The sequence below is a fragment of the Sphingomonas sp. 22176 genome (genome assembly GCF_052045505.1).
Classification (GTDB): Bacteria; Pseudomonadota; Alphaproteobacteria; order Sphingomonadales; family Sphingomonadaceae; genus Sphingomonas.
The window spans coordinates 1279809-1332563 of the sequence record NZ_JBQEPL010000001.1 but is presented as its reverse complement, the minus strand read 5'-3'; the positions used below and the strand labels follow the sequence as shown (position 1 = coordinate 1332563).

Here is a 52755-nt window from a genome sequence, read left to right as displayed (position 1 = left end):
ACGCCAGCGCCGACGAGTCGACGTCGTGGTACGCACCGTCATACAGCAGCACTTCGAAGTCGATGATCGGGAAGCCGACCAGCGAGCCCGTAGCTGCCGTCTCGCGGAAGCCCTTTTCGATCGCGGGGATATATTCCTTCGGAATGTTACCGCCCTTGATCTCGTCCTTGAAGACGAAGCCCGAACCACGCTCGCCCGGCGTCAGCTTGACCTTGACGCGACCGAACTGGCCGGTGCCGCCCGACTGCTTCTTGTGCGTGTAGTCGATGTCGACCGGCTTCGCGAGATATTCGCGATACGCCACCTGCGGCGCGCCGACATTGGCCTCGACCTTGAACTCGCGCTTCATGCGGTCGACCAGGATCTCGAGATGGAGCTCGCCCATGCCCTTGATGATGGTCTGGCCGCTCTCCGAGTCGGACGAGACGCGGAACGACGGGTCCTCGCGGGCAAGACGATTGAGCGCGACGCCCATCTTTTCCTGGTCCGCCTTGGTCTTCGGCTCCACCGACAGCTCGATCACGGGCTCGGGGAATTCCATCCGCTCAAGGATGATCGGGGCGTTCTGCGCGCAGAGCGTGTCACCGGTCGTGGTATCCTTGAGGCCGGCGAGTGCGACGATGTCGCCTGCATAGGCTTCCTGGATGTCCTCACGGCTGTTCGCATGCATCAGCAGCATGCGACCGACCTTTTCCTTCTTGTCCTTCACCGAGTTCATCACGGTGGTGGCCGCTTCGAGCTTGCCCGAATAGATGCGCGCGAAGGTCAGGGTGCCGACGAACGGGTCGTTCATGATCTTGAACGCCAGCGCCGCGAACGGCTCCGTGTCCGAGGACGGACGCTCGTCCGGCGTCTCGCCGTCGAGCTTCACGCCCTTGATCGCCGGAACGTCGAGCGGGCTCGGCAGATAGTCGATCACCGAGTCGAGCAGGGGCTGCACGCCCTTGTTCTTGAACGCCGAACCGCACACGACCGGAACGAACGCCATCTCGAGCGTGCCCTTGCGGATCAGGCGCTTGAGGTCGGCGACGCTGGGCTCGTTGCCTTCGAGATACGCTTCCATCAGCGTGTCGTCGAGTTCGACGGCCATTTCGATCAGCTCGCTGCGATACTTCGCGGCCTTCTCGGCGAGATCCGCCGGGATTTCCTGATATTCGAACTTCGCACCCAGGCTCTCTTCGAGCCAGATGATCGCGCGATTCTCGACCAGGTCGACGAGACCCTTGAAGCCGCCCTCGATGCCGATCGGAAGATACAGCACTGCCGGACGCGCGCCGAGGCGGTCGATGATCGAGTTCACGCAGAAATAGAAATCTGCACCGGTGCGGTCGAGCTTGTTGACGAAGCACATGCGCGGCACGCCGTACTTGTCGGCCTGACGCCACACGGTTTCCGACTGCGGCTCAACGCCGGCAACGCCGTCGAAGCATGCGACCGCACCGTCGAGCACGCGCAGCGAACGCTCGACTTCAATCGTGAAGTCGACGTGGCCGGGGGTGTCGATGATGTTGATGCGGTGCTCTTCGCCCTTGCCGTCTTCGCCGCGCCAGAAGCACGTGGTAGCAGCAGACGTGATCGTGATCCCGCGCTCCTGCTCCTGCTCCATCCAATCCATCGTCGCGGTGCCTTCGTGCACTTCGCCGATCTTGTAGGACTTGCCGGTGTAATAAAGGATGCGCTCGGTCGTCGTCGTCTTACCGGCGTCGATATGGGCCATGATGCCGATGTTGCGGTAACGCTCGAGCGGATGGCTGCGGGCCATGATCGTGGTTTCCTTGAAAATTTGGGGAGCCGGACCGTCCAGCTCCCCAATATGTAGGTACGAAAGTTACCAGCGGTAGTGGCTGAAGGCGCGGTTCGCTTCCGCCATGCGGTGCGTGTCTTCGCGCTTCTTCACCGCGTTGCCGCGGTTGTTCGCCGCATCCATCAGCTCACCCGAGAGACGGGCGGCCATGGTGTGCTCGCTACGGTTGCGGGCCGAGGTGATCAGCCAACGGATCGCGAGCGCCTGCGCACGCTCCGGACGAACTTCGACCGGAACCTGGTAGGTCGCACCGCCGACGCGGCGGCTGCGGACTTCGATGCCGGGCTTCACGTTGTTCAGCGCGTCATGGAAGACGCCGATCGGCTCGCGCTTGGCGCGCTGCTCGACGGTTTCCAGGGCACCATAGACGATCGCTTCTGCAACGGCCTTCTTGCCGTCCAGCATGACCGAATTCATGAACTTCGACAGAACCTGATCACCGTAGACGGGATCGGGCAGGATTTCCCGCTTTTCGGGACGACGACGACGTGCCATCTCACATAATTCCTTCTGATCTTCAGCCGATCCGGAACACGTCCGGGGCTTACTATGGCCTGATTACTTCGGACGCTTCGCGCCGTACTTCGAACGGCTCTGCTTACGATCCTTGACGCCCTGCGTATCGAGCACGCCGCGAAGGACGTGGTAGCGGACGCCGGGAAGATCGCGCACACGGCCACCGCGGATGAGCACGACCGAGTGCTCCTGCAGGTTGTGGCCTTCGCCCGGGATGTAGCTGATGACTTCGCGGCTGTTGGTCAGACGGACCTTGGCCACCTTACGAAGGGCCGAGTTCGGCTTCTTCGGGGTCGTCGTGTACACGCGGGTGCAGACACCGCGCTTCTGCGGGTTCTGTTCCATCGCAGGGACCTTGGACTTGGCCTTCTGCGGTTCGCGGCCCTTGCGGACCAGCTGGTTAATCGTCGGCATGAAGCCCTTCACCTTTCAGATGGTTACTTTGCTGGAGCCCTGTTGGACAGAATACGAAAAAGCCCCGAAGGCCTCAGCCCCCCGGGCGATTGCGTCTCCAGCAACGTTCAGCTCTTTGTACCCAAGGCAGGAATCGCCCTACCCGGAACCGGGCGGCCTATATCGATGCGGGGCCTTCCGGTCAACAGCGCGCCCCCTCGGGTCGCCACGCCCTGGGCGTTAACCCTTTCCAGGGGCTGCTCGCCGGCGGCGGCTGTGCTAGCCCGCTTGCCGAATAGGTTCAACATGGGGATGTGGCGCATGTTCAACGGCAACCGCAATCGGGAGGATCGCAACACCTCCTCGGCCAGCGCGGCACAGAGCAATGCCCGGCGCGGACAATTTTCGGTGCTTGGCGCCGACATCGTCGTCACCGGCAACCTCGTCGCCACCTCCGACCTGCATATCGACGGCCGAATCGAGGGCGATGTCCGCTGCGGCAGCCTGGTGCAGGGTGCCGAAAGCCAAATTTTCGGCCGAGTCGAAGCCGAGGACGCCCGCCTCGCCGGATCGGTCGAGGGATCGGTGCGCGCCCGCCAGCTCACCATCGAACGCACCGCGCGGATCACCGGCGACGTCGAGTACGAGACGATCATGGTCGAACAGGGCGGCCATATCGACGGCCGGCTCAAGCATATCGGCGGCGCGACCGCCACGGTCGCGCCGCCGGTGCTGATCAAGGCGAGCGAGGAAGCGGCCTGAGGCCCCTTCCCCCGCCGCTCACATGCCCTTGATCATGTCGTAGTGCTTGGAGATCACGGGCGCCGCATCCTTCGCAAAGTCGCGCAGCTGCGCCACGTCGCCGGCGTTGGCATAGGCCTGCACCGCGGCGAGCGCCTTCTGGTGCGCCGCGACCTGCTGGCTCTTGTACGCCGTGTCGAACTGGGAGCCGGTCGCCGATTCGAGCGTCTTCAGATTGGCCTGCTGCTCGTCGGTCATCGCTGGCGCAGGGGTAATCGCCGGGCTGGCCTTGCCTGCCGCCGCCTTCAGCATCGCGGTGGACTTGGTGTGATCCTCCACCATCTGCTTGCCGAAGCTCTTCAGGTCGCTGGCCGTCGCCTTCTGCTGCGCGAGCTTGCCGGCGGCGATCTCATAGGCGTCGCTCGCCGCGACCGTGTTGGCGAAGTCCTGGCCGGTCATCGGCGCCGCGGCCATGGCGTTGCCGTCCATGCCGTTCATTGCGCCCATATTGTCGCCCATCGTCTCGCCGGCGGGAACATTGGTAACGGTGTCGCCGCTGTTCATGGCGTCGGTGCCGCCATTGCTGTTGCCGCCGCAGGCAGCGAGCGCGAAAATCGGAGCGGCGCTAAGGATCAACAGGTGCTTCTTCATCATACAGACCTCCTGGGTTTCCGGGACCGAACGCCCCGCCCCCGGCCGCGTTCCGAAACTAGCGCCTTATGTATTTGAGTTGGCATCATAAGTTAGAAATCTCCGCCCCAGTGGCTCTGCAGCTTCGGCAATTCGTCGATGAATTGGTGCAGCGCAGCGCGATTGGTGCGGTGCGCAAACTTACGTTACCTTTGATCCATTTGCCGGTTAAATTCGCACCTTAGGTGGGGAACCTCACTGCAAGAGGACTTCCACGATGCACCAGGATGAACGAACCCGCCGCATGGAACGCCTGCGAAGCTCGATCGCGCTGCTGCTGTTCGGGCTCGGCACGCTGGCCTTCCTGATCGCGATCGACCGCCCCGAATGGTTCCACCTGCGCCCGGCGAGCGGCACCGCCGCGGCGATGTCGCACGCATCGAGCCCAGCGCCCGACCGGAACGACGGCTGACCGGACCTACAATCGTTTTCGCGCGTAGAGTCCGCCCATGATCGTCACCACCGCCCCGCGCGCCAAGCAGGTCCTTCGCGAAATCTGGGCGCCGCTGGCGCTGCTGTTCCTCTGGGACGTGATCGTCACCATCATCTATTACGTCCTGCCGTTCCGCGCGCCCTCGCTGCCGCTGACGCTGTTCGGATCGGTGCTGGCGCTGTTCCTCGGCTTCCGCTCCAACTCGGCCTATCAGCGCTGGTGGGAAGGCCGCGGGCTATGGGGGCTGATGATCAACGCCAGCCGCAACCTGGCGCGGATGGCGCGCAACTATCTGCCCGAAGGCGAGGCGGTCGACCTCAAGCGCACCATCGTGCTGCGCCAGATCGCCTATGTGAACGCGCTGCGCTGCCAGCTGCGCCGCCAGTCGGCGGACCAGGAAGTGCTGCGTTTCCTCTCCAGGGGCGAAGCGGATTTCGCGCTGGCCCGCACCAATATCCCCAACGGCATCGTCGACGGCACCGGCCGGCGGATCGAGATTGCGCGTTCGAAGGGCTGGATCACGTCGATGCAGCAGCATTCGATGGAAAGCGTGCTGATCGACATCGCCAATGCCCAGGGCGGCATGGAGCGGCTGAAGAACACGCCGCTGCCGATGCAATTCCGCTTCGTGCCGACCGCCTTCACCCACATCTTCTGCGTGCTGCTGCCGATCGGGCTGGTCGAGACGCTGGGGGTGGCGACGCCGCTGGGGTCGACCATCGCCGGGCTGATGTTCCTGGCGGTGCTCGCGATCGGCGACGATCTGGTCGATCCGTTCGCCAACACCGTGCACGATCTGCCGCTGAACGCGATGTGCCGCACGATCGAGATCGACCTGCTGCAATCGATCGGCGACCCTGCCCCCGAACCCGCCACGCCCGACAAGGCGGGCGTATTGTGGTGATTTCGCGACGGGTTGCCGCCCTGCCCCGCTTGCCGCTACAGGCAGCGGCGTAACGGGTGTCCTCCCGCCGATGGGGGGATGAAAAGGGAAGTCGGTGCAAAGTCCGGCGCTGCCCCCGCAACTGTAGCCGGTGAGCCGGCGCGCCAATCTGCCACTGGAGCCGCATTGCTTCCGGGAAGGCGGCGCGCCTGCGACGACCCGGAAGCCAGGAGACCTGCCCGTTACGGTCGATTCCTTCACGCGGGCGGGGTGCACCGGGTGATCGGGGCTGAAATCCCCGTGTGAGCGACACCAAACCATGCGGGAGCAGCCTGCTCCCCCATCCGGGTGTCTGATATGCAGTTCTTCAAGCTTTCCCTGTTCGCCACCGCCGCGCTCGCGCCGCTGGCCGCCCATGCCGATCCCGACGACGACCGCATCGTCGTCGTGGCGAGCGGCGTCGCCCAGCGCGCCGATACGGTCGGGCGCTCGATCACCACCATCGACCGCGAGGAGATCGAGCAGCGCCAGACCGTCGCGCTCTCCGACCTGCTCGCCACCACGCCCGGCGTCACCGTCGTCCGCAATGGCGGGCTCGGCACCGCGACCGCGCTCAGCATCCGCGGCGCGCAGAGCGACCAGACGCTGGTGCTGATCGACGGCATTCGCGTCGGCGATCCCTCCGCGACCGGTGGCGCCTACAATTTCGCCAGCCTGCTCGCCGGATCGGTCGAGCGCGTCGAGGTGCTGCGCGGGCCCAATTCGGTGATCTGGGGCAGCCAGGCGATCGGCGGGGTGGTCGACGTCACCACGCTGCAGGGCGAACAGGGCCTGCATGTCCGCGCCAATGCCGAGGGCGGGTCGTTCGGCACGTTCAACGGCAATGCCGCCATCGCCGGCGGCAACGACCGGGTGACCGCAGGGCTGACCGCGGGCTATCTCGCCACCGACGGCATTTCCGCCGCCGCCAACGGGAAGGAGGCCGACGGCTATCGCCAGCTCGGCGCGACCGGCAATGTCGAGGTGCAGCTGGCCCCCGGCCTCGCGCTCGACCTGCGCGGCTATTATGCCGACAGCAAGGTCGATCTCGACGGCTATGCCCCGCCGACCTACGAATTCGGCGATACGGGCGACTATGCCAAGACCCAGGAGATCTACGGCTATGCCGGGCTGAAGAACGACGCGTTCGGCGGCAGGCTGCACAACCGGCTGGGCTTCACCCTCTCCGACATCCACCGCGACGGCTATAACGAGGATTCCTCGATCGCGTACCGCTATCGCGGCCGCGCCGAGCGCTACACCTATCAGGGCGACGCGACGCTGGCCGAGCAGCTCCGCCTGGTGTTCGGCGCCGAGCATGAGCAGAGCCGCATCCGCTATGACGAGGGCTTCGGCAGCGCCGGACGCTACTCGGTGGGCATCACCAGCGTCTACGGCCAAGCGATCGTCACGCCGATCGAACCGGTGACGCTGACCGGCGGCGTCCGCCACGACAAGCACGACACGTTCGGCGGCCACTGGACGTGGAACGGCGATCTCGCCGTGCGCGCCACCGCGACCACGGTGCTGCACGCCAGCTTCGGCGAGGGCTTCAAGGCACCGACGCTCTACCAGCTCTACAGCGCCTATGGCGATCGCAACCTGCGGCCGGAGACGGCGCGGAGCTACGAGGCCGGGGTGCGCCAGACGCTGGCGGGCGGCAAGGTCGCGCTGGGTGCCACCTGGTTCCACCGCGATTCGGACAACCAGATCGACTACAATTTCGACACCTCGACCTATTACAACCTCAACAAGACGCGGGCGGAGGGCGTGGAGCTCGAGGCGCTGCTCCAGCCGGTGCAGGCGCTGACGGTGCGGGCGAATGTCACCCATGTCTTCTCGGAAAACCGCAGCACCGGGTACATCGGCAACGACCTGCCGCGCCGCCCGCGCGACACCGCCAATGTCTCGGCCGACTATCGCTTCCCCTTCGGGCTGGCGATCGGCGGCACGGTGACGATGGTGGGCGACAGCTTCAACGATGTCGGCAACCTGACCCCGATCGACGGCTATGCGCTGGCGAGCGTGCGCGCCGAGATGCCGGTGACGAAGCTGCTTTCGGTCTATGGCCGCGTCGATAATATCGGCGACGTGCGCTACCAGCAGATCACCGGCTACGGCACCTATGGCCGCGCTGCCTTTGGCGGCGTGCGGGTGCGCTTCCAGTGAGGTTCGGCGCCGCGCTGCTTGCCTGCCTGTGGCTCGCAGGCTGCGCGGCGCCGCCTTCCGTCGGCGGCGGGGGCATCGTCTCGATGAACCCGTGTGCCGACGCGACGCTGCTGGAACTGGTGCCGCCGTCGCGCATCGCTGCGATCAGCCACTACTCGCAGCGCGCGGACTCGACTTCGATCCCGCTCAACGTCGCCCGCCGCTTCCGCGGCAACAACGGCACGGCGGAGGAAGTGATCGGCCTGCGGCCCGATCTGGTGATCGCCAGCAGCTTCACCGCCCCCGCAACCCGCGAGGCCTTTTCCCGTGCGGGACTGAAGGTGCTGTACCTCGGCATCCCGCCTTCGATCGCCGAGAGCAAGGCGCAGGTGAGCGAACTCGCCGCCGCCGTGGGTGCACCCGCCAGGGGCGCCGCGCTCAACGCCCGGATCGACACCGCCGTCGCGGGTGCCCGCTGGACCGGGCCCAAGGCCCCCGCCCTGCTGTGGATCGGCGGCAACCTCGTCACCGGCGGCCAGACGCTGCTCGACGACCTGATGACCACCGCTGGTTTCTCGAACCAGGCCGCGCATTATGGCCTCACCCATACCGGCCATCTGCCGATGGAGCGGGTGATCGCCGATCCGCCGCGGGTGATGCTCGCCCCGGAGGAAGTCGGCCATGACAGCGATTCGCGCGCCGCGATGCTGCGCACGCGCGCCGTTGCCGAGACCGGGCTCAAGGTCACCCAGGCGCAGTTCTCGCGAAGCCTGGTCAATTGCGGTGGCCCGGTGATCCCCGCCGCGCTCGCCCGGCTCGCCGAGATCCGCAAGCAGGTCCGTTGAGCGGGCTCAGCGCCGCGAGATCACCTTCTCGATCGATTCGTGCCGTGCCGGATCAGCCTCGCCGAACTCGCGCTCCAGCCGGTCGCGGATGTCGAGCAATTGCCGTTCGCTGAGATGCTCGATGCCGATGAACTCGTTGCGCGCCTCGGCGATCGCGCGGATCACTTCGTCCAGCTTGGCCTGCAGCGCGGCGGCGTCGCGGTTCTGGGCGTTCTGGATCAGGAACACCATCAGGAAGGTGACGATGGTGGTGCCGGTGTTGATCACCAGCTGCCAGGTGTCCGACCAGTGGAACACCGGCCCGCTAAAGCCCCAGACCACGATGACCAGAAAGGCGAAGGCGAAGGCCGGCGGGCGGCCTGCCCATCCTGCGACGCTCTGCGCGAACCGTTCGAAAATGCGTCCCAAGCCGATGCTCCCATCCGTAGCTGCGTCGCTATGCGCGTGCCCCGGGCACTTGCCAATCGGGGCCATACGGCAGTGGGATAGGGCCAGGCGCTAAAGGGGGGCCGGCGTCGCCGCCAGCCCCCCATGTCGCCGGCCGGTCGGGTGGTGCGCCGAAGCGCATCGCCTGGCCCGTCGGCGGCCTGCGGCGAACGCCCCGGCAGGGGGACGATCACCGGATCGGCACGCGAACCGCCACCGGGAGGGGCGATCGTCGCGCACCTGCCGGGTCGGGCGGTTTCCTTGCGGCACCAGCACCGACACCAGCCTGCAAGATACTGACGTTGCTTCGGTTTCCCTCGGCGCCACCAGCCTTCCTACAGGTCGGAGGGTCTCACCCGCAGCGAGTCGGACCAAGCGGCAACGCCTGTTGATACTGTGGATAACGGGGATAACCCGCGCTCAGGCCCCTGGCAGCGCCCAGCCCGGCGCGGCGAGCTCGAACCCGGCAAAGTCGAAGCCCGGCACCACCACGCAGCTCACCAGACCCCAGCCGTGGGGCGCCTCGGTCGCCTGCCAGCGGCCGGCGGGCACCCGCGCCTGCGGCACTTGGCCCGCCAGCACGTCGCCGCCGAGCAGGACCCGTTCGATCGCCCCGTCCGGTCCCTCGATCCGCAGCTCGAGCGGCGATCCGGCGTGCCACAGCCACAGCTCATCGGCATCGACCCGGTGCCAGTGCGAACGCTGCCCCGCTTCCAGCAGGAACAGGATGCCCGTCCCGGGCGAGCGCGCTTCCCCCTCGCCGGCGGCCCGCCACGTCTCGCGGTACCAGCCGCCCTCGGGGTGCGCCGCCAGCCCCAGCTTCTCGATGATCGCCCGCGCCTCGTCCACCTGCCTGCCTCCTGCCTGAACGCCGCGTAGTATTGAGTTCATGCAACCGGGATTAAACCCGACACGTTCACTTCATCAACAACAACTCGGGGAGTAACCCATGCGTACCCTATTGCTTTCGCTCAGCGCCGCGGCGCTCGCCCTTCCTGCCGCAGTCGTGCTGCCCGCCACCCAAGCCGAGGCCAAGGCGTCGATCGGCCAGGACCGTTACTATCGCGACCATGACGATCGCCGCTATCGCGACGACCGCCGCTACCGCGACGACAACCGCCGCTACGCCTATCGCGAGTGGCGCGGCCGCGACGGCCGCCGCTATTGCCGCAAGCCTGACGGCACCACCGGAACCGTGGTCGGCGCGGTCGGCGGCGCGCTGCTTGGTCGCACCATCGACACCGATGGTGACCGCATGACGGGTACCCTGCTCGGCGGCGTCGCCGGCGCACTGGCCGGCCGCGCGATCGAAAAGGGCGGCAGCAACTGCCGCTGATGCGCTGAAGCATTAACCCCGGGGTGCTAGGCATCCCGGGGCATGCTTCGCGTCCTGATCCTCTCCACCCTCTTCCCGGACGCAGCGCGCCCGAATTTCGGCATCTTCGTGGAGCGCCAGAGCCGGGCGCTCGCGGCGCGCGACGGGGTGGAGATACGGGTCGTCTCCCCGCGCGGGCTGCCGCCCTTCCCGCTTGATCACCACCCGCGCTATGCCGCGCTCGCCGATCAGCCTACGCGCGAGGATTGGAACGGCCTCACCGTCCATCGCCCGCGCTTTCTGAACCTTCCCGGCACCGGCGGTCGCTTCCACGCCGCGATGCTTGCCCGCGCGCTCCGCCCGATGCTGGCCGAGTTGCACCGCGACTTTCCCTTCGACGTGATCAACGCCGAGTTCTTCTTCCCCGACGGCCCCGCTGCCGTCGCGCTGGGGAAGACCTTCGGCGTGCCGGTCTCAATCAAGGCGCGCGGCTCCGACATCCACCAATGGACCCGCCGTCCCGCCATCGCCCGGCAGATCGTGCGCGCGGGGCAGGCGGCGGACGGGCTGCTCTCCGTCTCGCTGGCGCTGCGCGACGACATGATCGCGCTCGGCATGCCGGCCGAGCGCACCGACTGCATCGTCACCGGCGTCGACCTCGCCCGCTTCGCCCCGCGCGACCGGGCCGCTGCCAAGCAGGCGCTCGGGATTACGGGACCGCTGGTCGCCTCGGTCGGCGCGCTGATCCCGCTCAAGGGTCATGATTTGCTGATCGAGGCGGTCGCCCGTTTGCCCGGCGTGCACCTCGCCATTGCCGGACAGGGGCCGGAGGCCGAGCGGCTCCAGGCGCAGATCGCCGCGCTGGGCTGCGCGGATCGCATCCGGCTGTGTGGCCCTCTCCCCCCGGACGAGATCGCCGCGCTGCTCGCCGCCGCCGATGTGATGGCGCTCGCCTCCGCCTCCGAAGGGCTCGCCAATGCCTGGCTGGAGGCGCTGGCGAGCGGCACGCCGATCGTGATCCCCGATGTGGGCGGCGCGCGCCAGGTGGTGACCGGGCCCAGCGCCGGCCGCATCGTCGATCGCACCCCTATCGCGCTTGCCGCCGGGATCGCCGAACTGCTCGCCGCGCCCCCGGCCCCCGAAGACGTTCGCCGCATCGCCGCGCCCTTCACCTGGGAGGCCAATAGCGAACGATTGCACCTGCACCTCGAACGGCTCGTCGCTCGGCATCGCGGAACCTGAACGTATCTGCAGGGGTTCGTAGCTGTCGGGGAAACGCAAGGAGCCCGTGATGCAGAAGCCCAAGCCCTATCGATCGCCGCGCCGCCGCCACTCCCATGCCGCACTGCCGCCGCGCCGCCTGCGTCGCGTCGCCTCCGCGCCGGTCGATACCGATTTCGACATCGTCTTCGAATGGGAAGGCGACGGCCCCACCCACCATTGAGCTCGCCCGCCGCCAAACGTTGACAGCGCGAATCGCTTGGCGGAAGCTGGGGGCTTCACCCAGAGAGGGAGGTGCGGCATGGCCGGCAAGAAAGAGAAGAAGGCAAAGAAGGACGACAAGAAGACCTCGTTCCTGCCCAAGGTGATCGACGGCATCAAGCTGCCCAAGGAAGCCCGCCGCCAGCTTACCGCGCTCGCCAAGCACCCGGTCATCGCCGATCTGCTCGCCTCCGGCCTGGTTGCGCTCGCCCAGCGGATCAAGGGCGACAGCGCCAAGGCCGAAGCCACGCCCGCGCCCGAACCCACGCCTGCACCGGCAGCCACCGAAGCCGCGGCGCCCCCCGCAAAGCCGACCGTAAAGCGGATCCGCAAGCCGGCCGCCACCACCGCCGCGCCCGCCGAGGCCGCGCCCGCCGCCAAGCCCGCGCCGGTACGCCGCGCCCGCAAGCCCGCCACCGCCAAGCCGGTCGCCGCCGCAGACACGACCGCAGCACCCGCCGCCACCGAAACCCCGGCCGCCAAGCCCGCCAAGGCACCGCCGCCGCGCCGCACCCGCAAGAAGGCCGATACCGCGACCAAGCCGCGCACCCGCCGCACGCCGCCCAAGACGGAGAGCTGATCGCCTGCTATCCTGCCCCTCGGGGTAACAGGGGAATAGGGCATGCCGACCACGCACGCGCCCGAGACGCATGGGCCCGGCCATGCGATCGAGCGCCTGATCTTCTTTTCGGACGCGGTGTTCGCCATCGCGATCACGCTGCTGATCATCGAGATCCATGTACCGCACGTGCATCCGCCCTATACGGATGCGGCGTTCCTGCGCGCGCTGGCACCGCTGGGCGTGGAGTTTCTCAGCTTCTTCGTGTCGTTCTTCGTGATCGGCGCCTTCTGGGCCGGGCATCACCGCGCCTTCGATTGCGCGCGCCACTGGTCGCCCAGGTTGATCCTGCCCAATCTCTGCATGCTGAGCACGGTGGCGGCGATGCCGTTCTTCACCGCCTTCTCGTCCGAATATTACGGGTACCGGGTACCTTCGGCGCTCTACGCCTTCTGGATGATGCTGATCGCGCTCGCCAATATCTGGGTGCAGCGGCTGGCGACCTCCCCGCCGGTGGTCGGCGAGCGCGTGTCCAAGGCGCATTGCCGGGTGATCCGCCAGCGCGGGATTGCGACGCTGCTCGGAACGATCTCCGCCTTCGCGATGGCGCTGATCTTTCCGTTCGCCGCGCAGATGACGCTGGCGACCATTCCCTTGTGGCGGCTGCTGCTCCAGCGGATCGCGCCACCCAAGGCATAAACGGCAGATACGGAAACGGGCCCCGCCTTGCGGCGGGGCCCGTGTCGTCCGTTCGTCGCGGCGATCAGCGACGATGGTTGTTGCGGTCGTGCTTCTCGTAGCGGATCTTCGCCGACAGCGCGTCGTAGCGGCGGTCGAGATCGCGGCGTTCCTGCATGGTCAGGCCGGGGCGCGAGGCGCGATAGCGGGCCTCCAGGCGCACCAGGCCGCGATATTCGTTGCGGATCTGGGTCGCCTCGCGGCGGCTGAGCGAACCCGAGCGGATGCCCTGGTTGATGCGCTGTTCGATGCGATCCTGACGCGCATTGATGTTCTGCCAGCCCGGCTGGGCCGATGCGGGAACGGCGGCGGTGGCGACACCAAGGCCGGCGATCAGCAGCATGAACTTCTTCATCGGATACTCCTCAATTCGACTGGACCGCCCCTGCGGTCGACAACCCTTGTGGAACGCCGATGTCACCCCTTTGTCCCATAAGACGCGGTTTTCCGTCACCAAGTGTCGCAAGCCGGAGAGCTTCGTTCAGGTTCAGGCGGCGAGAAGGCGTTCCGCCTGGGCGCGCGCCTCGGGCGTGATCTCCGCACCCGAGAGCATCCGCGCGATTTCCTCGCGCCGCTGCTCGGGGGTGAGCGGGGTCACCCCGGTGCGGGTGACGATGCCGTCGTGACTCTTGGCGATCAGCAGGTGCCGCGCGCCGCGCGCCGCGACCTGCGGGCTGTGGGTCACCACCAGCAGCTGCGAGCCGTGCGCCAGCCGCGCTAGCCGCTCGCCGATCGCATCGGCCACCGCGCCGCCGACGCCGCGATCGATCTCGTCGAAGATCAGCGTGCGGGCGCCGCCCTCTTCGGCCAGCGCCACCTTCATCGCGAGGATGAAGCGCGAAAGCTCGCCGCCGCTGGCGATCTTCATCAGCGGGGCGAAGGGCGCGCCGGGGTTGGTCGAGACCTCGAACTCCACCCGGTCCATGCCGGCGGCGCTCCACTGGTGCTCGTCGAGCGGCTCCACCACGGTGCGGAAGCGCGCAGCATCCAGCTTGAGCGGCTTGAGTTCGCTCGCCACCGCCGCATCCAGCCGCGCCGCCGCCATGGTGCGCATCGCCGAAAGCGTCTGCGCCGCCTCGCGATACGCGGCATGGGCTGTTGTCGCCGCCTTCTCCAGCTTGGCGATGCCCGCGCCGCCGCTGGTCAGCCGCTCCATCCGGCCGGAAAGCTCCGCCAGCAGCCCGGGAAGTTCATCCGGCTGCACGCGGTGCTTGCGGGCGACAGCGCGCAATTCGAACAGCCGCGCCTCGTCGGCCTCCAGCAAGGCGGGATCGAAGGCGAGCGCCTCGGCCGCCGCATCGACCTGCGCCTGCGCCTCGCTGCCTTCGGTGATCGCGCGGTCGATCGCCGCCAGCGCCTCGGCCAGTGCTTCATGATCGTCGGACACGCGCTCCAGGATCCGCGCCGCCTGCCGCAGCCGGGCGAGTCCACCGTCGGATCCTTCGAGCAGATCGGCGATGCCTTGCAGGTCGGTCGCGATCTTCTCGCCCCGCTGCATCGAGGCGCGGCGCTCGGCGAGCCGTTCCTCCTCGCCTTCCTCGGGGGCGAGCGCGGCGAGTTCGGTGACAGCATGTTCCAGCCATTCGCGATCGCGCTCGGCGCTATCCTGCTCGGCGCGCGCCACCGCCAGCGCATCTTCGGCCGCACGCCAGGCGCGGTGCGCGATCGCCACCGCCCCCGTGTCGCAGCGCCCGAAGGAATCGAGCAGCAGCCGGTGCCCGCGCGGATTGAGCAGCCCGCGATCATCATGCTGGCCGTGGATCTCGACGAGGTGCGGCGCCAGTTCGCGCAGGAACCCGGCGGACGCGGGCTGGTCGTTGACGAACGCCCGGCTGCCGCCATCGGCCTTGACCAGCCGGCGGACCAGCAGCGGCTCGCCCGGCTCCAGCTCCATGCCGTTCTGGGCGAAGAGATTGGCGATCTCGCCGTCGGCGGCAGGCGGCACGAAGCTCGCCACCACCACCGCCTGCGCCGCGCCGCTGCGGACCAGCCCGCTATCGGCGCGCGCGCCCAGCGCCAGCCCCAGCGCATCAAGCAGGATCGACTTGCCGGCCCCGGTCTCCCCGGTCAGCACGCCGAGCCCTTCGCCGAACTCCAGGTCCAGCGCCTCGATCAGCACCACGTCGCGAATGGATAGCGCGGTTAGCATCGGGGCCTCCTATCGCAGGAACAGGAGAAGAACGAAAGTGCTTTTAGCTCGCAGGCTTGGGCGGCGGACTGGCCTTGGCGGCAGCGGCCACCTTGTCTTGGTTTTCCTGCATCAGCTCATAGGCGTGCTTGTACCAGTCGGTACCCGGATAGTTGGCACCGAGCACCGCGGCGGCCTTGTTGGCCTCCTCCGGCACGCCCATCGCGAGATAGCTCTCGGTCAGGCGCATCAGCGCCTCGGGCACGTGGGTGGTCATCTGGTAGTTGTCGACCACGTTGCGGAAGCGCAGCGCGGCCGCCAGCCACTGGCCGCGCCCCTCGTAGAAGCGGCCGATTTCCATTTCCTTGCCGCCCAGGTGATCGCGGACGAGATCGAGCTTGAGGCGGGCGTCGGCGGCGTACTTGGAATTGGGGTAGCGGCGAATCAGCTCGCCGAGCGAATCGAGCGCCTGCTGGGTGATCTTCTGGTCGCGGGTGACGTCGCTGATCTGCTCGTAATAGGAAATGCCGACCAGATAATAGGCATAGGGTGCGTCGCGGTTGCCGGGGTGCACCGCCAGGAAGCGCTGCGCCGAGGCGATCGCTTCGGCATAGTCACGGTTCAGATAATAGCTGAACGCACCCATCAACTGCGCACGCCGTGCCCAGACGGAATAGGGATGCTGGCGCTCCACTTCATCGAACAGCGCCGCGGCAAGCTTATATTGGTGCTGGTCCAGCTTCTGCTTGGCCGTGCTGTACAAGGTGCCCACGTCGCGCGCGACATAGGGAAGATCCTTCACTCCGCCGCGCTTGGCGCAGCCGGCGACGGAAAGGGCGAACACCGGGAGAAGCGCGAACGCAAGCGCGCGAGGCAGAGGACTACGCATATGGCGGGGTTCTTAGACCGGGGCCGTGGCTGCAAACAATCCTTTTCGGGGCGGGATTGCGGCGGAACCCGCATCGCGCCACATGCGCTGGCGTTTCCGTGACCGTTACCGAAGGGAATATCCTGTGCCCGCCACGCTGCTCGCCACCCACCGCGTCGAAAAACCCTGGGGTCGCCACACCCTGTATCCGGGCTTCGCCGATCCCGCCAAGGATGGCGATCCGGTGGGCGAGGTCTGGTTCCAGACGCCGGGCGATTCCACCCCGGACCTGCTGATCAAGTATCTGTTCACCAGCGAGAAATTGTCGGTTCAGGTCCATCCGAACGACGAGCAGGCGCACGCCGCCGGGCTGCCGCGCGGCAAGGACGAATGCTGGGTGATCCTCGACGCCCAGCCCGACTCTACGATCGCGCTCGGCACCAAGCAGCCCTATTCCCGCGAGGAACTCCGTGCCGGCGCGCTCGACGGCTCGATCGAAGACATGCTCGACTGGAAGCCGGTCAAGGCCGGCGATTTCTTCTACTCGGCCTCGGGAACTGTCCACGCGATCGGCGCGGGAATCACCCTGATCGAGGTCCAGCAGAACAGCGAGACCACCTATCGCCTCTATGATTATGGCCGCCCGCGCGAGCTGCATCTGGAGGCGGGCATCGCCGTCGCCGATCCCGTGCCCTTCGTGCCGCACCCGATGCCGGGCGCCGTCGCGCCGAATCGCACCATCCTGGTCGAGGGACCGAAGTTCGTGCTCGAGCGGTGGGAAGGCGGCAAGCGCCGCTTCGACCTGCCGGAGGGCACCACCGGCTGGCTGATCCCGATCCAGGGCGAAGGCGTGGTCGACGGCGTCGCCTTCAAGGCCGGCGAGTGCGTGACCGTCCAGGGCCATGCCGAACTCCACGCCGACGTCGGCAGCGACCTGCTGTTCGCCTATCCGGGCGACGCCCGAATCCCGGCGATGGACGCGGCATGAACCCCGCGTAGTTTCATATTCACGCAACTTGCCGCGGCCCCTACACGTTCGGCACGCATCGATAACGATAATGACAAGGATATTCCCGATGCGCATGTTGTTCGTAGCCGCCGCGGCGGCGGCGCTGACCCTGCCGACGGTACCGGCGATGGCGCAGGGCTGGCAGAATCGCGACGCCCATTGGCAGGACCGCGGCCATGGCCGCGATCACGATGGACGCGATCATGACAACCGCTGGAATGATCGCGGGCGCGGCCATGGCGCGGATCGCGGCGATTGGCGCCGTTTCCGCAACTATGACTATAACCGCCCGGGTCCCGGCCAGCGCCGTTATTATGCCGACCAATATTATCGCGACGGCCGCTATTATCAGGAGCGCCGCCTGAGCCGGAACGACCGCATCTATCGCGGCCGCGACAATCGCTATTATTGCCGCCGCAACGACGGCACGACCGGCCTGATCGTCGGCGGCCTGGGCGGCGGCCTGCTGGGCAACGCGCTGTCTTCGGGCGGCAATGCGACGCTCGGCACGCTGCTCGGCGCGGTGGCGGGCGGCGCGCTCGGCCACTCGGTGGACCGCGGCAACGTCCGCTGCCGCTGAGGCCGCACGGCAAAACATGAAGAGGGGCCCGGTTTGCCGGGCCCCTTTTTTGTTGCCTAGATGAACCCGCCGGTGAGCATCAGCCGCACGCCGCTGACGATCAGGATCAGCAGGTTGAGGTTCCGCCCCGCCGTCCCGCGCGAGAGCATCCCCACCGCCGTGCCGGTGAGCGCGATCGGAAAGGCGATCCAGTTGACCAGCGGCACGAAGGGGAACGGGATGATCCCCACCAGCGCAAAGGGCAGCGCCACCAGCCCGATCAGCAGCGAGAGTATGTTGAACATGCGCGGCATGTGGGGCGGCAGAGGTGTGTTATCAAGATAGGGCAGCACGCCTTCCAGGTGTAAAAAGAATTTGACACCCGAGGGCTGCATGTCCAATTTGTTTTACACCTGATGCGATGGCGAGGGGGCCCGATGACAAGACAGCGAAAACTGGCAATGGCAGCCGTCACGATGGTGCTGGCCGCCATCGCCGCCGGGATTTTGATTGGCCTGCTCCCCCGGCATCTGCCCCTGGCAGCGGGCGGCCCGCTTGCCGCGCTGGTGCTCCTCGGCGCGTTCATGGCCATGCTCCCCTATTGGCGGCGCCTCGATCACATGCAGCAGGATAGCCGGTTGCTCAGCTGGTATTGGGGCGGGACCTTCGGCGGCGGCCTGGGATTATTGCTGGCGCTGATGGCGGCCGGTGCCCGCAGCCCGCTCTTCGCCGGGGCCGCCCTGGTCTGGGGTCTTCAGTTCGCCGGCTACACGGCGGTGCGCCTCCGCTGGTGGCTGGCGCACCGCGCGCCCTCCGCATGAAGAACCGCCTGCGCGAAGAACGCCTGGCGCGAGGGCTCAGCCAAGGCGAGTTGGCGGAGCGAATGGACGTTTCCCGCCAGACCATCAACGCCGTGGAAGCGGACAAATACGATCCGTCGCTTCCTCTGGCGTACAAGCTGGCCGCGTTCTTCGACATGCCGGTCGAAACGCTTTTCTCCAACCCGTTCAGATCCTGATCTCGTCGAGGAAGCGCCCGGATGACTCCGAAGCTTGTAATCGCAATCGCGTTGCTGATCGCACTGCTGGTCTACATGACGGCGCCTGCACTCGCCGCCCTTGTCACCCGGCACCCCGAACGACGGCTGATCTATCGGCTGGCCCCGCTTACCCTGTTCTCGTTCCTGCTCTGGGTGGCACTCCTTGCATGGGCCCTTACCGGCCAACGCGACGATGCCCGCGTCGCGCGATACGTGGCGAAGTTGCGCGGGAGCAATCGCCTGCCGATCGCGATCGCGCTGCTGGTTCTCGTCGGGCTGGCGGGCAGCCTCCTGCCCCTGTTGCGCTGACCCCGCGATGGAATGGCTCGTCGCCGCCGGCTTGATCCTGTGCTTCACGATCGCCCTGCCCCCCGCCCTCCGCGCAGCCAAGCGATCGCTCCGGGGCAACAAGCGCATGGCCGGGATCGCGATGTCGCTCGGCATGGCGTTCGCCTTCCTCCACGATCCCCGCGCGAACGAACGCATCGAGCAGGTGCGAAAGTCCGAGAAGGACGCCGAAGATGCGGGCTCTACAGCGGCAGGATCGCGCGAGCGGGGCCGCAAGTCTCCTGGATCAGATGCCCGATAAATCCATCGTGGCCGGGCGTTTGTATCTCGCGCCCTCGATCGCGCTGTACGCAAAATCGAAAAACTCCCCGGTCTGCGTGTAGGCGCGGACGGAAAACTGGCTCTTGTTGATGCGCACGATGGCCACTGGATCGGCTCTCGACCGGAGATAGAGCTGGACGGTCGCACCGCCATGCAGGCACTCGTCCACGCTATCGACGATTTCTCGTCCCGCAGAATGATCTTTCGCACTCATGCCAACGCTCCTTCCGCCAGGTCGGTCGCGGCGCAGGTCGTACGGTCCACGAACTTCCGACCAATGGAATCAATGCTGCTACCGACACCTGTCACCCCCCCGGGCCGGCCAAGGACACGTCTGGGGAAAGCGCGATGGTGGATGACCAGCAACGGATAGCGCGCGTTGCTTAACGATCGTTCGCGCAGACACTACGAATAGTACCGTAGCGTAACGATTGTGCTGCCGGCGGAGAGCGCGCATCCGGAGGCAACGCGCACGCGCCTAGATTTCCGCAACAGCACCTGTCCTGAATCGGCTTGATCCCGCCGTTCCCTCCGAAACTTCCCCTTTGCCGCGATTCACGCTAGGGGCGCGGCATGCCCAATCTTTTTCTCGTGATGCTCGGCGGGGCCTTCGGCTCCGCGGCCCGCTACGGCGTTGGCCGGCTGGGCGTCGCCCTGCTCGGTCCGGCCTTCCCCTGGGGGACCCTTGCCGTCAATATCGTCGGCGGCTTCCTGATGGGGCTGCTCGGTGCCGGCCTGATGCGCTTCGGCGAAGCGGCCGAACAGGCACGCCTGCTGCTCGGCGTCGGCGTGCTCGGCGGCTTCACCACCTTCTCCTCCTTCTCGCTCGAGACCTTTGCGATGCTCGAGCGCGGCGACGTTTTCCTGGCCAGCGGCTATGTCCTCGTCTCGGTCCTTGGCGCGATCGGCGCGGTCGCCATCGGCATGACGCTCGCCCGGGCGGTGACGGCATGAGCGGCAGCGAGGACGGCGTCCGCCAGTTCGTCGTCGGCTATGACGATGACGGCATCCGGCTCGATCGCTGGTTCAAGCGGCATCTGCCCGAGGTGAGCTTCAACCTCGTCTCGCGCTGGGCGCGCACCGGGCAGCTCCGTGTCGACGGGTCGCGCGCCACGCCGGGCGACCGCATCGCCGCCGGCCAGCAGATCCGCGTCCCGCCGGCCGAGCCGGCCAAGGCCGCCGCCGCCGCTGCCCCCCGCGCCAAGCGGGCCCCCAAGCCGCTCAGCGAGGAGCAGACGGCGTTCGCGCAGGCGCTGGTGATCCACCGCGACAACGCGGCACTGGTACTCAACAAGCCGCCGGGCCTGGCGACCCAGGGCGGCACCAAGACGTTCGAGCATGTCGACGAACTGCTCGACGGTCTGTGGTTCGAAGCGGAGGGCCGCCCCAAGCTGGTCCACCGGCTGGACAAGGATACCTCAGGCGCGCTGCTCGTCGCCCGCTCGGCGCGCGCCGCGGCGTTCTTCTCCAAGAGCTTCTCCAGCCGCACCGCGCGGAAAATCTACTGGGCGCTGGTGATGGGCGTGCCGGAGATCGAGGACGGCTTCATCGAGCTGCCGATCGGCAAGCAGCCGGGCACCGGCGGCGAAAAGATGCAGGTCGACATGGAAGAGGGCTCGCCCGCCCGCACCCGCTACCGGGTGATCGAGATGGCCGGCAATCGCTGCGCCTGGGTCGAGCTCCAGCCGTTCACCGGCCGCACCCACCAGCTGCGCGTCCACATGGCGGCGATCGGCCATCCGATCGTCGGCGACGGCAAGTACGGGCTGCAGGAAGCGTTCCTCACCGGGGGCATCAGTCGGAAGATGCACCTCCATGCCCGCCGTATTCGCATCGACCATCCCGATGGTGGCCGGATCGACGTGCGCGCCGAGTTGCCGCACCATTTCGCCGAGTCGATGCATACGCTCGGCTTCGACCTGTCGGTGGGCAACGGGCTGGAGATCGACGACGGGCCGCCGCCGATGAGCAAGGAACTGCTCAAGCAGAAGGCCAAGGCCCACGCCAAGAACTACCGCAAGGAACGCCGCGGCGAACGGCGGGGCCGCGGGGAGAAGAAGTGATGGCGGTCGGCAAACAGCCATGAACCGCCTCGCCTTGTTCGATTGCGACGGCACGCTGGTCAACAGCCAGGCGAGCATCTGCCTCGCCATGGAGCATTGCTTCGCCGGCCAGAAGCTGGAGCCGCCTGCCCGCGATGCGATTCGTCGCATCGTGGGGCTCAGCCTGGTCGAGGCGATCGCCCAGCTGCTGCCGGCGGCGGAGGACGACCTCCACCGCCACCTCGCCGAGGAATATAAGCGCGCCTATTTCGCGCTGCGCACCGCCGGCCATATCGAGGACGAGCCGCTCTATGACGGCATCCTCGAGGCGATCGAGACGCTGGACGCGAATGGCTGGCTGCTCGGCGTCGCCACCGGCAAGTCCGATCGCGGGCTGATCCGGGTGCTGGAGGCGCATGGCCTGCGCCAGCGCTTCGTCACGCTGCAGACCGCCGACCGCCACCCGTCCAAGCCGCACCCCTCGATGATCGAGACCGCAATGGCCGAAGCCGGGGCGGCGCCGGAAACGACGGTGATGATCGGCGACACCAGCTTCGACATGGCGATGGCCGTCGCCGCCGGTGCGCATCCCCTGGGTGTTGCATGGGGCTACCACACCCCCCATGATCTCCACGCGGCCGGCGCGGTGCGGGTCGTGGAGCATGCGTCGGCGATCCCGGCGCATCTGGAGGCCCTGTGACTGGAGGCGCTATGACCGACGCCGATCGCCTTGCGCGCAATCGCTATTTTCTGATGATGGGCGCGAACTGCGTCGGCGTGGCCGGCGCGGTGCTGGCGCTGCTGATCCTGGGCCGCGCCAAGACCAACGAGCTGACGATGCTGGGCATCGCGCTGATGCTCGCCTCGTTCTGGTTCATGGCGGCGGTCCCCCGGATGCTCGCCCGCCGCTGGAGGACCCCCCCCGAAGCATGAAACGTTTCTGGAAGACCGTGACGATCGTCGACGGCGCGATCGAACTCGATGGCCGCCCCGTCCGCACCCCTGCCCGCGCCGCACTGACGCTGCCGACGCCGCAGCTGGCCGAGGCGGTGGCGGAGGAATGGCGCAGCGTCGGCGAGGAACTCGATCCCCGCGCCATGCCGCTGACCGGGCTCGCCAACGCGGCGATCGACCAGATCGCGCCGAACCCCGCGCCGTTCGCGGCAGACCTCGCCCGCTACGGCGAGAGCGACCTGCTCTGCTACCGCGCCGAGCTGCCCGAGCCGCTGGTCGCGCGCCAGGCCGCGCAATGGGACCCGCTGCTCGACTGGGCGCGCACCCGCTACGACGTGCATTTTGAGACGACCGCTGGCATCATGCACCGCCCCCAGCCGTCCGCGACGATCGCGCGCCTGCAGGAAGTGGTGGCGGCGCTCGACCCGTTCCGGCTTGCGGCGCTCAGCCCGCTGGTGACGATCAGCGGCTCGCTGGTCGCGGCGCTGGCGCTGCTCGAAGGCGCGTCGGATTGCGAGACGGTGTGGCGCGCTGCCATGCTCGACGAGGACTGGCAGGCGGAGCAATGGGGCGAAGACGACCTCGCCACCCGCGCCCGCAACGTCCGCCGCGCGGATTTCGACGCGGCGGTGCGGTTCCTCAGCCTGCTCTGAAACGCCTCAGAGGACGTCCGATTCCCCGGTGGGATCGCCGCGCTTCATCAGGCCGCGGATGAAGCCGATCAGGCCGGTCTGGCGCGAGCGCTTGAGCCGCTCGGCCTTGAGGATGGTGTGGACCGCCTGGAAGCAGGCATCGGCATCGTCGTTGACCAGGACATAGTCATAGCCGTCCCAGTGGCTCACCTCGTTCGAGGCGCGGGCCATGCGGTGGGCGATCACTTCGGGCGTATCGGTCTGGCGGCCTTCGAGGCGGCGGTGCAGCTCGGCCATCGAGGGCGGCAGGATGAACACGCGGACCACGTCGCCGCCCATCGTCTGGTGGAGCTGCTGCGCACCCTGCCAGTCGATGTCGAACAGCATGTCCCGGCCGGTGGCGAGCACCGCGTCGACCGGGCCCTTGGGCGTGCCGTAGCGATGCTTGAAGACGTGCGCCCATTCGATGAAATGGTGCTGCGAGACCATCTCGCGGAACCGGTCCACGCTGACGAACGTATAGTCGACCCCGTTCACTTCGCCCGGCCGCGGCTCGCGCGTGGTCACCGAGACGGAGACGGCGAGATCGGGTTCGGCTGCCAGCAGCTTGCGGGCGATGGTCGACTTGCCGGCGCCCGAGGGCGAGGAAAGGACAAACAAAACCCCGCGGCGATGGAATCCATGCGGGTCGTTCTGGTGCGAATGGGCCATGCGGGCCTTTGGCGTAGCGGCACCCGGGCCGTCAAGCCCGGGCACCGTTCGCGGCTTACGCGCCGAGGCCCGTATCGGGACCGTGCTCGGTGGTCAGCTTGCGCTTGAGATAGGCCGCGCCCATCGCGCCCGCGCCAAGCACGAACGCTGCCGGCACCACGCGTTTGGCGACTTCCCAGGTCGCAACGCCGACCGCCGCGCCTACTGCGCCGCCCTCGCCGTCGCGCCGGTCGATCTTGCTGCCGATCCAGCCTGCAATCAACTTGCCGATCATCGTCTTCTCCTTCCCCGCAAGAACGGCGGTGCGGCGGCGGCGTTCCCACCGCTCGCCGCGCCCGATCAACGGCCGATCATCGTCTCCGGCTTCACGAACTTATCGAAGGTCGCGCTGTCGACAAGGCCGAGCGCCAGGCCCGATTCCTTGAGGGTAAGGCCCTTCTCGTGGGCGTTCTTGGCGATCTTTGCCGCCGCGTCATAGCCGATGGCGGGCGCGAGCGCGGTGACCAGCATCAGCGAGCGATCGACCAGCTCCTTGATCCGCGCCTCGTTCGCCACCGCACCGTCCACCGCGCGCTCGGCGAAGTTGGTCATGCCCACCGCCATGAGGGTGATCGAGCGCAGCACATTGGCGCCGATCAGCGGCTTGAACACGTTGAGCTCGAAATGGCCCTGCATGCCGCCCACCGTGACCGCCATGTGGTTGCCGATCACCTGGGCCGCGACCATCGTCAGCGACTCGCTCTGGGTTGGGTTGACCTTGCCCGGCATGATCGAGCTGCCCGGCTCGTTCGCCGGCAATTCCAGCTCGCCGAGGCCCGAGCGCGGGCCGGAGCCCAGCAGGCGGATGTCGTTGGCGATCTTGGTGAGCGAGACGGCCAGCGTGTTGCAGACGCCCGACAGGTTCACCAGCTGGTCCTTGGTCGCCAGCATCTCGAACTTGTTGGGCGCCGAGACGAAGGGGAGGCCCGTGATCTTGGCGATCTCCGCCGCCACGTCCTCGGCATAGCCCGGCGGCGAGTTCAGCCCCGTCCCCACCGCCGTGCCGCCCAGCGCGAGCTTGAAGATGTCGAGCTCCAGCACGCTCTGGAACCGCGCCCGCGCCGAGGCGAGCATCGCGACATAGCCGGAAAATTCCTGCCCCAGCGTCAGCGGCGTCGCGTCCTGCAGATGGGTGCGGCCGATCTTGACGATGTGATCCCAGTCGTGCGCCTTGCGGTCGAGCGACGTGTGCAGCCGCTCCAGCGCCGGGAACAGGTCCAGCGTCACTGCACGCGCCGCGGCGATGTGCAGCGCGGTCGGGAAGCTGTCGTTCGACGACTGCGCCATGTTGACGTGATCATTGGGGTGGATCGGGCTCTTGCCGCCACGCTTGCCGGTGAGGATCTCGTTGGCGCGACCGGCGATCACCTCGTTGACGTTCATATTGGTCTGGGTGCCGCTGCCGGTCTGCCAGATCACCAGCGGGAACTGGTCGTCGAGCTTGCCGTCGATCACTTCCTGCGCGACTTGGTCGATCACCTCGGCAATCTTCGGATCGAGCCCGTGCTTCACGTTCACGCGCGCCGCCGCCTGCTTCACAATCGCCTGGGCATGGACGACGCCGATCGGCATCCGCTCCTCGGGCCCGAAGGGGAAATTCTGGATCGATCGCTGGGTCTGGGCGCCCCAATAGGCGTCGGCGGGAACTTCGATCGCGCCGATCGAATCGGTTTCGGTGCGCGTGCCGGTCATGTGCTTCTCCGCTTTGTTTGTGCGCGATGTAGGCCGCCCGCACCGCCCCACAACCCGTACGACCGTCGGCATTTCAGCCGCGCGGCCCAAGCCCCGAGAAACACTTGGTAACTTGCATTCCGGTGAAGGCAGCGCGCAAAGACGCGATGCCACCGGCGACAACAGCCGGGGCAACCGCAGGAGAAGAGCCATGATCCCGTTGATTCTGGGGCTGCTGCTCGCCGCCCCCTTTTCCGAGATCGCGCACCGCGTGCGCATCGTCCATGACAGCGGCCCGGTCCATGCCGACTATCGCATGCGGGTCGACGTCCGCCACCAGCAGCTCGGCGTCGCCGGCCCCGGCGGGCGCGCCTCGACGCTGCGCTGCCGCTGGCATGCCGATCTGGTAGTCGACCGCCAGGCGCGCCATGCCGCCGGCACGCTCCAGCGTGCGCTGCGCCAGGAGAGCGTCGCGGCCGGCAGTCGTCCCGGCTGGTGCACCGCCAACCGCGCGGTGATCGCCAAGGACGTTGCCAGCGCGACCAAGGACATGCGAGGCGCGGTCGAAGCGCTGGCCGGCCAGGATGCCGAGACGCTGCGCGCCGAACTCGATCACATAGGACGTGTACACACCTGATGCGTATCCCCATTGCCGCTGCCGCCGTTGTCGCGCTCGCCCTTCCGCTCGCCGCACAGGCCCAGGTGCTGCCCAAGGTTTCGGGAGGCGTCGAGCTTTCGACGGACGAGAGCCGCCGCGGCCTCAGCTGGAGCGAGAACCAGCTCAGCGCCTCGGGCGACCTCTCCGCCGGCATCCTCGGCTTCGACGCTTCGGCGCGGGTGGCGATGGTGCGCGAATCGAGCCGGCACGCGGGTGCCGACACGGTGGTCGACTTGGAAGCCGGGCACGGCTTCGACATCGGCGCGTTCAAGCTGCGCGGCTTCGTCACCGGCCATGTCTTCACCGGCGCGGCGCGGGCCATGGACTATGTGGAAGTCGGCGCGGACGGCAAATTCTCGCTCGGCCCGCTGCAGGTGAACGGCGGCGCGGTCTACGCACCGGACCAGGGGCCGATCGGCGGCGACAATCTGTATCTGCACGCGGGCGCGGCAGTGGGCATTCCCTCGACGCCGTTCACCGTGTCCGGTTCGGTCGGCCACACGACGGGCAGCACCGACGACCTCCGCGCCGCGCGGCTGCGCCCTACCGGGGACTATACCGATTGGCGGATCGGCGTGGAGCACGTCACCGGGCCGCTGACGCTCGGCGTCGATTACGTCGGGACCGACATCGACACCAACCGCGCGGTGGCCTCGCCCTATGCGGACCTGCAGCACAGCGGCAACCGCGTGCTGGGGCGCGCGCGGCTTTCGTTCTGAGGTCTCAGATCCTCCCGCACTAAATCCCCCCTCCCGCCTGCGGGAGGGGATGGGGGAGGGTGTGACGTGGAGATTCTTTCTGAACCGGCGTCGCCCGCTACCCTCACACACCTCCCCTGACCCCTCCCGCAAGCGGGAGGGGGATTTAGAAGAAGAAGCGGGCGTCCAAGCCGCTACCGCTGCTCGGCGCCGGGCACCGCCACATCGGCCACCGCCGTCGCCTCGTGCCCGCTGGCGAAGTGGAGCGTCAGCGGCACCTTCTCGCCGGCATGGACATTGGGCACCAGCCCGAACAGCATGACATGCTTGCCGCCCGGCGCGAACTTCACCTCGGAGCCGACCGGCAGGTCGAGGCTGGCGAGCTGGGTCATCTTCGCCATGCCCGTGCCATCCTTGGTGCTCTCGTGAATTTCGGCCTTGTCCGCCGCGCGAGTCGAGACGCTGACCAGCGTCTCCGCCTCGCGGCCGCCATGCAGCGTGAAATACGCCGCCCCTGGCTGGCCCGCCACCGCGGGCAGCCGAATCCAAGCGCCATCGACCTTTACGCCATCCGCCTGGGGCGAACACGCCCCCAGCCCCAGAACCGCTACAAGTCCCGCCAGAGTGCGCATTCGGCATCCTCCCTCTTTGATTTGGGAAATCTTGTAGAAACCCGGGCGTCTTGCGGCAAGGCACGACGCACCTATATCCCCCCTCGGACATCTGGACGGCGGTCGCCTCTTCTGGGGCCGGCATCCGGATAACGCTTATGAACCCTTTTGTTTCGATTGTGGGGGCCAACGAGGACCATGGCTAAAGTTATCGGTATCGACCTGGGCACGACCAACAGCTGCGTTGCTGTGATGGAAGGCGGCAAGCCCAAGGTCATCGAAAATGTCGAAGGCGCACGCACCACGCCGTCGATCGTCGCCTTCGCCAAGGATGGCGAGCGTCTGATCGGCCAGCCGGCCAAGCGCCAGGCGGTGACCAACCCGGACAACACCATCTTCGCAGTGAAGCGCCTGATCGGCCGCCGCTTCGACGACCCCGTGACCAAGAAGGACACCGAGCTGGTGCCCTACACGATCGCGCGCGGCACGAACGGCGATGCGTGGGTCAAGGCCGGCGGCGAGGAATACAGCCCGTCGCAGATCTCGGCCTTCATCCTGCAGAAGATGAAGGAAACCGCCGAGTCGTATCTCGGCGAGAGCGTGACGCAGGCGGTGATCACCGTTCCGGCGTACTTCAACGACGCCCAGCGCCAGGCGACCAAGGACGCCGGCAAGATCGCGGGCCTCGAAGTGCTGCGCATCATCAACGAGCCGACGGCGGCGGCGCTCGCCTATGGCCTCGACAAGGACAACAACAAGACCATCGTGGTCTATGACCTTGGCGGCGGCACCTTCGACATCTCCGTGCTGGAAATCGGCGACGGCGTGTTCGAAGTGAAGGCGACGAACGGCGACACCTTCCTCGGCGGCGAGGATTTCGACAACAAGATCGTCGATTACCTGGCCGACCAGTTCAAGAAGAAGGAAGGCCTCGACCTCCGCACCGACAAGCTGGCGCTGCAGCGGCTGAAGGAATCGGCCGAGAAGGCGAAGATCGAGCTGTCGTCGGCTGCGACGACCGAGATCAACCTGCCCTTCATCACCGCCCGCATGGAAGGTGGCGCGACCACCCCGCTGCACCTGGTGGAGACGATTACCCGCGCCGATCTGGAGCGTCTGGTCGATGATCTGATCAAGCGCACCCTCGAGCCGTGCCGCAAGGCGCTGGCCGATGCGGGCGTCAAGGCCGAGGCGATCGACGAAGTCGTGCTGGTCGGCGGCATGACCCGCATGCCCAAGGTACGTCAGGTCGTGAAGGACTTCTTCGGCAAGGAGCCCCACACCGGCGTGAACCCGGACGAAGTCGTCGCCATTGGTGCTGCGATCCAGGCCGGCGTGCTCCAGGGCGACGTCAAGGACGTGCTGCTGCTCGACGTGACCCCGCTGTCGCTGGGCATTGAGACGCTGGGCGGCGTGTTCACCCGCATGATCGACCGCAACACCACGATCCCGACCAAGAAGTCGCAGGTCTATTCCACCGCTGACGACAATCAGCAGGCGGTGACGATCCGTGTCTTCCAGGGCGAGCGCGAGATGGCGGCCGACAACAAGATGCTCGGCCAGTTCGACCTGGTCGGCATCCCGCCGGCGCCGCGCGGCGTGCCGCAGATCGAAGTCACCTTCGACATCGACGCGAACGGCATCGTCAACGTGTCCGCCAAGGACAAGGGCACCGGCAAGGAGCAGCAGATCCGCATCCAGGCCTCGGGTGGTCTGAACGACTCCGACATCGAGCAGATGGTGCGCGATGCCGAGAAGTTCGCCGAAGAGGACAAGAAGCGTCGTGCCGCGGCCGAAGCCAAGAACAACGCCGAGAGCCTCGTCCACACCACCGAGCGTCAGCTCGCCGAAAATGGCGACAAGGTCGACGCGGCGCTGAAGGGCGAGATCGAGGCGGCGATCGCCGAGACCAAGTCGGCGATCGAGAGCGGCGATGCCGATGCGATGACCGCCAAGGCGCAGGATCTCGCCCAGGTGGCGATGAAGCTCGGCCAGGCGATCTACGAGAAGCAGGCTGCCGAAAGCGCCTCGCCGAACGCAGCCGGCGCCGCCCCGGGCGGCGAAGCCGGGCACGAGGAAGTGGTCGACGCCGAGTTCTCGGAAGTGGACGACAACAAGGCGTAACGGATGCCCCTCCCTCTCCCCACTGGGGAGAGGGCCGGGGAACGGGGGAGCGGGCCCGGTCGATGCTATTCGGCATCGGCAGAGTCTCTCCCCCTGTCCCCTGATGGGGAGAGGGCTTGCTGGATGACCACCGAAGTCGATTATTACGAACTGCTCGAAATCGAGCGCACCGCGGACGACGCGACGATCAAATCGTCCTACCGCAAGCTCGCGATGAAATATCACCCGGACAAGAATGCCGGGTGCAAGGATTCCGAGGCGAAGTTCAAGGCGATCAGCGAAGCCTATGACTGCCTGAAGGATCCCCAGAAGCGCGCAGCCTATGACCGCTTCGGCCATGCCGCGTTCCAGAACGGCGGCGGCGGCGGCCATCATGGCGGCCAGGGCGATTTCGGCGCGTTCAGCGACATTTTCGAAAGCGTGTTCGGCGAATTCATGGGCGGCGGCGCGCGTGGCGGCGGCCGGCCCCAGCGGCGTGGCGCGGACCTGCGCTACGACATGGAAATCTCGCTCGAACAGGCGTTCCACGGCCATTCGACCGACATCACCATCGACGTCTCCGGCCCCTGCGACAGCTGCCATGGCTCGGGCGCCACGCCCGGCACCAAGGCCAAGACCTGCACCACCTGCGCCGGCCACGGCAAGGTGCGCGCGCAGCAGGGCTTCTTCATGGTCGAGCGCACCTGCCCCGCCTGCCATGGCGCCGGCGAGGTGATCGCGGAGCCCTGCCGCACCTGCCGCGGCGAGGGCCGGACGGACAAGACCAAGACGCTCAAGATCGAGATTCCGCCCGGCGTCGACGAAGGCACCCGCATCCGCCTGACCGGCGAAGGCGAGGCCGGTGCGCGCGGGGCGCCCGCGGGCGATCTCTACATCTTCCTCCACGTGACGCGCCATTCGCTTTACGAGCGCCAAGGCACGACGCTGTACGCCAATGCGCCGATCAGCTTCACCACGGCGGCACTGGGCGGCGAGATCCGCATCCCAGGGCTCGACGGCGAGGAACATGTGATCAAGATCCACGCCGGCACCCAGTCCGGCCGCGAGATGCGCCATCGCGGCGCCGGCATGCCGGTGCTCCAGGGTCGCGGCCGCGGCGACCTGGTCGTCCGGCTGGAGGTGGAGACGCCGACCAAGCTCAGCGGCCGCCAGCGCGAACTGCTCGAGGAATTCCGCAAGACCGAAACGGGCGAGGAATGCCCGCAGTCGAGCGGGTTTTTCGCCAAGCTGAAGGCGGCGCTCGGTTGATGCCGGGCGCCACTCTCGCATGACCCCGCGCGAACTGCTCGACACCGCCGACGTCCCCGGCGGCGAACCGCTGCGGCTGTTCCGCCGGGGCGACGATCACATGATCGTGCTCGAACGCAACGAGCTGATGAACAGCCGGATGAGCGGTTCGGAAGAAGCGCTGGCGGTGATGACGCTCGAACGGCTCGGCAAGCGCGAGGCGCGGGTGCTGATCGGCGGCTATGGCATGGGCTTCACGCTGCGCGCCGCGCTGGCGGTGCTGGGCGACAATGCCAAGGTGACGGTGGCCGAACTGGTCCCCAAGATCGTCGACTGGGCGCGCGGGCCGATGGCGGCGCTCACCGATGGCTGCCTCGACGATCCGCGCGTGAAGGTGGTGTTCGACGATGTCGGGCGGGTGATCGCCGACGGCCAGAACGCCTATGACGCGATCCTGCTCGACGTCGACAACGGCCCCGACGGACTGACGCGGGTGGGCAACGACAGCCTCTATTCGATGCGCGGGCTCGATTCCGCGCGCAAGGCGCTGCGCCCCGGCGGCATCCTCGCGGTATGGTCGGCGGCGCCCGATGCACCCTTCGCCCGCCGGATGCGCGACAGCGACTTCCAGGTAGAGGAAGTCGCGGTGCGCGCCCGCCAGAACGGCAAGGGCCCGCGGCACGTCATCTGGTTCGGCAGGCGGCGGTGAGCCGAGCGCCGGCATAAACACTCCAGACTTGGTTTCTCCCGATCCGATAAAGCTCTGGTGCTCCTGCGAAAGCAGGAGCCTAGGGCCAAGTGTACCGGCCAAGCCACCCTGGGCTCCTGCTTTCGCAGGAGCCCAGGTCACCGCGATTCTCCCAGGCTGCTGGTCAGCTTCCGCCCACTAGGGGACATCGGCCTGCCGCTGCATATGGATGCAGTGAAGCAGCTTCTCACCCTGTCGGCCGCACTCGGCTTCGCAAGCTGCGCAGCGGCCCCTTCCACCGAGGGCAGGTCCATTTCAAAAGAGAAGGCGATAAAGCTTGCGATAGAACAGAAATGCGGGATGCTTAGCCGCACTGCTCGTTCTCGGCAGGAAAACTTTGCGTCCGACACCGCAACAGTGGTCCGGGACCGCATCGGTTATGCCGCAAAGGTCAGCTTCAAAGGAAATATGGTCGAGAACTGGCGAGGTCGATCGAAGAAGACTGCTATGTCGGATGGACAATTACAGGACCGCTTCCCACCAACTCTTTGCCATTTCCACTGGTGACCCACCTTCGAATCAAGGCGCTCTATTGGCCATTACCCAGTTATGACCATTCAATCCAGATGCAAGGAGCAAACAACGAAATTTACATGAACCTCCGCATATTAATACGCGGCTTAAGGAATTTGGAATGTTCTTTGAAAAACTAAATGGTTTGCTTATGCTATCATTCCATGAGCGCTGCCCGCGCGAGATCGACGCGGTTTAGCGCTGCGCAATTTTCGCGTGCTAGCTGAATGTAAAACTCGCCGTCTAAAGTGGGTTGAAACCTGATCTCGCCGAGGTCGATAAAGCCTAGCGCACGCAGGTCATAGATCAGTAAACGAAAGCTGTTGGGTGTGAATGCCCATACGTGCGTATCTCGATACTGTTCTGCCGCCGCCAGCGACGCTGCTTTCGCCTCCCCGGCGGAGTGGATGAGTTCTGGCATCCCAACTCGACCACCGACCCAGCAGATGTCGCCGCCAAGTGCTGACGCATTAATAACCATTTCAGCGAGCGCGCCAGGCGTCGGCTGCTTAGATCCCATAGAGTCAATCACGCGAGCGAGCGAACTCTGCGGACGGTAGTAATCGAAGCAATAACGTTTGTCTGGGACCGCAAGCGCCAATACTCCGCCGTGATCTAGAATATTTGAGCAGTCCTGCAGAAATGATATTATGCAAGGCACATGCTCAATTACATGCGACGCTACAACCCAGTCGAACCGATCGTCACCGATGAGTTGCGAGTAACTGGTTCCATCCCATACAAAATCTATCTCTGGCACGCGACTGGTGTCTACGCCATCCGCCGCAAACTTCCTACACAGCGTTTCGCGATCGGTATGGTCTAGATGCTTAACGTTAGCGCCATTCGTCAATGGGTTGTAGCCTCCGCCGATCTCTAATCCGCGGGCAAAGAGGTTCAAACCAAACAATATTTTTTGAGTACGCATAGTGTCGAACTAGCCTCGCGAGCTGAGCGTGCCGATCCCTCCGCGGCATTTGAACCCAGTTGCAACTCCCCATGACCGACTGCGGTTTCATCTCGTGCGGCTTTAGACGGCAGCTTCCCACCAAACGCAGCCGCTCAGGGCCTCGCTGCGTCCAAACTTCCACCCGGTCATCCCGTCTGCGGAACGACATCCCCGCCTCGTGCATTCCGAAGGGCGCATGTATCCAGAAGGAAGTCCGACGATGTCCGATACGCCCGAAACCACCAGCCTGCTCGTCACCGCCCGCGTCGATGGGCTCAAGGTGCGCAGCCGTGACGGCGATTCGCTGGGACAGGTCCAGGCGTTCATGGTCGAGAAGGGCACCGGCCACACGCTCTATGCGGTGCTCAGCCTCGGCGGCTTCCTCGGCATGGGAAAGAGCTATTACCCCCTGCCCTTCGAGCTGATCTCCTATGACGCGACCGGCGACGACTATGTTGTCACGATCGACCGCCGCGTGCTCGAAGGCGGCCCGAGCTGGGCGAGCAACGCGCCGGAGTTCACCCAGGCCTATGCGGACCGCGTGTCCAACTACTACGGCCTCTCCGCCGCGCGCGTGGACCGCGTGCCGCTGGATTGATCGCCTAGCGCCCGCATCTCGGGAGAGCGTTTCCTCCCCCGCCAGGGGGAGGAACCACTGGAAAAGCCGCCGGGGTACGCCCTCACCCTCGCCGGAGGCGCTTGGCGATCCCCTCCGCGCCCAGCCGCCGTACCGCGCGCTTGGCCAGCGCCACGCCGCCGTCGAACCCCGCCAGCGCCGCGATCAGCATCCGGTTGGCCAGCGTCGGCCGCAGCAGCATCAGGTCGACGCACGCCACCCCGCCGCTCGCCATCTGGCGCTTGTGCTGCCCCTCGCCCTCGGTGAAGTCGAACGAGGCGAAGCGGCCCTCGGCAAACAGGTCGCGTAGCGCCGCCAGCTGCAGCACCGCGCCCGGCGACAGTGCCGCGAAATCCGGGTCATGTCCGACATGGGCGTAGACCAGCGTGTCCCCCACTGCCGGGCAGCAGAGATAGGCCACCGGCCGCCCCTCCAGCAGCAGCAGCCACGCGCGCACCGCCTCCGCTTCGGCCAGCCGCTGCAGCGCCGCCAGGTCCTCCGGCAATCCGGCCCCCAGCAGCCGCTCCTGATAGGTTCGCACCGAGAGTGCGCGGGCGAGCGGGTGGAAGTCGGCCATCTCCGCCGGCGTGCGATAGCAGCGCACCTCGCCGCCGAGCCGCTTGGCCTTGCGCTTGAGCCCCTGCCGGGTGTTCGCCGACAGCCCGGCGAACCACGCGTCGAACCCCAGCGACAGGTCGATGTAGAAGCGCGTGTAGCGTTGCCGGACGAACCCCAGCATCCCGCCACCCAGCAGCGCCTTGCACTGCGCCTCGGGCAGCGAAGTCACCAGATAGCCCTGCGCCTCGGACGGCAGCGGCGGCAGCGTGGCACAGCAGCCCGCCCGCGCCTCGGCCAGGGTCAGCGGCACGCGCGCCAGCCGTCGGCGCACCGACGCCAGCGTCCGCGCGCCGACCATGAAGCGCAGCGCCACATTCTGCGCTGCGCTCACCCCGCCCGCTCCTCTATGAGGTTGGACCAGAGCTGCTCGGCCTGGCGCAGCCGGGTGCGCAGCAGGCTGGGGGCGAGCGGCGCGTCGTCCTGGCCGAGCGCCAGCGCGGGCCGGTCGGCGAAATGCGCGGTCGGCAGTTGGTCGCGCCGCGCCGCCAGCATCCGGCACAGCGCCTCGAAGCGGCGAACATGCACGGCGTTGGGCCGGGTGCCCGCGCGGTTGGCCAGCTCGAAGCCATGGCTGACGATCGTCACCGCGGCATGGCGCGCGGCCACCGCATGGTCGAGCGCGGCGCGCATCTCGCGCTGCGACAGCGCGCAGATCTGGAAATGGCGCAGCCGGGTGCCCGCATCGATCAGCGTCACCGGCACTTCGATCAGCCCCTGGTGCAACACCGGCGCGATCCGGCGCGGCGACAGGCCGATGCCGCTCGGCCAGGGATGTTCGGAACCGTTGTGGCTCGAATCATAGGCAAAGCCTTCCGCCGCCAGCGCGGCGAGCGTCGCGTCGTTGGCCGAATAGCTGCCGCCGCGGAAGGCGATCGGCGGCGGGGCTCCCGCCTCGATCAGCAGCGCCCGGGCCTGGCGGATCAGCGCGCGTTGCTCCTCGGCGCCGTAATCGACAAGGTCGAACCGCGCCGGCATCTTCGCGCGATCCGACGCGCTCGCCCCGGTCCAGTTGGGGTGGAGATGCAGCTGCACCTCCTGCCCCGCCGCACGGATCGCCCGCACCACCGCCGCGATCGGCGCGAGGCCATGGACCAGCGCCGGCATCGGATCGACGAAGAAGCAGGCCTTGAGCCCATGCGCCGCCAGCCGTTCGAGCTGCCAGCCCACGCCGACCCCGGCCGGCTCGAACGAGCGCCCCGCCATCTCCGCCAGATCGAGCCCGGCGACGTGGTGGCGCCACATCAGCTCGGTATCGATCGTCAGGAAGACTTGGGTGGGCATGCAGGCGCGTCTCGCAAGCGTCCCGGAGACGGGGACCATCGTCCCCGTCCTACCCCCACCGGCGTGAAGAAATGGCAAAGCCTAGGGCTTGATCCCGTAGCGGCCGAAGCGTTCGTCGATCCGCGGCTCGATCATCCGCGCGGCGGCGAGATAGGCGTCGGCATCCTTGGCCTTGGTCCGCTTGGCGATCACCCCGCGCATGTAGAGGCTGGCGGCTTGTTCGGGACTCGCCTGCAGCGCCACATCGAGATCGGCCTGCGCCGCGTCGAGCTTGCCCATGCGGAAATAGACCATGGCGCGGCTGTCGATGATCGCGGCGGCGCTGCTGCTCAGTTCGACGGCGCTGGTGCAATCCTGCAGCGCCTGGTCGATCGCGACATTGTGCGTCGCGCGGATCCAGCAGCGGCTGTTGAGCAGCGCGGCGTTGCGCGGGGCGGCGGCGATCGACTCGTCGAGCACGGCGACGGCCTGATCGACCTTCCCCGCCTCGGCGAGCATATCCGCGAGCTGCATCTGCCAGCCGATTCTCTTCTCGCCGCCCTGCTCCACGCGCATCACGATAAGCCCGAGCGCCTCTTCGAGCTGCCCCTTGTCGCGCTTGAGCGTGGCGAGGAACGCCGTGGCGCCGTCCGAATCGGGTTCCAGGTCCAGCGCGGCCTGTACATCCGCCAGCGCCTTGTCGTCCTGGCGCAGCGCGTAATAGGCCTGGGCCCGGCGCAAGAGAGTGTCGGCGGTGGGCGCGAGCTCGATCGCCTTGCTGAGATCGGCAATCGCGCCCTCACGCTCATAGAGCGTCTCGTAGAACCAGGCGCGGTTGGTGTAATTGTCGGGATCGTCGGGGGTGGCGGCGATCGCCTTGGCATAGGCCTCGAAGATCGGCTTGAGCCGGATGCCCTGCTTCGCGGCGGTGACCGCTGCCCAGCGCGGCGGAAGGTCGACAGGGGCGACCAGCCGCAGCGGGTTCGCCTTGACCCGCGCCACCTCGGCGCGTGCCGCCGGGATCTGGGCGGCGGGCACTTCCTCCAGCCCGGTGGTGGTGCGGTCCTGCAGCGACAGCACGCCGTCGGCCAGCGTCACCTTGCGCGCCAGCTGCATGCCCGCCACCGCTGCGGGCAGGGTCTGCTGGCCTTCCAGCGTGAAGCCGGTGCCGCCGTTGGGCAGCTGCCAGCGCCGCTCGACCCACACGTCGCCCAGCGCGCCGCTGGTCGCGGGAATCGTCTTCCACGCCGTCCGCGCGCGATTGGGCGCGAAGTTCAGCGACGCCGCCGTGGTATCCAAAGTCTCGCGGAACCGGCCGCGATCGAAGCTCCAGTCCTGATAGGCGACGCCTGCCGCGCTGACCGTCACGGTACCGCTGGCGGCGTCGTCCTCCATCTTCTGGTCGTAGCTGCTGTGATTGCCGATCACCGCGCTGATCTGCGGATCGAGGAAGGCGGTGAGCTTGTCCTTGTCGATCTGCGAGCGGGCGCCGCGCAGCGCCTCTGCCATCGCCCCGCTATAGACGATCTTGATCGTGTAGAGCTGGGGGAATTCGATACCCGCGGTGGCGTCGAGCGTCACCGAAACCTGCTGCGCCGGGCGCGCCGGCGGCCGCATCGGCATCGCCTCCAGCCCGGCCCCGGCGGTGCGGATCGGCAGCGCGGTCTTGAACGGCGGCACGTCGTCGAGATCCTCGGCGCGCGAGCCGCCCTGGGTGCCGTCCAGCCACAGCGTCTTCCCCGCGATCGTCCCGCGCACGATCACATGGTCGAACGCGCCCGGCGAGGGCAGCCGCGACTCCACGAGGTCACCCAGCCCGCTGCTCACCAGCGCCGGCTCGGCCTCGATGTCGAGCGCGCGGAGCAGCGCGACGAGCAGCAGCGTCTTGGCCTTGCAGTCGCCATAGCGCAGCGACCAGGTATCCGCCGGGGTCTGCGGCCGGTAATTGCCATTGTCCATGCCGCGGAACAGGTAGCGGACCTGGTCCTGCACCAGCCGCAGCGCCATCGCGGCGCGAGTGCGCGGGTCCTTGCTCGCGGCGGCAATGCGCGCGACTTCGGCCGCGAGCGGGCTGCCCGCGGCAATCGCGCCCTCGCTGCGATAATAAGGCGCCATGCCGCGCGAGATCGCCGCCCAGTCGGGATAGCTGCTCAGCTCGAGCATCGGCAGCGGCTTGTACCGCGCCGGCGCGTCGTCGGGCAGTTCCGCGGGCTTGGCCGCGGGCAGCGGCAGGACAAGCTCGCGATAGCCGCCGGCAATCAGCTTGGCTTCCGCCTTGCTGCGCTCCGCCGATCCGGCCACGCCGCCCGAATAGTCGCGCCACGCCAGCGGCACGCCGTCCTTCCACAGCACCCGCGCCCGGCCGAAGCCGAGCTTGGTCGGCGACGGCACCATCGGCACCACGCTCATCATCTCCTTGCCGAGCACCGGGTCCTTGCGGGTGATCGAAAAGGCGACGTCGATCACGTCGCCGACGCGCAGCCCCTCCAGCGCTACCGTGGCGGTGAGCATGCCGTCGAGCGACGCCTGTTCCAGCTTCTGCTCGCGCTGGAGCACGTTGAAGCGGGTGCCCTTGGCGAGCAGGTCCACCCGCTCGCCCTTGCGCAGGATCTGCAGCTTATGGATGATCAGGTCGCCCTTGGCGGGATCCCATTGCAGCGGCAGCGTGCCGCTCTGGGTGAGCATCTGCGGCGACGCGATGCGGATCGCGCTCTCCAGATAGATCGCGACCTGGCCGTCCTCCAGCCGCTGCTGCTGGTCGAAGATCTGCAGCACGGGCGCGGCATCGTCGAGCTTGGCGGTATCCACCGCCGGTGCGGCGAGCACCCAGGCCGGTGCTGGCTGATAGAGCGGTTTGTCCCCGGCATGCGCCACCCCGGCCGTGGACAACAACACGGCCACCAACACTCTACGCCCCCGCATGCAACTCCCCCTCAAATCAAGGGCAGACAGTAGCGCATGCGCAACGACGCTCAAGTGCCCGTCCCGCACGACGAAGCGTTCTGCTATCGGCTGTGGTAGAAGTCGTACACCTGCTGCGCGACCCCCGCCGAGACGCCGGGCGCCTTTTGCAGATCCTCCAGGCTGGCGTTGCGCACCGCGCGCCCCGTGCCGAAGTGCATCAGCAGCGCCTTCTTCCGCGCCGGGCCGATGCCGGGCACCTCGTCGAGCGGGCTCGCGCCGATCGCCTTGGCGCGCTTGTCGCGGTGCGCGCCGATGACGAAGCGGTGGACCTCGTCGCGCAGCCGCTGGAGGTAGAAGAGCAACGGCGCGTTGACCGGCAGCATCCGCTCGCTGCCGTCCATCAGGTGGAACACCTCGCGGCCATCGCGGCCATGGTGCGGGCCCTTGGCGACGCCGACCATGCAGACATCCTCGATGCCCATTTCCTCCAGCACCGCGCGGGCGGCGTTGAGCTGGCCGCGGCCGCCGTCGAGCAGCACCAGGTCCGGCCAGTCGCCCTGGCTGCGATCGGGGTCCTCGTCCTGCGCGCGGGCGAAGCGGCGACTGAGCACCTCGCGCATCATCCCGTAATCGTCGCCGGCGATGGTCTCGGGGCGCTTGATGTTGAACTTGCGATACTGGCTCTTGCGGAAGCCCTCCGGCCCCGCGACGATCATCGCGCCCACCGCATTGGTGCCCTGGATATGGCTGTTGTCGTAGACCTCAATCCGGTTCGGCGGCTCGGGCAGGTCGAACAGGTCGGCCATCTCGCGGAGCAGCTTCGCCTGCGTCGTGCTCTCGGCGAGGCGGCGGTCGAGCGCTTCCTCGGCATTGCGCTTGGCCTGGTCGAGCAGCCGGCGGCGGGTGCCGCGCTGGGGGACCGACAGCGCCACCTTGTGCCCGGCGCGCTCGCTCATCGCCTCGGCGAGCAGCTCGGCCTCGGGGAGCTCGCGGTCGACGAACACGTTCCGCGCGGGCGGCACTTCCTCGTAGAACTGCATCAGGAAGGCGGCGAGCACCTCGTCCTCGGGCACCTCCTGGGTGTGGCTCGGGAAGAAGCTGCGATGGCCCCAATTCTGGCCGCCGCGGATGAAGAAGGCCTCGATGCCGATCACGCCGGACTTGCACGCTTGGGCGAAGATGTCGGCATCGCCGACGCCCTCGGCGTTGATCGCCTGGCTGCCCTGGATGAAGGTGAGCGCCTTCAGCCGGTCGCGCAGGATCGCGGCCAGCTCGAAATCGAGATTTTCCGCCGCCACCTGCATCTGCTCGCCCAGCTTGGCCTGGACCTTGGTCGACTTGCCCTGGAGGAAGTCGCGGGCGTCGTTGACCAGATCGGCATAGCCGTCCTGATCGATCCGGCCGACGCACGGCGCCGAGCAGCGGCGGATCTGGTAGAGCAGGCAGGGCCGGTCGCGATTGGCGAAAAAGCTGTCGGTGCAGCTGCGCAGCAGGAACAGCTTCTGCAGCGCGTTGAGCGTCTTGCGCACCTGCCCGGCGCCGGCGAACGGCCCGAAATAATCGCCCTTGGCCCGCCTTGCTCCACGATGCAGCTGGACGCGGGCAAAGTCGTGATCCTGGCGCAGCAGGATGAACGGGAACGACTTATCGTCGCGCAGCAGCACATTGTATGGCGGCCGGTAGCGCTTGATCAGCTGCGCCTCGAGCAGCAGCGCCTCGGCCTCGTTGTTGGTCGTGACGATCGTCATCGAGCGGGTCTGCGCGACCATGCGCTGGAGCCGCTTCGACAGGCGGTTGACCTGGGTGTAGTTGGTCACCCGGTTTTTCAGCGCGCGCGCCTTGCCGACATAGAGCACGTCGCCGCGGGCATCCTGCATGCGATAGACGCCGGGACGAATCGGCAACGTCTGCAACACGTTGCGGATCGCGGCCACGCCCGCTTCCAGATCCGGCGTCTCGGCACCGCGGACCGCGAAGGTGGCCTTTTCCTCGTTGAATCGATCGGGGGAATTGGGGTCGTTCATTGCCGCCGATGTAGGCGCGGCGGCCACGAATTGCCACGCGCACGAACAGGAAAGGAAAAGGGTTCGCAGGAAAGGAAAAGGGCCGGCGCGTCCCCCGCACCGGCCCCTCCCCCTCTAAACGGCCTGGCGCTCAGAAGCGCAGGCTGATCGCCGCATTGCCCGAATGCGCATCCGCATGGCCGAGGCCGGTATAGCGGTAGCGCAGGTCGACCGAGACGCCGCCGGTCAGGTTGGCGCTCAGGCCCGCTTCGGCGCGGAGCTGGGTGTCGCCGACCGAGACCGAGCGGGTATCGATCCGCGCGCCGACCAGCCGTGCCTGCAGCGACGTGCGGTTGTCGCCGAGCTGCTGCACCGCCATCGCCGAGACGAACGGACGGACCATGCTGCCCACCGCACCGTCGACGCGGACGCCGGCGCGGCCGGTCCAGCCAGTGCGGCCTTCGCCGTCGAAGCGCAGCGCGGCGCTGCCACCGGTCTCGCCGAACGCATCGCGCTCGACGCGGTCATAGGCAATGCCCGCCACCGGGGTGACGCCCAGCGCGCCCAGATCGAAGCGGTGGCCCGCCTCGATGTCCGCGCCGAAGGAGAAGCCCTTGCCGTCGCCCTTCAGCGCCTCGACGCCGCCGCCCATCTGCACGTTGCGGCGGACGGTATAGTCGTCGACGTTGAAGTCGATCACGCCCGTCACATAGTCCGGGCCCTTGGTCCAAACGCCGTAGAGCGCGCCGCCATAGCCCTTGACCTTGGCGGTACCGAGCGCGGTGGCGCGGGTATCGACATCCTTGTAGGTGGCGGCGACACCGAGCACGAGATTGTTGGTCGCCTGGTGGTCGACGCCCAGCGTGTAGCCATAGCTGGTGGCGCGATAGCCGTTGCCGGTGGCGTCTCCGTCGACATCGATCCGCTGGGCGTTGAACGCGCCCCACAGGCCGGTCTTGCGGGCACCCTCGCCGGCCACCGTGCCGCGGCTGCGGACGCGCTGGACCATCGTGTCGCGCACCGCCTGGTTCGCCTGGAGCTGCGCTTCGATCGCATCGGCATGCAGGCCGCCGGCAAGCTGCTGGAAGCTGGTGCCGATCGCGCCGCCCGGGAGGGTAGCGAGATTAGCGAACAGCGCCCCCGTGACACCCGCGGTGCGCACGCCGGCCGCCGGACGCGCCGCATCGAGCGCGGTCGCCGCGGCGACGGCGTTCGAGCCTGCGCCGGTGGCGAGGTAGCGGGCGTAGCTGTCCGGCGTCACCGCCAGCAGGATCGCCTTGCTGCCATAGATCACGTCAAAGCGGGTGTTGGCGGCAAGACCTGCGCTCGGCTGGGTCAGCGCGGCGAAGCTGCCGGTCACGCCGCCCTCGGCGGTGACGATCTCGAAGGTCTGGCCCACGTTCGGCGTGAAGCTGTTGGTGGCATCGCCGGTGATCCCGCGCAGCTTCGGCGCCAGCGTGCCGGCGGCGGTGTAGACGCTGGTCGCGCCGGTGAGCACCAGCGTGTCGTAATGCCCCGCGCCGATGCCGGCGGTGATGCCGTCGACGTCGATCGAGAGCGTGCTGCCCGCGCCCTGGGTGACGCTGCCCGCCACGACCAGTCGACCCGGCGAGTTGCCCGGTGCCAGCGTGCCGGCAACCTGCATGTTGCCCTGGACGGTGCCGTTGCCGCGCGCGGTGCCCACCGCATCGACGAACACGTTGCCGGCGAAGGTCGAATCGAAGCTCATCGTGCCCTGCTGGACGCAGGCACCGATCGCGTTGGCCGCGTCGGACGCCAGCACCAGCGTGCCGCTGCCCTGCTTGATCAGGCAGTTGCCGCCCATGCTGCCGCCGGTGAGCCGCACCGTGCTCGCGCCGGTATCGATCACGCCGCCGCCGTCGCCGACCAGCACCGCCTGGGTGATGGTGAGGTTCGAGCCTGCCGTGAGCGTGCCGGCGTTCTGCAGGCGGATTGCGCCGCCGTTGCCGCCGATCGCGGCCTGATTGGCCGCGACGACCGTGCCCTGCGTGACGTCCAGCGTCATCCGCTGCGCGGTACCCGCCAGGGTGAGCGTGCCCGCGCCCGACTTCACCACCGTGCCCGAGCCGGTGAGATTGCCGGCAAAGGTGCCGCCAATCGCCTGGGCGAACTCGACGGTGCCGTTGTTGACGATCGCGCCCTGGAGCGAGCCGGTGTCACCGACCAGCTTGCCCGCTTCCACGGTGGTGCCGCCGGTGTAGCTGTTGGCACCGGTCAGGGTCAGCGTGCCGCTGCCGGACTTGATCAGCACACCCGTGCCGCTGACACGGCCGCCGAAGCTGCCGTCACCGCCCTGCGCGAACTCCACGACCGCATCGTTGACGATGCCGCCGGTCAGCGAGCCAGTGTCACCCACCAGCTTGCCCGCTTCCACGGTGGTGCCGCCGGTGTAGCTGTTGGCGCCGGTCAGGGTCAGCGTGCCGCTGCCGGACTTGATCAGCGCGCCCGTGCCGCTGACGCCCCCGCCGAAGCTGCCGTCACCGCCCTGCGCGAACTCGACGACCGCATCGTTGACGATGCCGCCGGTCAGCGAGCCGGTATCGCCGACCAGCTTGCCCGCCTCCACGGTGGTGCCGCCGGTGTAGCTGTTGGCGCCGGTCAGGGTTAGCGTGCCGCTGCCGCTCTTGATCAGCGCGCCCGTGCCGCTGACGCCCCCGCCGAAGCTGCCGTCACCGCTCTGCGCGAACTCGACGACCGCATCGTTGACGATGCCGCCGGTCAGCGAGCTGGTGTCGCCCACCAGCTTGCCCGCCTCCACGGTGGTGCCGCCGGTATAGCTGTTGGCGCCGGTCAGGGTCAGCGTGCCCGTGCCGGTTTTGGTCAGACGGCCGTCGCCCGAGATGACGCCCGACAGCGTCGCGTTGGCAGCGGTGGTTTCGATCGTCCCGCCCGAGGAATCGACGGTGAGGTCGTTGCCCAGCGCCTGGTCCGCCCCGAAGGTGATCTTGCCGCCAGAGAGCACCGGGTTGAAATTACCCGCCGCGACGTCGGCAGCGCTCACGCCGGTCGCGATGTTGGTGCGGCCGCCCGCCGCATCGGCGATCGCCTTGCTGATGTCGGTCCCGAAGATATAGGCATAGTCGATCACCGCCGAGTTGCCCGCCAGGAGCGACCCCAGGCTGAAGCCCAGGCCGATGGTGTTGTCGCCGTTGCCGACGTTGGTGCCGGCAAGATAGGATGCGGTGTCGCGCGTCCAGCCGGTCACCGCCGCGTTATGGGTGTAGCTCGAGCTGGCATACAGCCCGATCACATATTTGGAGACCAGCGCTTCGGCATAGACGAGGTCGTTGGCCGACACGGTGCTGTTGCCGCGATAATTGTTGGTGGCGCTGCTGTCACCGGCAGCGGCGACTGCGTCCGGATCGAGCGCGCGCGAGAAAGCGAGGTTGGTCAGGTCGCTCAGCGCCGTGATCGTCGTGCGGATGCCGACCTGCTGGCTGGTCCGGTTGAAGAAATAGTCGTTGGTGATCGAGAACAGGCTACCATAGGTGCCGGTCCACACCGCCCGCTGGTCATAGGTGCTGCCGCCATAGGCGATGCCGCTGTAGCTGGCGAGCGAGCCGCTGATCGCGGTACCACCGGCATTGTTGTTGATCGCCGTGGTCATGCCGTTCGCCGTGAGAACGAAGCCTTCGAACGGCGAACCCGGGGTCAGATAGTCATAGGCAGGATTGAAGGTGCCGGTACCCGAGCCGTCATAGAGGATGCCCGGCGTGGTGCCGCCGCCATAGCCCAGCGAACCAACGGTGCCGTTGATGCCGACCTTGATATAGTCGCCGGCCAGGATCGCCGACTGCGCTTGGGCCGCAACCGGCGCCATCAGGCCGAGCGATACGGCCGCGAGCGGCATCCCCAGCATGGTCGAAGCCGCGAGAATCGCGCGAACACGACGAACCTTCTGCGCGACGACACCCTGCGTCCGCGCACCTTCAAGAATATTCTGCATATCGCCCCTAAGCTACCAGCACATCTCGTGCGGCGGCCGGCGGCCCCTTCCACGCCGCTTCAAGGCACGCGCGCGCTCCCACGCCGCATCTGCGGCATGGCGCCTAGCCTATTGAATTGTCGTGGAATTGCCCCGGCAAGCCCCGCACTCTCCTTATAGGAGAGTTGCATGAGCTTCCGTCATTGACACGTAACTTTCGTGCCATCCGGCGTCCTCGGTGGTGCAGCGGAAACAGCAACCCCACCGCCGCCAACGCCGGGGACTCATGGTGCGGCGGCCTCGTTCTCCAGCCGGTCGGCCTCGGCCTCGATCCGCTGCATCGTCTGGTCCGCACGGACCTTCACATCGGTCGCGCGCGTGTGATCGCTCGCCGCGTGGCGCACTGCCACCACCGCCACAAACACAGCGAGCGCCAGTGCCACCAGGGCACCGGCGCTCAGCCAGCGATAGGATTTTTGTTCCGCCATCACCGCCCCATAGCATGGGCGGCGTGGCAGGCCAGCTCAGTTGAGCCGGCCCAGCCCGGCGATGGTCTTGTCGACCAGCGCCTTGTCGGCTTCGGCGCCATGCTTTTCCGCGATCACCGCGGCGGCGGCCATCGTGGCGGCATCGGCTGCCTTGGTGCGGATCGCCTGGATCGCGCTGCGCTCGGCAGCGGCGATCTTGTCCTCGGCCATGCGGGTGCGGCGGGCGATCAGCTCGGCCGCATCGGCCTCGGCCTTCGCCTGCATCGCAGCCGCTTCGACCTGGGCGTTGGCGACGACCGCCTTGGCATCCGCATCGGCGGACGCGGTGCGGGCCTTCGCCTCGGCGAGCATCGCCTCGGCTTCCGCGCGCAGCTTCGACGCTTCGTCGAGCTGGGTGCGGATCTTGGAAATCTGCTTGTCGAGCATGGTGCCGATCATGCTCGGCACCTTGTTCACCAGGATGATGATCACCACGACCAGCATCGAGAGCGCGACAAAGCCCGGGGCAGTGATCACGCCGAACACCGCCGGCTCATGATGGAGTTCCACGGTACCGACCTCGGCGTTTACGGAATGAGCTTGTTCAGCCATGGGCAAGCGCCGCCTTTACCTTCTGTTCGACGCTGACGCGGTCGACCGCGACGCCCGAGACACGGGCGACGATCGCCTCGACGGCCTCGACGGTCGCCGCTTCGATCTCGCCGATCGCTGCCCGCTCGCGCTCGGCGATCGAGCGGGTCGCATCCGCCAGCCGCGCTTCATCCGCCGCAGTGGCCGCCTTGAGCTTGGCTTCGGTGGCGGTCGCCGCCTGCGCCTTGGCGCCGGCGGTTACCCGCAGCGCCTCGGCACGGGCAGCGTCCAGCCCCGCCTGATAGGCCTCGTCCGCGGCCTTGGCGGCGTCGCGCGCCGCTTCGGCTGCCGCGAGGTCGCCGCTGATGCGGGCGGAGCGATCTTCCATCGTCCGCTCGATCTTCGGGACCATCGCCTTGCCGATCCCGAAGTAGATCAGGGCAAATACGATCGCGAGCCAGAAGACCTGCGAGGCGTAGATCTCCGGGATCTGATCTAACTGGGGCATCGGCCGAGGCCTCCGTTCTGCTTACTTGACGACGAAGAGGATCAGGATCGCGACGACGAACGCGATCAGGCCCAGCAGTTCCGACGCGGCGAAACCGATGAACAGGCGGCCCTGCTGGCCGTCAGCCGCCCCCGGGTTGCGCAGCGCGCCTTCGAGGAACGAACCGAACACGTTGCCCACGCCGAGCGCGGCGAGGCCGATACCGATCGCAGCCAGGCCGGCACCGATGTACATTGCACCAAGATCAGTCATGTCTAGCTCCCTAGATAATTCGGTAAAAACGATACTTCGAAACGGATCGACTTAGTGCAGGTGCACCGCGTCGTGGAGATACAGCGAGGTCAGCAGCGCGAACACATAGGCCTGGATCGCGCAGACCAGCAGCTCGAGCGCGCTGACGCCGACGATCATGCCGAAGCTCAGCACGCCGACCAGTCCGCCCAGCGGCGTGCCGCTGGTGAAGCCCTGGACGACGAAGCTGCCGAACACTTCGAGCAGGATGTGCCCCGCGGTCATCGCGACGAACAGTCGCAGGCCCAGCGAGAACGGACGCACCAGGAACGAGACCAGTTCGACCGGAATGATCACCGGCATCAGCCAGGCCGGCGCGCCGTGCGGCACGAACAGCGAGAAGAACTTGAAGCCGTGCTTGATCAGGCCGACCGCGAGGACGATGCCGAACGAGAAGAAGGCGAGCACCGCGGTGACGGTGATATGGCTGGTGACCGCGAAGGTGTGCAGCCCCGGCAGCACCGCCAGCGGCAGCACGCCGACCAGGTTCGCGAACAGGATGAAGAAGAACAGCGAGAAGATGTACGGCGCGAACTTCTTGCCGCCCTTGCCGATGTTCACATTCACCATCGAGTCGATGAACCCGACCGCGCCTTCCACCATCAGCTGCCATTTGCCGGGGATCAGCTTGCGCTGCATGCCGCCCACCATGAAGATGAACAGCAGCGCGGCGACCACCACCATGAACAGCGCCGAGTTGGTGAAGGAGATGTCATAGCCGAACAGATCAATATGGCGGCCCAGAATGGGCTCGACCTTGAACTGCTCCATCGGATCGATTTTGCCGGCGCTCACTCTGCGCGCTCCTTCGAAATCTTGTAGATGTTGCGAAACGCCACGATCACGCTGAGCACCAGCAGGATCAAGAGCCCCCAGGGGCTCGTTCCCAGCCAGCGATCCAGCGCGAAGCCGATCACCCCGCCGCCCAGCGGTGCGCCGATCAGTTCGGCGAGCACCCGCGAGCCCTGCTTATAGCCCTTTTCGGGCTTGCGCACCGGCGTCTGACCCTCGCGCACCGCCGCCTTCGCATCGGCGATGCGACGGTCGAGGTCGGAACGGATAGGGTCGTCAGACAAAGCGAGCACGGCGATCCAGATATGAAAAAGCCGCCACGCATCGGGCGGGCGACATTACAGCATCGCAAGCCGATGGCCGCGACGTGATGGCGCTTTAGGAAGACCAAACGACCGAGTCAACCGTTGCAGCATCCTGCGCTTCATTGCCGATTCATGCGCGGCCCCGGCCTTCGCATCCGCGGAAATCCGCCATTTGCGTCCGTTGCGGTGCAACAGCTTAGCGGATTGGCGGCGGCGATGCGGGCTATTCGTTCCGGCGGATTGCAGTGCCGCCGCCGCACCTGCATAGTCGCGGAGATGTCCGACGAGGCTCCCGACAACAGCGGCCACCGCGCAAGGCTGCGCCAGCGCCTGTTCGAAGGCGGGCCGGAGGCGCTACTCGACCACGAACTGGTCGAATATCTGCTGGCCCTCACCATCCCCCGCAAGGACACCAAGCCGCTCGCCAAGACGCTGCTCAAGGAATTCGGCGGGCTACCCGGCCTGCTCGCCGCCGATGCCGAGGCGATGCTGCGGATCGAGGGCATCAAGGACACCCAGGTCGCCGCCCTCAAGGCGGTGCACGCCGCCGCGCTGCGACTGCTCCAGGCACGGGTCCGCGAACAACCGGTGCTGGCCAACTGGCAGGCACTGCTCGACTATCTGCGCGCCGACATGGCCCCGCACGCGATCGAGCGGGTGCGCGTGCTCCACCTCAACACCCGCAACATGCTGATCCGCGACGAGCTGATGAACGAAGGCTCGATCGACGAGGCGCCGCTCTACGTCCGCCAGGTGATCGCCCGCGCGCTGCACCTGGGCTCGGCGGCGCTGATCCTGGTCCACAACCACCCCTCGGGCGACCCCAGCCCGAGCCGCGCCGATATCGACGTGACCCGCAAGGTCGCCGAGGCGGGCAAGCCGCTCGGCATCGTGGTGCACGATCACATCATCATCGGCAGCGAAGGCCATGTCAGCCTAAGGGCGAAGGGGCTGATCTAGGGGGCCTTGTAGGCAGCCGTGTGAGCGAACGCCCCGCTCCTAATGCCTGTGTGAAATGGTGAGCGGCCCCTGGAGAGCTTATTACCTTCGATCGCAAGGACGCGCACGGCCATCCAGCAAGCCGCTATTCCACCCCAGGGTTTTTGACGCACTGCCGCCCGCAGCGCCCGTCTGGATAGGTCTGGAATAGGTGGAAAAGCTGGAATTCGCAACGTCGTTCCTCCGGCGAGCAGGTTGCATCGGGCACTGCGCGGGAAGAAGCGATTCCGCCCCCGCCAGGGGGAGGTGGCAGGCCGAAGGCCTGGCGGAGGGGGAGGAAGCACGACGGTTCGAGAGGTTCTGGCATCCTCCCCCTCCGTCGCGCTGCGTGCGAAACCTCCCCCTGGCGGGGGAGGATATGGGAGAGTGCCCTTACTTCTTCCGCTTGAAGTCCACCGAAACGACGTTCGATCCGTCCTCGGCGGGCTTGGCCACCGGGCCGTCGCCGTCATTCTCGGCGTCGTCATGCTCGTGCGGCTCGGGGCCGTCGGGACCATCGGCCGCCTGGAAGCGGAGCTCGAAATTCACCGCCGGATCGTGGAAGCCGGTGATCGCCGCGAACGGGATCGTCAGGATCGACGGGATCTGGTTGAAGCTGAGCCCCACCGAGAATTTCCGGTCGTCCACCGTCAGGTCCCAGTAGCGATGCTGGAGGACGATGGTCATCTCGTCCGGGAACCGCTCCATCAGCCGCTGCGGGATGTCGACTCCCGGCGCCTGCGTCTTGAAGGTGATGTAGAAATGATGCGCGCCCGGCAGGCCGCCCGACTGCGCCACCGAGCCGAGCACGCGGCCCACTACGGCGCGCAGGGCTTCCTGCACGATCTCGTCATACGGAATCAAACTATCGGGCACGGTGGCATTCATGCCCCTTGGGTAGCGGATCGAAAATTACGGTCAAGATTGCATGCGTCGCTTGTGGCGTTATGTGCACCTGCATGCGCACCGCGACGATAAGCCGGAAGACCAGCGAAACCTCGATCGACGTCACCGTCAATCTCGACGGCACCGGCGTCTATACCATCCATACGGGCATCGGATTCTTCGATCACATGCTCGAGCAGCTGAGCCGTCACTCGCTGATCGACATGGACATCAAGACCGTGGGCGATCTCCATATCGACCAGCACCACACGGTGGAGGATACCGGGCTCGCGATCGGCGAGGCCATTGCCAAGGCGCTGGGCGACAAGAAGGGCATCCGCCGCTACGCCGACGCGCTGTCGCCGATGGACGAGACGCTGACCCGCGTCGCGATCGACATTTCCGGCCGCCCCTATCTCGTGTGGAAGACCGAATTCTCGCAGAAAAAGCTCGGCGAGATGGACACCGAGATGTTCGAGCACTGGTTCCACAGCTTCGCCCAGACCGCGGGGCTGACGCTGCACGTCGAGACGCTCTACGGCAGCAACAACCACCATATCGCCGAAGCCGCCTTCAAGGGCCTGGCCCGCGCGCTGCGCGAGGCGGTGGAGATCGATCCGCGCAAGGCGGATGCCATCCCGTCGACCAAGGGAGTGTTGTGATGATCCTCGTGCTGCTGACCTACAAGGTAGACATCGCCCAGATCGACGAACTGCGCCCCGCGCATGTCGACTGGCTCAAGCAGGCCGTGGCCGATGGCCGCCTGCTGGTGGCCGGCCGCAAGGTGCCGGTGACCGGCGGCTTCTTCATGGCGCGCGGCTCACTGGAGGAAGTGACGGCCTGGGCCGCGGGCGATCCCTTTGCCACTGCCGGCGCGGCGGAATATGAATTCATCGAAGTCGCCCCCGGCATCTTCGCACCGGGGCTGGAGTCTCTCGGCCAGTGACGGTCGCGCTGATCGATTACGGCGCGGGCAACCTCCATTCGGTGCACAATGCGCTGAAGGCGGCGGGTGCTGCCGACATCGCAGTGACGGCCGACCCGGCAGTGGTACTGCGCGCCGACCGCGTGGTGCTGCCCGGCGTCGGCGCGTTCGGCGCCTGCGCGGCGGGCCTGCGCGCGCTGCCCGGCATGATCGAGGCAATGGAAACCCGCGTGCTGCGCGATGCGGTGCCGTTCCTCGGCGTGTGCGTCGGCATGCAGCTGCTCGCGACCACGGGTGAGGAGCTGGGCAGCCATGCCGGGCTCGGCTGGATCCCCGGCACCGTTCGCCAGCTGCCCGCGAGCCCCGAGCTGCGCGTGCCGCACATGGGCTGGAACGATGTCGTCCCCACCGTCGACCACCCGCTGATCGAGCGCGGCGAGGCCTATTTCCTCCACAGCTTCGCCTTTGACGGCGACGCGGTGCTCGCCACCACCGAACATGGCGGCCCGGTGACCGCCGCGATCGGCCGCGACAATATCGTCGGCCTGCAGTTCCACCCGGAAAAGAGCCAGCGCTACGGCATCGCGCTGCTCGAACGATTCCTCGCCTGGAAGCCCTGAGATCCCCATGACCCTGCAAATCTTCCCCGCCATCGATCTCAAGGCCGGTCAGGTCGTTCGCCTGGCCGAAGGCGATATGGCGCGCGCCACGGTGTACGGCGACGACCCCGCCGCCCAGGCCGCGCTGTTCGCCGAGGCCGGTGCCGAATGGCTGCACGTCGTCGACCTCGACGGCGCCTTTGCAGGCGAATCGGTCAACGGCCTCGCCGTCGCCAACATCCTCGCGAAGACGCCTGCCAAGGTTCAGCTCGGCGGCGGCATCCGGAACCACGAATCGATCGCGCGCTGGCTCGACATGGGCGTTACCCGCGTCGTGATCGGCACCGCCGCGCTCGAGAACCCGGACCTCGTCCGCGAAGCCGCCCGCGCGCATCCCGGCCAGATCGTCGTCGCCGTCGACGCGCGCGACGGCATGGTCGCGACGCATGGCTGGGCCGATGTGTCGGACGTCAGCGTGGTCGATCTCGCCCGCCGCTTCGAGGATGCGGGGGTCGCCGCCCTCCTCTTCACCGATGTCGGCCGCGACGGGCTGCTCAAGGGGTGTAACGTCGAGGCGACCGTGGCGCTCGCCCGCGCCGTGTCGATCCCGGTGATCGCCAGCGGCGGCGTCACCGACATCCACGACATCCATGCGCTGCGCAGCCACGTGGAAGACGGCATCGAAGGCGTGATCTCGGGCCGCGCGCTCTATGACGGCCGGCTCGACCTGGCCGAGGCGATCGAGGCCGGGCGATGACCGTCCGCGCCCGCGTCATCCCCTGCCTCGACGTGGCGAACGGCCGCGTCGTCAAGGGCGTCAACTTCGTCGAGCTGCGCGACGCCGGCGATCCGGTCGAGCAGGCCCGCGCCTATGATGCGGCGGGCGCCGACGAGCTATGCTTCCTCGACATCACCGCCAGCCACGAGGCGCGCGGCACGATCCTCGACGTGGTGCGCCGCACCGCCGAGGTGTGCTTCATGCCGCTCACCGTCGGCGGCGGCGTGCGCAGCGTCGAGGATGCCCGCGCGCTGCTGCTGGCCGGCGCGGACAAGGTCGCGGTGAACAGCGCCGCGGTGTCGCGGCCGGAAGTGGTCGCCGAGATCGCCGACCGCATGGGCAGCCAGTGCGTCGTCGCCTCGGTCGACGCGCGGCGGACCGGCGACGGCCGCTGGGAGGTGTTCACCCATGGCGGCCGCCGCGAAACCGGCATCGACGCGGTGGAGCACGCACTGCGCCTCGCCCAACTGGGCGCGGGCGAGCTGCTCGTCACCTCGATGGACCGCGACGGCACCCGCGACGGCTATGACCTCGAGCTGATCCGGACCATCGCCGATCAGGTGACGGTGCCGGTGGTCGCCTCGGGCGGCGTCGGCGGGCTGGACGATCTCGTCGCGGGTATCCGCGACGGCCATGCCTCGGCGGTGCTGGCGGCGTCGATCTTCCACTTCGGTCAGGCGACGATCGCCGAGGCGCATGCCGCGCTGGCGGCAGCGGGGATATCAGTTCGCGGGTAGGTGTGCTTTACAAGCAGATTACGTTCATCTCTGCTGCCTGCTACAGCACCAGCGCACGATCATTCTACTACCGAGCAAGATCATATGAATGACTTGGAAGTGCCGCCTTCGAGGCCTCGGGCATCAATAAAGAACAATCCAGAGTTTATGTTGATTGAAACGTACTCTGGCTTTCGCTTGGGCTGGGCCGATCCCGAGGGGCAGCAAATATACCTTCCTCCTGACGCTTCCGCAGACTCGATCGGCTGCGCTTTGATCGCGGCATTAAGCGCAAGCAGAATTTTCACGGTGGACAATCGGCCCATCATCACCCGCGAGCAGCATGCTGAACGCTACGAAAGGTGGGTGGAAAACCTCATGCAGCGTTACGGTTACCGGACCCGCCGTGCAGCCTTCAAGTCCATGAAGAGTGTCTCTGCAGATGTTTATCATGGAAAACTGCACATCAGGCCTTCGAGACACGAGAAACTTGAAGCTTGGGGCCAATCCAAGAGCGATGGCTTTGAAGATGTCATACTCCCTTACCCTGATGGTGCGGACGCCATCGGCGAAGCGGTTCGTATCGCCCTAGAACGATGCCGCTGATCACGCATCACTGACCTACACCGCCGTCGGCCGGCTTAGCACATACCAGGCACACCCCAGCATCGCCGCCGCCACCCCGACCGCCAGCCACGGCCCCGGCCGCGCGCCCCAGGCGAACAGGCCGTAGCCGAGCGCCATGCCCGCGCACGCCATCGCCTTGCCCTTG

Annotated in this window: 64 protein-coding genes and 1 riboswitch (2 of these 65 running past the window's edge); of the genes, 35 read left to right on the top strand and 29 right to left on the bottom strand. The window is 67.2% G+C overall.

The features are described from left to right. The 3 genes from fusA to rpsL form a co-directional block, all read right to left on the bottom strand. Window positions 1-1762, bottom strand: partial view of an elongation factor G gene (gene fusA / locus ACTJKY_RS06375; protein WP_440844905.1) — the 5' portion only. The gene continues 335 nt to the left of window position 1, outside the view; the window shows 1762 of its 2097 coding nt (coding positions 1-1762); it begins with the start codon at window positions 1760-1762; its stop codon lies beyond the left edge, outside the window. A gap of 66 nt (window positions 1763-1828) precedes the next feature. Further along, a complete protein-coding gene (rpsG, locus tag ACTJKY_RS06370) occupies window positions 1829-2299 on the bottom strand; it encodes a 30S ribosomal protein S7 (RefSeq protein WP_066719917.1) in 471 nt (156 codons plus the stop codon). Between the two features lie 63 nt (window positions 2300-2362). Then, window positions 2363-2734 carry a 30S ribosomal protein S12 gene (gene rpsL, locus ACTJKY_RS06365; RefSeq protein WP_010545715.1) on the bottom strand — a complete coding sequence of 124 codons (372 nt, stop codon included), beginning with the start codon at window positions 2732-2734 and terminating at the stop codon, window positions 2363-2365. A 285-nt stretch (window positions 2735-3019) separates the two neighbouring features. Between rpsL and ACTJKY_RS06360 the strand changes: the two genes are divergently transcribed. Continuing rightward, on the top strand, window positions 3020-3475 hold the full coding sequence (locus ACTJKY_RS06360) for a bactofilin family protein (RefSeq protein ID WP_440844904.1): 456 nt from the start codon (window positions 3020-3022) through the stop codon (window positions 3473-3475). A gap of 18 nt (window positions 3476-3493) precedes the next feature. Here ACTJKY_RS06360 and ACTJKY_RS06355 read toward each other — a convergent pair whose 3' ends face one another. After that, window positions 3494-4108 carry a DUF4142 domain-containing protein gene (locus ACTJKY_RS06355; RefSeq protein WP_440844903.1) on the bottom strand — a complete coding sequence of 205 codons (615 nt, stop codon included), beginning with the start codon at window positions 4106-4108 and terminating at the stop codon, window positions 3494-3496. Between the two features lie 280 nt (window positions 4109-4388). Here ACTJKY_RS06355 and ACTJKY_RS06350 point away from each other — a divergent pair, with 280 nt between their 5' ends. From ACTJKY_RS06350 to ACTJKY_RS06335, 4 genes are all read left to right on the top strand, one after another. After that, window positions 4389-4556 carry a hypothetical protein gene (locus ACTJKY_RS06350; protein ID WP_313535827.1) on the top strand — a complete coding sequence of 56 codons (168 nt, stop codon included), beginning with the start codon at window positions 4389-4391 and terminating at the stop codon, window positions 4554-4556. Window positions 4557-4593: 37 nt separating this feature from the next. Further along, a complete protein-coding gene (locus ACTJKY_RS06345; protein ID WP_440844902.1) occupies window positions 4594-5481 on the top strand; it encodes a bestrophin family protein in 888 nt (295 codons plus the stop codon). 37 nt (window positions 5482-5518) lie between these two features. After that, window positions 5519-5717: riboswitch (cobalamin riboswitch) on the top strand. Window positions 5718-5817: 100 nt separating this feature from the next. Next, window positions 5818-7668 (top strand): TonB-dependent receptor plug domain-containing protein, encoded by a 1851-nt coding sequence (locus tag ACTJKY_RS06340; RefSeq protein ID WP_440844900.1) that lies wholly within the window; start codon window positions 5818-5820, stop codon window positions 7666-7668. Continuing rightward, the gene (locus ACTJKY_RS06335) at window positions 7665-8492 is read left to right on the top strand and encodes an ABC transporter substrate-binding protein (RefSeq protein WP_440844898.1); all 828 of its coding nucleotides are present in this window, start codon (window positions 7665-7667) and stop codon (window positions 8490-8492) included. Before ACTJKY_RS06340 ends, ACTJKY_RS06335 begins: the two co-directional genes overlap by 4 nt. Window positions 8493-8498: 6 nt before the next feature. Here the strand turns inward: ACTJKY_RS06335 and ACTJKY_RS06330 are convergent, their stop codons facing one another. Both ACTJKY_RS06330 and ACTJKY_RS06325 read right to left on the bottom strand, forming a co-directional pair. After that, complete coding sequence (locus tag ACTJKY_RS06330; RefSeq protein WP_440844897.1) at window positions 8499-8900, bottom strand: low affinity iron permease family protein; 402 nt, start codon at window positions 8898-8900, stop codon at window positions 8499-8501. Window positions 8901-9338: 438 nt separating this feature from the next. Then, window positions 9339-9767, bottom strand: coding sequence for a cupin domain-containing protein (locus ACTJKY_RS06325; protein ID WP_440844896.1), 429 nt, complete (start codon window positions 9765-9767; stop codon window positions 9339-9341). A gap of 100 nt (window positions 9768-9867) precedes the next feature. Here ACTJKY_RS06325 and ACTJKY_RS06320 point away from each other — a divergent pair, with 100 nt between their 5' ends. The 5 genes from ACTJKY_RS06320 (at window position 9868) to ACTJKY_RS06300 (ending at window position 12973) form a co-directional block, all read left to right on the top strand. Continuing rightward, window positions 9868-10254: a glycine zipper 2TM domain-containing protein gene (locus ACTJKY_RS06320; RefSeq protein ID WP_440844895.1), complete on the top strand. Its 387-nt coding sequence runs from the start codon at window positions 9868-9870 to the stop codon at window positions 10252-10254. Window positions 10255-10296: 42 nt separating this feature from the next. Next, window positions 10297-11475 (top strand): glycosyltransferase, encoded by a 1179-nt coding sequence (locus ACTJKY_RS06315; RefSeq protein WP_440844894.1) that lies wholly within the window; start codon window positions 10297-10299, stop codon window positions 11473-11475. A 49-nt stretch (window positions 11476-11524) separates the two neighbouring features. Beyond that, window positions 11525-11677 carry a hypothetical protein gene (locus ACTJKY_RS06310; protein ID WP_440844893.1) on the top strand — a complete coding sequence of 51 codons (153 nt, stop codon included), beginning with the start codon at window positions 11525-11527 and terminating at the stop codon, window positions 11675-11677. 78 nt (window positions 11678-11755) lie between these two features. Next, entirely contained in the window at window positions 11756-12295 is a 540-nt protein-coding gene (locus ACTJKY_RS06305) for a hypothetical protein (protein ID WP_440844892.1), read from the top strand. Window positions 12296-12337: 42 nt separating this feature from the next. Then, on the top strand, window positions 12338-12973 hold the full coding sequence (locus ACTJKY_RS06300; protein WP_440844891.1) for a TMEM175 family protein: 636 nt from the start codon (window positions 12338-12340) through the stop codon (window positions 12971-12973). A gap of 64 nt (window positions 12974-13037) precedes the next feature. Here ACTJKY_RS06300 and ACTJKY_RS06295 read toward each other — a convergent pair whose 3' ends face one another. The 3 genes from ACTJKY_RS06295 to ACTJKY_RS06285 all read right to left on the bottom strand — a co-directional run bounded on the left by ACTJKY_RS06295 (window position 13038) and on the right by ACTJKY_RS06285 (window position 16029). Beyond that, window positions 13038-13367 (bottom strand): hypothetical protein, encoded by a 330-nt coding sequence (locus ACTJKY_RS06295; protein ID WP_294257525.1) that lies wholly within the window; start codon window positions 13365-13367, stop codon window positions 13038-13040. A gap of 132 nt (window positions 13368-13499) precedes the next feature. Next, complete coding sequence (gene recN, locus ACTJKY_RS06290; protein WP_440844890.1) at window positions 13500-15161, bottom strand: DNA repair protein RecN; 1662 nt, start codon at window positions 15159-15161, stop codon at window positions 13500-13502. A 43-nt stretch (window positions 15162-15204) separates the two neighbouring features. Next, complete coding sequence (locus ACTJKY_RS06285) at window positions 15205-16029, bottom strand: outer membrane protein assembly factor BamD (protein ID WP_440844889.1); 825 nt, start codon at window positions 16027-16029, stop codon at window positions 15205-15207. 124 nt (window positions 16030-16153) lie between these two features. Here ACTJKY_RS06285 and ACTJKY_RS06280 point away from each other — a divergent pair, with 124 nt between their 5' ends. Together ACTJKY_RS06280 and ACTJKY_RS06275 are read left to right on the top strand one after the other, a co-directional pair. Continuing rightward, window positions 16154-16996 carry a class I mannose-6-phosphate isomerase gene (locus ACTJKY_RS06280; protein ID WP_440844888.1) on the top strand — a complete coding sequence of 281 codons (843 nt, stop codon included), beginning with the start codon at window positions 16154-16156 and terminating at the stop codon, window positions 16994-16996. 88 nt (window positions 16997-17084) lie between these two features. Beyond that, the gene (locus tag ACTJKY_RS06275) at window positions 17085-17597 is read left to right on the top strand and encodes a glycine zipper 2TM domain-containing protein (protein WP_440844887.1); all 513 of its coding nucleotides are present in this window, start codon (window positions 17085-17087) and stop codon (window positions 17595-17597) included. Window positions 17598-17653: 56 nt separating this feature from the next. On the opposite strand, the gene ACTJKY_RS06270 is transcribed toward ACTJKY_RS06275, so the two are convergent. Then, entirely contained in the window at window positions 17654-17881 is a 228-nt protein-coding gene (locus ACTJKY_RS06270; protein WP_440844886.1) for a hypothetical protein, read from the bottom strand. A 132-nt stretch (window positions 17882-18013) separates the two neighbouring features. Between ACTJKY_RS06270 and ACTJKY_RS06265 the strand changes: the two genes are divergently transcribed. From ACTJKY_RS06265 to ACTJKY_RS06250, 4 genes are read left to right on the top strand one after another with little or no spacing between them, the layout of a single operon-like run. After that, the gene (locus ACTJKY_RS06265) at window positions 18014-18397 is read left to right on the top strand and encodes a hypothetical protein (protein ID WP_440844884.1); all 384 of its coding nucleotides are present in this window, start codon (window positions 18014-18016) and stop codon (window positions 18395-18397) included. Next, on the top strand, window positions 18394-18594 hold the full coding sequence (locus ACTJKY_RS06260; protein ID WP_440844883.1) for a helix-turn-helix transcriptional regulator: 201 nt from the start codon (window positions 18394-18396) through the stop codon (window positions 18592-18594). Before ACTJKY_RS06265 ends, ACTJKY_RS06260 begins: the two co-directional genes overlap by 4 nt. A 21-nt stretch (window positions 18595-18615) precedes the next feature. Continuing rightward, window positions 18616-18924, top strand: a complete 309-nt coding sequence (locus tag ACTJKY_RS06255) for a hypothetical protein (RefSeq protein WP_440844882.1) — start codon at window positions 18616-18618, stop codon at window positions 18922-18924. 7 nt (window positions 18925-18931) lie between these two features. After that, window positions 18932-19204, top strand: coding sequence for a hypothetical protein (locus ACTJKY_RS06250; protein WP_440844881.1), 273 nt, complete (start codon window positions 18932-18934; stop codon window positions 19202-19204). Here the strand turns inward: ACTJKY_RS06250 and ACTJKY_RS06245 are convergent. After that, window positions 19190-19438 carry a hypothetical protein gene (locus tag ACTJKY_RS06245; RefSeq protein WP_440844880.1) on the bottom strand — a complete coding sequence of 83 codons (249 nt, stop codon included), beginning with the start codon at window positions 19436-19438 and terminating at the stop codon, window positions 19190-19192. The genes ACTJKY_RS06250 and ACTJKY_RS06245 overlap by 15 nt on opposite strands. A 359-nt stretch (window positions 19439-19797) precedes the next feature. Between ACTJKY_RS06245 and crcB the strand changes: the two genes are divergently transcribed. From crcB to ACTJKY_RS06220, 5 genes are read left to right on the top strand one after another with little or no spacing between them, the layout of a single operon-like run. After that, a complete protein-coding gene (crcB, locus tag ACTJKY_RS06240) occupies window positions 19798-20178 on the top strand; it encodes a fluoride efflux transporter CrcB (RefSeq protein WP_440844878.1) in 381 nt (126 codons plus the stop codon). After that, window positions 20175-21287 (top strand): RluA family pseudouridine synthase, encoded by a 1113-nt coding sequence (locus ACTJKY_RS06235; RefSeq protein ID WP_440844877.1) that lies wholly within the window; start codon window positions 20175-20177, stop codon window positions 21285-21287. Before crcB ends, ACTJKY_RS06235 begins: the two co-directional genes overlap by 4 nt. 19 nt (window positions 21288-21306) lie before the next feature. Then, complete coding sequence (locus ACTJKY_RS06230) at window positions 21307-21966, top strand: HAD-IA family hydrolase (RefSeq protein WP_440844876.1); 660 nt, start codon at window positions 21307-21309, stop codon at window positions 21964-21966. 11 nt (window positions 21967-21977) lie between these two features. Beyond that, window positions 21978-22199, top strand: coding sequence for a hypothetical protein (locus ACTJKY_RS06225; protein ID WP_313535850.1), 222 nt, complete (start codon window positions 21978-21980; stop codon window positions 22197-22199). Continuing rightward, window positions 22196-22873 (top strand): ATP12 family chaperone protein, encoded by a 678-nt coding sequence (locus ACTJKY_RS06220; RefSeq protein WP_440844874.1) that lies wholly within the window; start codon window positions 22196-22198, stop codon window positions 22871-22873. Before ACTJKY_RS06225 ends, ACTJKY_RS06220 begins: the two co-directional genes overlap by 4 nt. Before the next feature lie 6 nt (window positions 22874-22879). Here the strand turns inward: ACTJKY_RS06220 and gmk are convergent, their stop codons facing one another. The 3 genes from gmk to fumC form a co-directional block, all read right to left on the bottom strand. Next, window positions 22880-23563, bottom strand: a complete 684-nt coding sequence (gmk, locus tag ACTJKY_RS06215; protein ID WP_440844873.1) for a guanylate kinase — start codon at window positions 23561-23563, stop codon at window positions 22880-22882. Window positions 23564-23618: 55 nt separating this feature from the next. After that, entirely contained in the window at window positions 23619-23837 is a 219-nt protein-coding gene (locus ACTJKY_RS06210) for a hypothetical protein (RefSeq protein ID WP_440844871.1), read from the bottom strand. Window positions 23838-23902: 65 nt separating this feature from the next. Continuing rightward, entirely contained in the window at window positions 23903-25294 is a 1392-nt protein-coding gene (gene fumC / locus ACTJKY_RS06205) for a class II fumarate hydratase (RefSeq protein ID WP_440844870.1), read from the bottom strand. 190 nt (window positions 25295-25484) lie between these two features. On the opposite strand from fumC, the gene ACTJKY_RS06200 reads away from it, so the two are divergent. Next, complete coding sequence (locus tag ACTJKY_RS06200) at window positions 25485-25910, top strand: hypothetical protein (RefSeq protein WP_440844869.1); 426 nt, start codon at window positions 25485-25487, stop codon at window positions 25908-25910. Continuing rightward, complete coding sequence (locus ACTJKY_RS06195) at window positions 25910-26650, top strand: TorF family putative porin (protein ID WP_440844867.1); 741 nt, start codon at window positions 25910-25912, stop codon at window positions 26648-26650. Before ACTJKY_RS06200 ends, ACTJKY_RS06195 begins: the two co-directional genes overlap by 1 nt. A gap of 173 nt (window positions 26651-26823) precedes the next feature. Here the strand turns inward: ACTJKY_RS06195 and ACTJKY_RS06190 are convergent, their stop codons facing one another. Next, window positions 26824-27261 (bottom strand): copper chaperone PCu(A)C, encoded by a 438-nt coding sequence (locus ACTJKY_RS06190; RefSeq protein WP_440844866.1) that lies wholly within the window; start codon window positions 27259-27261, stop codon window positions 26824-26826. A gap of 177 nt (window positions 27262-27438) precedes the next feature. Between ACTJKY_RS06190 and dnaK the strand changes: the two genes are divergently transcribed. From dnaK to ACTJKY_RS06170, 4 genes are all read left to right on the top strand, one after another. After that, on the top strand, window positions 27439-29364 hold the full coding sequence (gene dnaK, locus ACTJKY_RS06185) for a molecular chaperone DnaK (RefSeq protein WP_440844865.1): 1926 nt from the start codon (window positions 27439-27441) through the stop codon (window positions 29362-29364). A 123-nt stretch (window positions 29365-29487) separates the two neighbouring features. Further along, window positions 29488-30612: a molecular chaperone DnaJ gene (gene dnaJ, locus ACTJKY_RS06180; RefSeq protein ID WP_440844863.1), complete on the top strand. Its 1125-nt coding sequence runs from the start codon at window positions 29488-29490 to the stop codon at window positions 30610-30612. 19 nt (window positions 30613-30631) lie between these two features. Next, window positions 30632-31300, top strand: coding sequence for a spermidine synthase (locus ACTJKY_RS06175; protein ID WP_440844862.1), 669 nt, complete (start codon window positions 30632-30634; stop codon window positions 31298-31300). A gap of 204 nt (window positions 31301-31504) precedes the next feature. Continuing rightward, complete coding sequence (locus tag ACTJKY_RS06170) at window positions 31505-31846, top strand: hypothetical protein (RefSeq protein WP_440844861.1); 342 nt, start codon at window positions 31505-31507, stop codon at window positions 31844-31846. Window positions 31847-32009: 163 nt separating this feature from the next. Here the strand turns inward: ACTJKY_RS06170 and ACTJKY_RS06165 are convergent, their stop codons facing one another. Continuing rightward, on the bottom strand, window positions 32010-32780 hold the full coding sequence (locus ACTJKY_RS06165; protein ID WP_440844860.1) for a methyltransferase domain-containing protein: 771 nt from the start codon (window positions 32778-32780) through the stop codon (window positions 32010-32012). Between the two features lie 241 nt (window positions 32781-33021). Here ACTJKY_RS06165 and ACTJKY_RS06160 point away from each other — a divergent pair, with 241 nt between their 5' ends. After that, entirely contained in the window at window positions 33022-33399 is a 378-nt protein-coding gene (locus tag ACTJKY_RS06160) for a PRC-barrel domain-containing protein (RefSeq protein ID WP_440844859.1), read from the top strand. A gap of 82 nt (window positions 33400-33481) precedes the next feature. On the opposite strand, the gene ACTJKY_RS06155 is transcribed toward ACTJKY_RS06160, so the two are convergent. From ACTJKY_RS06155 to ACTJKY_RS06105, 11 genes are all read right to left on the bottom strand, one after another. Beyond that, on the bottom strand, window positions 33482-34366 hold the full coding sequence (locus ACTJKY_RS06155) for a GNAT family N-acetyltransferase (protein WP_440844858.1): 885 nt from the start codon (window positions 34364-34366) through the stop codon (window positions 33482-33484). After that, window positions 34363-35316, bottom strand: a complete 954-nt coding sequence (locus tag ACTJKY_RS06150; RefSeq protein ID WP_440844857.1) for a polysaccharide deacetylase — start codon at window positions 35314-35316, stop codon at window positions 34363-34365. Before ACTJKY_RS06150 ends, ACTJKY_RS06155 begins: the two co-directional genes overlap by 4 nt. Before the next feature lie 81 nt (window positions 35317-35397). Further along, window positions 35398-38196: a DUF3857 domain-containing protein gene (locus ACTJKY_RS06145; protein ID WP_440844856.1), complete on the bottom strand. Its 2799-nt coding sequence runs from the start codon at window positions 38194-38196 to the stop codon at window positions 35398-35400. Between the two features lie 104 nt (window positions 38197-38300). After that, window positions 38301-40223 carry an excinuclease ABC subunit UvrC gene (uvrC, locus tag ACTJKY_RS06140; RefSeq protein WP_440844854.1) on the bottom strand — a complete coding sequence of 641 codons (1923 nt, stop codon included), beginning with the start codon at window positions 40221-40223 and terminating at the stop codon, window positions 38301-38303. A 130-nt stretch (window positions 40224-40353) separates the two neighbouring features. Next, window positions 40354-44169, bottom strand: a complete 3816-nt coding sequence (locus ACTJKY_RS06135) for an autotransporter domain-containing protein (RefSeq protein WP_440844852.1) — start codon at window positions 44167-44169, stop codon at window positions 40354-40356. A 263-nt stretch (window positions 44170-44432) separates the two neighbouring features. After that, window positions 44433-44636: a hypothetical protein gene (locus tag ACTJKY_RS06130; protein ID WP_440844851.1), complete on the bottom strand. Its 204-nt coding sequence runs from the start codon at window positions 44634-44636 to the stop codon at window positions 44433-44435. Between the two features lie 36 nt (window positions 44637-44672). Continuing rightward, window positions 44673-45227 carry a F0F1 ATP synthase subunit B family protein gene (locus ACTJKY_RS06125; RefSeq protein WP_440844850.1) on the bottom strand — a complete coding sequence of 185 codons (555 nt, stop codon included), beginning with the start codon at window positions 45225-45227 and terminating at the stop codon, window positions 44673-44675. Beyond that, window positions 45220-45714, bottom strand: coding sequence for a F0F1 ATP synthase subunit B family protein (locus ACTJKY_RS06120; protein WP_440844849.1), 495 nt, complete (start codon window positions 45712-45714; stop codon window positions 45220-45222). Before ACTJKY_RS06120 ends, ACTJKY_RS06125 begins: the two co-directional genes overlap by 8 nt. 21 nt (window positions 45715-45735) lie before the next feature. Then, a complete protein-coding gene (locus ACTJKY_RS06115) occupies window positions 45736-45948 on the bottom strand; it encodes a F0F1 ATP synthase subunit C (protein WP_010544368.1) in 213 nt (70 codons plus the stop codon). Between the two features lie 69 nt (window positions 45949-46017). Further along, on the bottom strand, window positions 46018-46800 hold the full coding sequence (locus tag ACTJKY_RS06110) for a F0F1 ATP synthase subunit A (protein ID WP_440844848.1): 783 nt from the start codon (window positions 46798-46800) through the stop codon (window positions 46018-46020). Continuing rightward, window positions 46797-47090, bottom strand: coding sequence for an AtpZ/AtpI family protein (locus ACTJKY_RS06105; RefSeq protein ID WP_409530247.1), 294 nt, complete (start codon window positions 47088-47090; stop codon window positions 46797-46799). Before ACTJKY_RS06105 ends, ACTJKY_RS06110 begins: the two co-directional genes overlap by 4 nt. 288 nt (window positions 47091-47378) lie before the next feature. On the opposite strand from ACTJKY_RS06105, the gene radC reads away from it, so the two are divergent. Next, on the top strand, window positions 47379-48062 hold the full coding sequence (gene radC, locus ACTJKY_RS06100; RefSeq protein WP_440844847.1) for a RadC family protein: 684 nt from the start codon (window positions 47379-47381) through the stop codon (window positions 48060-48062). Window positions 48063-48473: 411 nt separating this feature from the next. On the opposite strand, the gene ACTJKY_RS06095 is transcribed toward radC, so the two are convergent. Further along, entirely contained in the window at window positions 48474-48968 is a 495-nt protein-coding gene (locus ACTJKY_RS06095; RefSeq protein ID WP_440844846.1) for an SspB family protein, read from the bottom strand. Window positions 48969-49039: 71 nt separating this feature from the next. On the opposite strand from ACTJKY_RS06095, the gene hisB reads away from it, so the two are divergent. The 6 genes from hisB (at window position 49040) to ACTJKY_RS06065 (ending at window position 52589) form a co-directional block, all read left to right on the top strand. After that, entirely contained in the window at window positions 49040-49627 is a 588-nt protein-coding gene (hisB, locus tag ACTJKY_RS06090) for an imidazoleglycerol-phosphate dehydratase HisB (RefSeq protein WP_141988612.1), read from the top strand. Then, window positions 49627-49911, top strand: coding sequence for a YciI family protein (locus ACTJKY_RS06085; protein WP_440844844.1), 285 nt, complete (start codon window positions 49627-49629; stop codon window positions 49909-49911). Before hisB ends, ACTJKY_RS06085 begins: the two co-directional genes overlap by 1 nt. Continuing rightward, window positions 49908-50510, top strand: a complete 603-nt coding sequence (gene hisH, locus ACTJKY_RS06080) for an imidazole glycerol phosphate synthase subunit HisH (protein ID WP_440844843.1) — start codon at window positions 49908-49910, stop codon at window positions 50508-50510. The genes ACTJKY_RS06085 and hisH overlap by 4 nt, the downstream gene beginning before the upstream one ends. A 7-nt stretch (window positions 50511-50517) precedes the next feature. Further along, window positions 50518-51246 carry a 1-(5-phosphoribosyl)-5-[(5-phosphoribosylamino)methylideneamino]imidazole-4-carboxamide isomerase gene (hisA, locus tag ACTJKY_RS06075; RefSeq protein ID WP_440844842.1) on the top strand — a complete coding sequence of 243 codons (729 nt, stop codon included), beginning with the start codon at window positions 50518-50520 and terminating at the stop codon, window positions 51244-51246. Beyond that, window positions 51243-52004, top strand: a complete 762-nt coding sequence (hisF, locus tag ACTJKY_RS06070) for an imidazole glycerol phosphate synthase subunit HisF (RefSeq protein ID WP_440844841.1) — start codon at window positions 51243-51245, stop codon at window positions 52002-52004. Before hisA ends, hisF begins: the two co-directional genes overlap by 4 nt. An 84-nt stretch (window positions 52005-52088) precedes the next feature. Continuing rightward, window positions 52089-52589: a contact-dependent growth inhibition system immunity protein gene (locus ACTJKY_RS06065; RefSeq protein ID WP_440844839.1), complete on the top strand. Its 501-nt coding sequence runs from the start codon at window positions 52089-52091 to the stop codon at window positions 52587-52589. 15 nt (window positions 52590-52604) lie between these two features. Here the strand turns inward: ACTJKY_RS06065 and ACTJKY_RS06060 are convergent, their stop codons facing one another. Continuing rightward, window positions 52605-52755, bottom strand: the 3' portion of a protein-coding gene (locus ACTJKY_RS06060; protein ID WP_121079154.1) for a YbaN family protein. Its footprint extends 251 nt past the window's final position; the window shows 151 of its 402 coding nt (coding positions 252-402); the start codon falls outside the window, past its right edge; it ends in the stop codon at window positions 52605-52607.

What these genes read in the sequence shown, in the direction of transcription:
- ACTJKY_RS06265 (WP_440844884.1), top strand. Translation starts at nt 18,014, where the DNA reads ATGACAAGACAGCGAAAACTGGCAATGGCAGCCGTCACGATGGTGCTG.
- ACTJKY_RS06120 (WP_440844849.1), bottom strand. Translation starts at nt 45,714, where the DNA reads ATGCCCCAGTTAGATCAGATCCCGGAGATCTACGCCTCGCAGGTCTTC.
- ACTJKY_RS06225 (WP_313535850.1), top strand. Translation starts at nt 21,978, where the DNA reads ATGACCGACGCCGATCGCCTTGCGCGCAATCGCTATTTTCTGATGATG.
- dnaK (WP_440844865.1), top strand. Translation starts at nt 27,439, where the DNA reads ATGGCTAAAGTTATCGGTATCGACCTGGGCACGACCAACAGCTGCGTT.
- ACTJKY_RS06130 (WP_440844851.1), bottom strand. Translation starts at nt 44,636, where the DNA reads ATGGCGGAACAAAAATCCTATCGCTGGCTGAGCGCCGGTGCCCTGGTG.
- ACTJKY_RS06360 (WP_440844904.1), top strand. Translation starts at nt 3,020, where the DNA reads ATGGGGATGTGGCGCATGTTCAACGGCAACCGCAATCGGGAGGATCGC.
- ACTJKY_RS06260 (WP_440844883.1), top strand. Translation starts at nt 18,394, where the DNA reads ATGAAGAACCGCCTGCGCGAAGAACGCCTGGCGCGAGGGCTCAGCCAA.
- ACTJKY_RS06250 (WP_440844881.1), top strand. Translation starts at nt 18,932, where the DNA reads ATGGAATGGCTCGTCGCCGCCGGCTTGATCCTGTGCTTCACGATCGCC.
- ACTJKY_RS06350 (WP_313535827.1), top strand. Translation starts at nt 4,389, where the DNA reads ATGGAACGCCTGCGAAGCTCGATCGCGCTGCTGCTGTTCGGGCTCGGC.
- rpsL (WP_010545715.1), bottom strand. Translation starts at nt 2,734, where the DNA reads ATGCCGACGATTAACCAGCTGGTCCGCAAGGGCCGCGAACCGCAGAAG.
- hisF (WP_440844841.1), top strand. Translation starts at nt 51,243, where the DNA reads ATGACCGTCCGCGCCCGCGTCATCCCCTGCCTCGACGTGGCGAACGGC.
- recN (WP_440844890.1), bottom strand. Translation starts at nt 15,161, where the DNA reads ATGCTAACCGCGCTATCCATTCGCGACGTGGTGCTGATCGAGGCGCTG.
- ACTJKY_RS06150 (WP_440844857.1), bottom strand. Translation starts at nt 35,316, where the DNA reads ATGCCCACCCAAGTCTTCCTGACGATCGATACCGAGCTGATGTGGCGC.
- ACTJKY_RS06190 (WP_440844866.1), bottom strand. Translation starts at nt 27,261, where the DNA reads ATGCGCACTCTGGCGGGACTTGTAGCGGTTCTGGGGCTGGGGGCGTGT.
- ACTJKY_RS06165 (WP_440844860.1), bottom strand. Translation starts at nt 32,780, where the DNA reads ATGCGTACTCAAAAAATATTGTTTGGTTTGAACCTCTTTGCCCGCGGA.
- ACTJKY_RS06255 (WP_440844882.1), top strand. Translation starts at nt 18,616, where the DNA reads ATGACTCCGAAGCTTGTAATCGCAATCGCGTTGCTGATCGCACTGCTG.
- crcB (WP_440844878.1), top strand. Translation starts at nt 19,798, where the DNA reads ATGCCCAATCTTTTTCTCGTGATGCTCGGCGGGGCCTTCGGCTCCGCG.
- radC (WP_440844847.1), top strand. Translation starts at nt 47,379, where the DNA reads ATGTCCGACGAGGCTCCCGACAACAGCGGCCACCGCGCAAGGCTGCGC.
- ACTJKY_RS06315 (WP_440844894.1), top strand. Translation starts at nt 10,297, where the DNA reads ATGCTTCGCGTCCTGATCCTCTCCACCCTCTTCCCGGACGCAGCGCGC.
- ACTJKY_RS06320 (WP_440844895.1), top strand. Translation starts at nt 9,868, where the DNA reads ATGCGTACCCTATTGCTTTCGCTCAGCGCCGCGGCGCTCGCCCTTCCT.
- dnaJ (WP_440844863.1), top strand. Translation starts at nt 29,488, where the DNA reads ATGACCACCGAAGTCGATTATTACGAACTGCTCGAAATCGAGCGCACC.
- ACTJKY_RS06270 (WP_440844886.1), bottom strand. Translation starts at nt 17,881, where the DNA reads ATGTTCAACATACTCTCGCTGCTGATCGGGCTGGTGGCGCTGCCCTTT.
- ACTJKY_RS06085 (WP_440844844.1), top strand. Translation starts at nt 49,627, where the DNA reads ATGATCCTCGTGCTGCTGACCTACAAGGTAGACATCGCCCAGATCGAC.
- ACTJKY_RS06220 (WP_440844874.1), top strand. Translation starts at nt 22,196, where the DNA reads ATGAAACGTTTCTGGAAGACCGTGACGATCGTCGACGGCGCGATCGAA.
- ACTJKY_RS06345 (WP_440844902.1), top strand. Translation starts at nt 4,594, where the DNA reads ATGATCGTCACCACCGCCCCGCGCGCCAAGCAGGTCCTTCGCGAAATC.
- ACTJKY_RS06310 (WP_440844893.1), top strand. Translation starts at nt 11,525, where the DNA reads ATGCAGAAGCCCAAGCCCTATCGATCGCCGCGCCGCCGCCACTCCCAT.
- ACTJKY_RS06175 (WP_440844862.1), top strand. Translation starts at nt 30,632, where the DNA reads ATGACCCCGCGCGAACTGCTCGACACCGCCGACGTCCCCGGCGGCGAA.
- ACTJKY_RS06245 (WP_440844880.1), bottom strand. Translation starts at nt 19,438, where the DNA reads ATGAGTGCGAAAGATCATTCTGCGGGACGAGAAATCGTCGATAGCGTG.
- ACTJKY_RS06235 (WP_440844877.1), top strand. Translation starts at nt 20,175, where the DNA reads ATGAGCGGCAGCGAGGACGGCGTCCGCCAGTTCGTCGTCGGCTATGAC.
- ACTJKY_RS06065 (WP_440844839.1), top strand. Translation starts at nt 52,089, where the DNA reads ATGAATGACTTGGAAGTGCCGCCTTCGAGGCCTCGGGCATCAATAAAG.
- gmk (WP_440844873.1), bottom strand. Translation starts at nt 23,563, where the DNA reads ATGGCCCATTCGCACCAGAACGACCCGCATGGATTCCATCGCCGCGGG.
- hisB (WP_141988612.1), top strand. Translation starts at nt 49,040, where the DNA reads ATGCGCACCGCGACGATAAGCCGGAAGACCAGCGAAACCTCGATCGAC.
- ACTJKY_RS06115 (WP_010544368.1), bottom strand. Translation starts at nt 45,948, where the DNA reads ATGTACATCGGTGCCGGCCTGGCTGCGATCGGTATCGGCCTCGCCGCG.
- ACTJKY_RS06295 (WP_294257525.1), bottom strand. Translation starts at nt 13,367, where the DNA reads ATGAAGAAGTTCATGCTGCTGATCGCCGGCCTTGGTGTCGCCACCGCC.
- rpsG (WP_066719917.1), bottom strand. Translation starts at nt 2,299, where the DNA reads ATGGCACGTCGTCGTCGTCCCGAAAAGCGGGAAATCCTGCCCGATCCC.
- ACTJKY_RS06300 (WP_440844891.1), top strand. Translation starts at nt 12,338, where the DNA reads ATGCCGACCACGCACGCGCCCGAGACGCATGGGCCCGGCCATGCGATC.
- uvrC (WP_440844854.1), bottom strand. Translation starts at nt 40,223, where the DNA reads ATGAACGACCCCAATTCCCCCGATCGATTCAACGAGGAAAAGGCCACC.
- ACTJKY_RS06340 (WP_440844900.1), top strand. Translation starts at nt 5,818, where the DNA reads ATGCAGTTCTTCAAGCTTTCCCTGTTCGCCACCGCCGCGCTCGCGCCG.
- ACTJKY_RS06125 (WP_440844850.1), bottom strand. Translation starts at nt 45,227, where the DNA reads ATGGCTGAACAAGCTCATTCCGTAAACGCCGAGGTCGGTACCGTGGAA.
- ACTJKY_RS06135 (WP_440844852.1), bottom strand. Translation starts at nt 44,169, where the DNA reads ATGCAGAATATTCTTGAAGGTGCGCGGACGCAGGGTGTCGTCGCGCAG.
- ACTJKY_RS06230 (WP_440844876.1), top strand. Translation starts at nt 21,307, where the DNA reads ATGAACCGCCTCGCCTTGTTCGATTGCGACGGCACGCTGGTCAACAGC.
- ACTJKY_RS06355 (WP_440844903.1), bottom strand. Translation starts at nt 4,108, where the DNA reads ATGATGAAGAAGCACCTGTTGATCCTTAGCGCCGCTCCGATTTTCGCG.
- hisA (WP_440844842.1), top strand. Translation starts at nt 50,518, where the DNA reads ATGACCCTGCAAATCTTCCCCGCCATCGATCTCAAGGCCGGTCAGGTC.
- fumC (WP_440844870.1), bottom strand. Translation starts at nt 25,294, where the DNA reads ATGACCGGCACGCGCACCGAAACCGATTCGATCGGCGCGATCGAAGTT.
- ACTJKY_RS06160 (WP_440844859.1), top strand. Translation starts at nt 33,022, where the DNA reads ATGTCCGATACGCCCGAAACCACCAGCCTGCTCGTCACCGCCCGCGTC.
- ACTJKY_RS06200 (WP_440844869.1), top strand. Translation starts at nt 25,485, where the DNA reads ATGATCCCGTTGATTCTGGGGCTGCTGCTCGCCGCCCCCTTTTCCGAG.
- ACTJKY_RS06285 (WP_440844889.1), bottom strand. Translation starts at nt 16,029, where the DNA reads ATGCGTAGTCCTCTGCCTCGCGCGCTTGCGTTCGCGCTTCTCCCGGTG.
- ACTJKY_RS06195 (WP_440844867.1), top strand. Translation starts at nt 25,910, where the DNA reads ATGCGTATCCCCATTGCCGCTGCCGCCGTTGTCGCGCTCGCCCTTCCG.
- ACTJKY_RS06095 (WP_440844846.1), bottom strand. Translation starts at nt 48,968, where the DNA reads ATGAATGCCACCGTGCCCGATAGTTTGATTCCGTATGACGAGATCGTG.
- ACTJKY_RS06305 (WP_440844892.1), top strand. Translation starts at nt 11,756, where the DNA reads ATGGCCGGCAAGAAAGAGAAGAAGGCAAAGAAGGACGACAAGAAGACC.
- ACTJKY_RS06170 (WP_440844861.1), top strand. Translation starts at nt 31,505, where the DNA reads ATGGATGCAGTGAAGCAGCTTCTCACCCTGTCGGCCGCACTCGGCTTC.
- ACTJKY_RS06210 (WP_440844871.1), bottom strand. Translation starts at nt 23,837, where the DNA reads ATGATCGGCAAGTTGATTGCAGGCTGGATCGGCAGCAAGATCGACCGG.
- ACTJKY_RS06275 (WP_440844887.1), top strand. Translation starts at nt 17,085, where the DNA reads ATGCGCATGTTGTTCGTAGCCGCCGCGGCGGCGGCGCTGACCCTGCCG.